The organism is Pseudomonas sp. FFUP_PS_473 (assembly GCF_002858665.1).
GTDB lineage: Bacteria > Pseudomonadota > Gammaproteobacteria > Pseudomonadales > Pseudomonadaceae > Aquipseudomonas > Aquipseudomonas defluvii.
Map to the genome: position 1 here is coordinate 1 of NZ_PJQQ01000037.1, position 43,314 is coordinate 43,314.

General features: G+C 58.0%; 46 protein-coding genes and 3 tRNA genes. 16 read left to right on the forward strand and 33 right to left on the reverse strand.

Annotated features, from left to right (window positions below; translation table 11 throughout):
* Positions 1-157: 157 nt before the first annotated feature.
* The 18 genes from CYD26_RS20530 to CYD26_RS20615 all read right to left on the reverse strand — a co-directional run bounded on the left by CYD26_RS20530 (position 158) and on the right by CYD26_RS20615 (position 13,818).
* Positions 158-233: transfer RNA gene (locus CYD26_RS20530), tRNA-Lys, on the reverse strand.
* Between the two features lie 60 nt (positions 234-293).
* Positions 294-968, reverse strand: coding sequence for a 7-cyano-7-deazaguanine synthase QueC (queC, locus tag CYD26_RS20535; protein WP_065759639.1), 675 nt, complete (start codon positions 966-968; stop codon positions 294-296).
* Positions 969-983: 15 nt separating this feature from the next.
* Positions 984-1,631: a 7-carboxy-7-deazaguanine synthase QueE gene (queE, locus tag CYD26_RS20540; RefSeq protein WP_065759640.1), complete on the reverse strand. Its 648-nt coding sequence runs from the start codon at positions 1,629-1,631 to the stop codon at positions 984-986.
* Between the two features lie 158 nt (positions 1,632-1,789).
* Complete coding sequence (gene ybgF, locus CYD26_RS20545; protein ID WP_102053491.1) at positions 1,790-2,605, reverse strand: tol-pal system protein YbgF; 816 nt, start codon at positions 2,603-2,605, stop codon at positions 1,790-1,792.
* Positions 2,606-2,611: 6 nt separating this feature from the next.
* Complete coding sequence (pal, locus tag CYD26_RS20550; RefSeq protein WP_042121796.1) at positions 2,612-3,109, reverse strand: peptidoglycan-associated lipoprotein Pal; 498 nt, start codon at positions 3,107-3,109, stop codon at positions 2,612-2,614.
* Positions 3,110-3,161: 52 nt separating this feature from the next.
* Complete coding sequence (gene tolB / locus CYD26_RS20555; protein WP_245704328.1) at positions 3,162-4,412, reverse strand: Tol-Pal system beta propeller repeat protein TolB; 1,251 nt, start codon at positions 4,410-4,412, stop codon at positions 3,162-3,164.
* Between the two features lie 47 nt (positions 4,413-4,459).
* Positions 4,460-5,545, reverse strand: a complete 1,086-nt coding sequence (tolA, locus tag CYD26_RS20560; RefSeq protein WP_102053492.1) for a cell envelope integrity protein TolA — start codon at positions 5,543-5,545, stop codon at positions 4,460-4,462.
* Complete coding sequence (gene tolR / locus CYD26_RS20565) at positions 5,545-5,997, reverse strand: protein TolR (protein WP_065761580.1); 453 nt, start codon at positions 5,995-5,997, stop codon at positions 5,545-5,547. The genes tolA and tolR overlap by 1 nt, the downstream gene beginning before the upstream one ends.
* 14 nt (positions 5,998-6,011) lie before the next feature.
* Positions 6,012-6,707 carry a protein TolQ gene (gene tolQ / locus CYD26_RS20570; RefSeq protein WP_065761581.1) on the reverse strand — a complete coding sequence of 232 codons (696 nt, stop codon included), beginning with the start codon at positions 6,705-6,707 and terminating at the stop codon, positions 6,012-6,014.
* A 2-nt stretch (positions 6,708-6,709) separates the two neighbouring features.
* The gene (gene ybgC, locus CYD26_RS20575; protein WP_065761582.1) at positions 6,710-7,165 is read right to left on the reverse strand and encodes a tol-pal system-associated acyl-CoA thioesterase; all 456 of its coding nucleotides are present in this window, start codon (positions 7,163-7,165) and stop codon (positions 6,710-6,712) included.
* A gap of 124 nt (positions 7,166-7,289) precedes the next feature.
* Positions 7,290-8,345: a Holliday junction branch migration DNA helicase RuvB gene (ruvB, locus tag CYD26_RS20580; RefSeq protein WP_065761583.1), complete on the reverse strand. Its 1,056-nt coding sequence runs from the start codon at positions 8,343-8,345 to the stop codon at positions 7,290-7,292.
* Positions 8,346-8,954 (reverse strand): Holliday junction branch migration protein RuvA, encoded by a 609-nt coding sequence (gene ruvA / locus CYD26_RS20585; protein WP_065761584.1) that lies wholly within the window; start codon positions 8,952-8,954, stop codon positions 8,346-8,348.
* Positions 8,955-9,060: 106 nt separating this feature from the next.
* The gene (gene ruvC, locus CYD26_RS20590; protein ID WP_065761585.1) at positions 9,061-9,585 is read right to left on the reverse strand and encodes a crossover junction endodeoxyribonuclease RuvC; all 525 of its coding nucleotides are present in this window, start codon (positions 9,583-9,585) and stop codon (positions 9,061-9,063) included.
* 116 nt (positions 9,586-9,701) lie between these two features.
* Positions 9,702-10,448 (reverse strand): YebC/PmpR family DNA-binding transcriptional regulator, encoded by a 747-nt coding sequence (locus tag CYD26_RS20595; RefSeq protein WP_065761586.1) that lies wholly within the window; start codon positions 10,446-10,448, stop codon positions 9,702-9,704.
* A gap of 103 nt (positions 10,449-10,551) precedes the next feature.
* Positions 10,552-12,327, reverse strand: coding sequence for an aspartate--tRNA ligase (aspS, locus tag CYD26_RS20600; RefSeq protein WP_065761594.1), 1,776 nt, complete (start codon positions 12,325-12,327; stop codon positions 10,552-10,554).
* 94 nt (positions 12,328-12,421) lie between these two features.
* Positions 12,422-12,643: an FmdB family zinc ribbon protein gene (locus CYD26_RS20605; RefSeq protein WP_065761587.1), complete on the reverse strand. Its 222-nt coding sequence runs from the start codon at positions 12,641-12,643 to the stop codon at positions 12,422-12,424.
* 111 nt (positions 12,644-12,754) lie between these two features.
* On the reverse strand, positions 12,755-13,084 hold the full coding sequence (locus tag CYD26_RS20610) for a ribbon-helix-helix domain-containing protein (protein WP_065761588.1): 330 nt from the start codon (positions 13,082-13,084) through the stop codon (positions 12,755-12,757).
* 263 nt (positions 13,085-13,347) lie between these two features.
* Complete coding sequence (locus tag CYD26_RS20615) at positions 13,348-13,818, reverse strand: Dps family protein (RefSeq protein ID WP_065761589.1); 471 nt, start codon at positions 13,816-13,818, stop codon at positions 13,348-13,350.
* A 327-nt stretch (positions 13,819-14,145) separates the two neighbouring features.
* On the opposite strand from CYD26_RS20615, the gene CYD26_RS25730 reads away from it, so the two are divergent.
* Positions 14,146-14,727 (forward strand): cold-shock protein, encoded by a 582-nt coding sequence (locus tag CYD26_RS25730; RefSeq protein ID WP_099773799.1) that lies wholly within the window; start codon positions 14,146-14,148, stop codon positions 14,725-14,727.
* A gap of 68 nt (positions 14,728-14,795) precedes the next feature.
* On the opposite strand, the gene CYD26_RS20625 is transcribed toward CYD26_RS25730, so the two are convergent.
* On the reverse strand, positions 14,796-15,002 hold the full coding sequence (locus CYD26_RS20625; protein WP_065761591.1) for a SlyX family protein: 207 nt from the start codon (positions 15,000-15,002) through the stop codon (positions 14,796-14,798).
* A 3-nt stretch (positions 15,003-15,005) separates the two neighbouring features.
* Positions 15,006-15,431: an HIT domain-containing protein gene (locus tag CYD26_RS20630; RefSeq protein WP_065761592.1), complete on the reverse strand. Its 426-nt coding sequence runs from the start codon at positions 15,429-15,431 to the stop codon at positions 15,006-15,008.
* A gap of 797 nt (positions 15,432-16,228) precedes the next feature.
* Here CYD26_RS20630 and CYD26_RS20635 point away from each other — a divergent pair.
* From CYD26_RS20635 to CYD26_RS20645, 3 genes are all read left to right on the forward strand, one after another.
* Positions 16,229-17,545, forward strand: a complete 1,317-nt coding sequence (locus CYD26_RS20635; RefSeq protein WP_102053493.1) for an OprD family porin — start codon at positions 16,229-16,231, stop codon at positions 17,543-17,545.
* Positions 17,546-17,710: 165 nt separating this feature from the next.
* Complete coding sequence (locus CYD26_RS20640) at positions 17,711-19,426, forward strand: proline--tRNA ligase (RefSeq protein WP_102053494.1); 1,716 nt, start codon at positions 17,711-17,713, stop codon at positions 19,424-19,426.
* Between the two features lie 20 nt (positions 19,427-19,446).
* Complete coding sequence (locus tag CYD26_RS20645; RefSeq protein ID WP_102053495.1) at positions 19,447-20,400, forward strand: hypothetical protein; 954 nt, start codon at positions 19,447-19,449, stop codon at positions 20,398-20,400.
* A 45-nt stretch (positions 20,401-20,445) separates the two neighbouring features.
* On the opposite strand, the gene dinB is transcribed toward CYD26_RS20645, so the two are convergent.
* The gene (gene dinB, locus CYD26_RS20650; RefSeq protein ID WP_065760796.1) at positions 20,446-21,510 is read right to left on the reverse strand and encodes a DNA polymerase IV; all 1,065 of its coding nucleotides are present in this window, start codon (positions 21,508-21,510) and stop codon (positions 20,446-20,448) included.
* A gap of 208 nt (positions 21,511-21,718) precedes the next feature.
* Here dinB and CYD26_RS20655 point away from each other — a divergent pair.
* From CYD26_RS20655 to CYD26_RS20670, 4 genes are all read left to right on the forward strand, one after another.
* Positions 21,719-21,795, forward strand: a tRNA-Met gene (locus CYD26_RS20655).
* A 130-nt stretch (positions 21,796-21,925) separates the two neighbouring features.
* Positions 21,926-22,002, forward strand: a tRNA-Met gene (locus CYD26_RS20660).
* Between the two features lie 222 nt (positions 22,003-22,224).
* Positions 22,225-24,867, forward strand: a complete 2,643-nt coding sequence (gene mprF / locus CYD26_RS20665; protein WP_102053496.1) for a bifunctional lysylphosphatidylglycerol flippase/synthetase MprF — start codon at positions 22,225-22,227, stop codon at positions 24,865-24,867.
* Positions 24,867-26,162 (forward strand): virulence factor family protein, encoded by a 1,296-nt coding sequence (locus CYD26_RS20670; protein ID WP_102053497.1) that lies wholly within the window; start codon positions 24,867-24,869, stop codon positions 26,160-26,162. Before mprF ends, CYD26_RS20670 begins: the two co-directional genes overlap by 1 nt.
* Positions 26,163-26,209: 47 nt before the next feature.
* On the opposite strand, the gene CYD26_RS20675 is transcribed toward CYD26_RS20670, so the two are convergent.
* Positions 26,210-28,108: a potassium transporter Kup gene (locus CYD26_RS20675; protein WP_065760799.1), complete on the reverse strand. Its 1,899-nt coding sequence runs from the start codon at positions 28,106-28,108 to the stop codon at positions 26,210-26,212.
* 266 nt (positions 28,109-28,374) lie between these two features.
* On the opposite strand from CYD26_RS20675, the gene rimO reads away from it, so the two are divergent.
* The 5 genes from rimO (at position 28,375) to tsaA (ending at position 32,312) form a co-directional block, all read left to right on the forward strand.
* Complete coding sequence (rimO, locus tag CYD26_RS20685) at positions 28,375-29,712, forward strand: 30S ribosomal protein S12 methylthiotransferase RimO (protein WP_102053498.1); 1,338 nt, start codon at positions 28,375-28,377, stop codon at positions 29,710-29,712.
* Positions 29,713-29,798: 86 nt separating this feature from the next.
* Positions 29,799-30,269: a GNAT family N-acetyltransferase gene (locus tag CYD26_RS20690; RefSeq protein ID WP_102053499.1), complete on the forward strand. Its 471-nt coding sequence runs from the start codon at positions 29,799-29,801 to the stop codon at positions 30,267-30,269.
* 118 nt (positions 30,270-30,387) lie between these two features.
* Positions 30,388-31,098 carry an rRNA pseudouridine synthase gene (locus CYD26_RS20695; protein ID WP_099776560.1) on the forward strand — a complete coding sequence of 237 codons (711 nt, stop codon included), beginning with the start codon at positions 30,388-30,390 and terminating at the stop codon, positions 31,096-31,098.
* Positions 31,099-31,147: 49 nt separating this feature from the next.
* Positions 31,148-31,609: a DUF1456 family protein gene (locus tag CYD26_RS20700; protein ID WP_065760803.1), complete on the forward strand. Its 462-nt coding sequence runs from the start codon at positions 31,148-31,150 to the stop codon at positions 31,607-31,609.
* A 7-nt stretch (positions 31,610-31,616) separates the two neighbouring features.
* Positions 31,617-32,312 carry a tRNA (N6-threonylcarbamoyladenosine(37)-N6)-methyltransferase TrmO gene (gene tsaA, locus CYD26_RS20705; protein ID WP_102053500.1) on the forward strand — a complete coding sequence of 232 codons (696 nt, stop codon included), beginning with the start codon at positions 31,617-31,619 and terminating at the stop codon, positions 32,310-32,312.
* A 71-nt stretch (positions 32,313-32,383) separates the two neighbouring features.
* Here tsaA and fpr read toward each other — a convergent pair whose 3' ends face one another.
* Complete coding sequence (fpr, locus tag CYD26_RS20710; protein WP_065760805.1) at positions 32,384-33,163, reverse strand: ferredoxin-NADP reductase; 780 nt, start codon at positions 33,161-33,163, stop codon at positions 32,384-32,386.
* Positions 33,164-33,283: 120 nt separating this feature from the next.
* Here fpr and CYD26_RS20715 point away from each other — a divergent pair, with 120 nt between their 5' ends.
* Positions 33,284-34,210 (forward strand): LysR family transcriptional regulator, encoded by a 927-nt coding sequence (locus CYD26_RS20715; RefSeq protein ID WP_065760806.1) that lies wholly within the window; start codon positions 33,284-33,286, stop codon positions 34,208-34,210.
* On the opposite strand, the gene CYD26_RS20720 is transcribed toward CYD26_RS20715, so the two are convergent.
* From CYD26_RS20720 to CYD26_RS20730, 3 genes are all read right to left on the reverse strand, one after another.
* Complete coding sequence (locus tag CYD26_RS20720; protein ID WP_065760807.1) at positions 34,207-34,569, reverse strand: diacylglycerol kinase; 363 nt, start codon at positions 34,567-34,569, stop codon at positions 34,207-34,209. The two genes, CYD26_RS20715 and CYD26_RS20720, sit on opposite strands and share 4 nt — an antisense overlap.
* 74 nt (positions 34,570-34,643) lie before the next feature.
* Complete coding sequence (gene erdR, locus CYD26_RS20725) at positions 34,644-35,294, reverse strand: response regulator transcription factor ErdR (protein WP_065760808.1); 651 nt, start codon at positions 35,292-35,294, stop codon at positions 34,644-34,646.
* A 245-nt stretch (positions 35,295-35,539) separates the two neighbouring features.
* Positions 35,540-36,250 carry a tRNA-uridine aminocarboxypropyltransferase gene (locus CYD26_RS20730; protein WP_099773791.1) on the reverse strand — a complete coding sequence of 237 codons (711 nt, stop codon included), beginning with the start codon at positions 36,248-36,250 and terminating at the stop codon, positions 35,540-35,542.
* Positions 36,251-36,454: 204 nt separating this feature from the next.
* Between CYD26_RS20730 and CYD26_RS20735 the strand changes: the two genes are divergently transcribed.
* Positions 36,455-36,874, forward strand: a complete 420-nt coding sequence (locus CYD26_RS20735) for a quorum-sensing-regulated virulence factor family protein (RefSeq protein WP_065760810.1) — start codon at positions 36,455-36,457, stop codon at positions 36,872-36,874.
* Positions 36,875-36,879: 5 nt separating this feature from the next.
* Here the strand turns inward: CYD26_RS20735 and CYD26_RS20740 are convergent, their stop codons facing one another.
* On the reverse strand, positions 36,880-37,074 hold the full coding sequence (locus tag CYD26_RS20740) for a hypothetical protein (protein WP_065760811.1): 195 nt from the start codon (positions 37,072-37,074) through the stop codon (positions 36,880-36,882).
* Between the two features lie 421 nt (positions 37,075-37,495).
* Here CYD26_RS20740 and CYD26_RS20745 point away from each other — a divergent pair, with 421 nt between their 5' ends.
* A complete protein-coding gene (locus tag CYD26_RS20745) occupies positions 37,496-38,614 on the forward strand; it encodes a TIGR00730 family Rossman fold protein (protein WP_099773790.1) in 1,119 nt (372 codons plus the stop codon).
* A 32-nt stretch (positions 38,615-38,646) separates the two neighbouring features.
* Here CYD26_RS20745 and recX read toward each other — a convergent pair whose 3' ends face one another.
* From recX to CYD26_RS20775, 6 genes are all read right to left on the reverse strand, one after another.
* Entirely contained in the window at positions 38,647-39,114 is a 468-nt protein-coding gene (recX, locus tag CYD26_RS20750) for a recombination regulator RecX (RefSeq protein ID WP_065760813.1), read from the reverse strand.
* Between the two features lie 8 nt (positions 39,115-39,122).
* Positions 39,123-40,193 (reverse strand): recombinase RecA, encoded by a 1,071-nt coding sequence (gene recA / locus CYD26_RS20755; protein WP_065760814.1) that lies wholly within the window; start codon positions 40,191-40,193, stop codon positions 39,123-39,125.
* Positions 40,194-40,296: 103 nt separating this feature from the next.
* Positions 40,297-40,779 (reverse strand): CinA family protein, encoded by a 483-nt coding sequence (locus CYD26_RS20760; protein ID WP_065760815.1) that lies wholly within the window; start codon positions 40,777-40,779, stop codon positions 40,297-40,299.
* A gap of 508 nt (positions 40,780-41,287) precedes the next feature.
* A complete protein-coding gene (locus tag CYD26_RS20765; protein WP_102053501.1) occupies positions 41,288-42,082 on the reverse strand; it encodes a DNA adenine methylase in 795 nt (264 codons plus the stop codon).
* Positions 42,083-42,236: 154 nt separating this feature from the next.
* Complete coding sequence (locus CYD26_RS20770) at positions 42,237-42,758, reverse strand: lysis system i-spanin subunit Rz (RefSeq protein WP_102053502.1); 522 nt, start codon at positions 42,756-42,758, stop codon at positions 42,237-42,239.
* On the reverse strand, positions 42,755-43,219 hold the full coding sequence (locus CYD26_RS20775) for a glycoside hydrolase family 19 protein (RefSeq protein WP_102053503.1): 465 nt from the start codon (positions 43,217-43,219) through the stop codon (positions 42,755-42,757). The genes CYD26_RS20770 and CYD26_RS20775 overlap by 4 nt, the downstream gene beginning before the upstream one ends.
* Positions 43,220-43,314 lie beyond the last annotated feature (95 nt).

The window sequence follows — 43,314 nt, forward strand, 5'->3', positions numbered from 1 at the left end:
AAGTCACCCATTCAGCCACCACAGCCAAACGGGTTGCGCTAACGCGCAACGCGCCATGCCTGGCGCACAACGAAAAAGCCCGCTCCTTTTAAGGAAGCGGGCTTTTCGTGCCTGACCAGTTAAACCAATAATTGGATTTAACATATCAGACTGTATGTGGTGGGTCGTGTAGGATTCGAACCTACGACCAATTGGTTAAAAGCCAACTGCTCTACCAACTGAGCTAACGACCCGTTGGATGAGGCGTATAATACTGATTTCTAACGAGAAATCAACACCTCATGTAAAAAAAATCAAAAATAATGCGTTGGGTCTGCTACACCGGCAGCCTTGAAGCCTTCGGCGCGCAGGCGGCAGCTGTCACATTTTCCACAGGCACGCCCCTGCTCATCGGCTTGATAGCAAGAAACGGTAAGGCTGTAGTCGACACCCCGGGCAATACCGGCCTGGACGATCTGCGCCTTGCTCAAGTTCTGCAGCGGCGCTTGAATTCTAAAGCCCTGACCTTCAACACCGGCCTTGGTCGCCAGGTTGGCCATGCGCTCGAACGCCTCAATAAACTCGGGCCGGCAATCCGGGTAGCCAGAGTAATCCACCGCGTTGACGCCAATGAAGATATCCCGCGCCTCCAGCACCTCGGCCCAGCCCAGTGCAAGCGACAAGAATACGGTATTGCGCGCCGGCACATAGGTCACCGGGATACCTTCACTCGGCGCCTCAGGTACGTCGATGCTGCTGTCGGTCAGGGCCGAGCCCCCAATACCGTTGAGGTTCAGGCCGATCACCTTGTGCTCGACCACTCCCAGATCACGGGCAACCCGTGCCGCCGCATCAAGCTCGGCGCGATGGCGCTGACCGTAGTCGAAACTCATGGTGTAACAGCTATAGCCTTCTGCCTTGGCCATCGCGACCACCGTGGCAGAATCAAGGCCGCCGGACAATAGAATTACCGCACGTTTCTCAGTCATTGCATTACTCCCCTGTCAGCGTCCGGGCTCGTCATTCCAGAGCAGTTTGTGCAGCTGCAACTGGAGACGTACCGGCAGATTGTCAGCCACGATCCAGTCGGCCAGATCAGTTGCCCGCACCTGATGATGGCTTGGCGAAAACAGCACCTCCCCCGCCCGCTGATCAAGACCGTACTGAATGAGCTTGGAAACGGCCCAGTCGTAGTCTTCGCGCGAACAGATCACGAACTTGACCTGATCGTTGGCCGTCAACAGTTCGATGTTCTCGTAGCGGTTGCGCGCCACTTCCATGGAGCCGGGGGTTTTCAGGTCAAGGACGCGACTAACACGCGGGTCGACGGCTGAAATGTCCAGTGCACCACTGGTCTCCAGGGAGACCTCGTAGCCGGCATCGCAGAGTTTTTGTAGCAACGGGATGGCATTCGGTTGCGCTAAAGGCTCACCGCCAGTAACGCAGACATAGCGCGGACGAAAGCCGGCAACCTGCTCGAGAATGGAGTCCAGGGTACGCAACGTGCCGCCACTGAAAGCATAGGCACTGTCACAGTATTGGCAGCGCAAAGGGCAGCCAGTGAGACGAACAAACACCGTGGGCAGGCCAGCGGTACGCGTTTCACCCTGCAACGAGTAAAAAACTTCGGTAATACGTAGTGTGTCTTGCATAGTCGCCACGGGCGTAACAGCTAAACAGGCTGTCCGCCTCCGTCAGGCACCGCTACGAACCCGTCATCGCGTAGTTCGCAGCAGCGTATTCAAATAAAGGGCGCAAATTCTAACGAAAAAACCCGCGACAAGCGCGGGTTTTCTTTTAAGCCGTTGACTTAGAGCTTCTGCAGGTCACGCTGGGCCAGTTGTGCGGCCGAGGTACCAGGGTATTGATTGACCACTTGCTGCAGAATGCCCTTGACGCGATCGGTATGCCCCAGTCGACGCTCTACGTCGGCCAGTTTATACAGTGAATCCGGCACCTTGTTGTGCTTCGGATACAGCTGGCTGACCTTTGCAAAGGCCTGACCTGCACCTTGCAGGTCGCCCTTGGCAAGGTTGACTTCACCCAACCAGTACTGGGCATTGCCGGCATACTGACTATTCGGGTATTTGCGCAGGAAGGCATTGAATGCCTGGCTGGCCTTGTCGAAGTCCTTGGCCTTGATCAGGTCGAAGGCAGCGTCGTAGTACAGCTTCTCTTTGGCGGGATCACCCGGCTCGGAGCTGGCAGCAGGCTGAGAAGCCGGCGCTGCGCTATTGTCGACGGCGGCGCTGGCGCCACCGGCAACAGAATTCTCAGGAGTCGCGGCAGGTGCAGCACCGCTTCCAATACGTCGATCCAGGTCCTGGTAACGCTCCAGGCCTTCCTGTTTCAAACGCGCTACTTCGTTTTGCAGAATCTCGATACTGTTCTGCTGACGCTCTATCTGCTCCTGCATCTGCTGCAGTTGCATGAAGAGCTGACCCTGTGCCGAGGCAGGGGCCGAAACCCCTCCCCCGGCATAGGCGCCGTTCGTACCATAACCCGCGGGCGGATAACTGCTTGCGCCGTTATAGCCAGCGTTGTCATCAACAACAGGAACCTCACCCCAGGCCAGCAAAGGCAGGAAGAGAGCCAGGACGGTTACAGCACGACGGCACGTACGCATATCGAATTACTTACGCAGTTCGACGCGACGGTTTTGAGCCCAGGACTGCTCGTCGTTGCCGGTAGCAACTGGACGCTCTTCGCCGTAGGAAACCAGTTCCAGTTGGGCTGGGGAAACGCCTTGCAGTACCAGGTAGCGCTGAACAGCTTTCGCACGACGCTCGCCCAGAGCCATGTTGTATTCGCGAGTACCACGCTCGTCGGTGTTGCCTTCCAGAACGACGCGAGCGCCGTTGCCTTTCAGGTCTTTGGCGTGAACGTCCAGAGCGCGCATGGCTTCTGGCTTCAGGTCCGAGCTGTCGTATTCGAAGTAGAAGGTGGTGATTGCGCGCAGAGCAGCTTCTTCGCTCAGGCTGCCGTCAACAGCACCAGTGTTGGCACCGTAGCCAGCGTTTGGATCGACAGCGCCTTCGCCAGCGTTGTCGCCGCCTTTCGAGGAGCAACCTACAGCTACGGCCATGGCCAGAGCCAGCGCAGCAAACTTACCAAACTTCAACATTTCCATCGTGAAACTCCTAATGAACCCCAATGTGTTAAGTACAACGTAAAGCGCCGCGTCAGTTCAGGTAAGGGGACCAGGACGGTTCTCTAACTTCGCCTTGAGCGGTAGGAAGCGGGAGCCTCACGCGGCCATTTAGCGACACGAGCATCAAGACTCCCCGGCCCTGCTGGCGGGTGGCGTAGATTAGCATGGTGCCGTTAGGCGCAACAGTAGGAGACTCATCAAGACTGGTCTCTGAGAGGATTTTTACGCTACCGCGCTGCAAATCCTGAGCCGCCACCTTGAAATTGGTGAAACCATCTTGACGATGAATCATCACCAATGTCTTTTCATCAGCCGACAACTTAGGGTTGGCGTTGTAGTTACCGATGAATGTCACACGCTCGGCGCCACCGCTGCCGATAGTGGTTTTATAGATCTGTGGCTTGCCGCCACGATCGGAGGTGAAGTACAGGGTCGAACCGTCTTTACCGAAGAAAGGTTCGGTATCGATGGCCGGGCTGTTGGTCACGCGGGTCATCTGACGCGAACCCAGGTTCATCACATAGATCTCCGGGTTGCCGTCACGGGACAGCACGAAGGCCAGGCGAGAGCCATCGGGCGACCAGGCTGGCGCACCGTTGAGGCCTTCGAAGTTGGTGATCTGCTCACGACGACCAGTGTCGATGTGCTGAACGAAGATGCGCGGACGCTTCTGTTCGAACGACACATAAGCAATGCGCTTGCCATCTGGCGCGAAACGCGGCGACAGAATCGGCTCACGCGATTGCAACAGGGTCACCGCGCGGGCACCGTCATAGTCCGAACGCTGCAGGGTGTAGCGGGTGTTGTTGGTCGAGAAGCGTTCGGCCGTCACGTAGAGCATGCGCGTCGAGAAGGCACCCTTGATACCGGTGAGTTTCTCGAACGACTGATCGGCGATGTAGTGCGACATGTCACGCAACTGGTCGACGCTGCCCGAAACGCTGCCGGTCAGCACTTGCTGCTCGGTGGCGACGTTGAACAGCGCGTACTGTACCTGCAGACGACCACCGGACGGCACGATGCTGCCGACCATGATGTACTGGGCACCCAGCGCTTTCCAGTCACGGTAGATCACTTCACCGGCCTGGGTCGGCAGGCTGATCATGTTCTGACGTGGAATCGGCGAGTAGTAGCCGGAGTTGCGCAGGTCATTGCCAATGATGTCGGCCATGTCCTCGGGCAGCACGCTGCCGCCCTGCAGACCGAACGGTACGACGGCGATTGGCGTGGCACGGTCGCTGCCACTGGTGACCATGATGTTCTTTTCCTCTGCAACGGCCATTCCCGCCGCACAGCAGAGAACGACCAGCAGTCCTCTAAGAAGGTTAATCACAAGGCTAGATCCTCAGGTGTGAATGTCATCTTGAATGAACGATAGGGATTGAATTCGCTCGGTTTCAAGCCCTGCATTTCGGTTAAGCGACCAATATTCTTGACCGCCGCCACAGCCGAGTTGTCGAAAGGTGCATCACCACTGGAACGAGAAACACTCACAGAGGTAATGGTACCGTCCGGCAACATGCCGATCTGCAGGACCACCGTCATGTTCTTGCGAGCAGAAGGCGGACGCGCCCATCCCTCGGCCGCACGGGCACGGATCAGGTCATCGAAGCTACCGGCTACCTGGTCACCCTGCTCATCGGCCAGCGCCTGCTGCCGCTCGGTGGTATCGGACAACAGCTCGGCCAACGCCTGAGCCTTCTTGTCTTCTGCCGCCTTGCGAGCTGCTTCCACTGCTTTCTTCTTGGCCGCATCAGCTGCGGCTTTCTTTTTGGCCTCTTCAGCTGCCTTTTTCTTCGCCTCTTCGGCGGCAGCGGCTTTCTTGGCGTCTTCGGCTGCCTTTTTCTTGGCGTCCTCAGCCGCTTTTTTCTTGGCTTCTTCAGCCGCCTGTTTCTTCGCCTCTTCTTCAGCCTTTTTCTTGGCTTCTTCTTCGGCTTTTTTCTTGGCGACATCAGCCAACTGCTTTTCTTCGGCTTTCTTCGCCTCGGCGGCCTTCTTGGCCTCATCGGCTTTCTTTGACTCGGCCGCCTTCGCAGCTTCCTCGGCTTTCTTCGCCTCAGCCGCTTCACGGGCCGCTTCAGCCTTCTGAGCAGCTTCTTCTTTCTTTTGTTCCGCAGCCTTCACCGCTTCCTGCTTTTGCTGCTCGACCTTTTTCTGCTCCATCTGCTCGACTTCGGTCTGGCGCGAAGCGGTTTTCTTCGCTTCCCCGGCAATCTTCTGATTGGTCTGGGTGGTCGCCTGACTCTTGGACTTGAGCTGGTACAGGGTTGCCTGGACGATAGGCTTGGCCGGCGGCAGCTCCGGGGTCATGGCAAAACTGACAAACAGCATGCCGAACACCAGAACGTGCAGCGCGATGGCCCATACACTGGGCCAGAAATAGCTTTCCGAGGCGGATGGCTCTCGCTGTTGCATCAGGGCGCCTCGGTAATCAGGCCAACGTTACCGACACCCGCTTTCTGCAACCCGCCCATGGCGCCCATGACCGCGCCGTAATCGACGGACTTGTCGCCACGGATGAAGACCTGGGTCTGTTTCCCCTGGTCACGTCCGGCAGCGATGATCTTGGTCACCGCGTCGGTCATTTGCGGCAAGGTCATTGCCTTGTCCATCTGCTTGTCGGTGTCGACTTCACTGCCAAGGTTCCAGTAATAGGTCTTGTCAGCCTTGATCGATATGGTCAGGACCTGGACATTGTTGTCCTGCGGCAAGGCTTCACTGGAAACCTTGGGCAGATCGACCTTCACGCCCTGGTTGAGCATCGGTGCGGTGACCATGAAGATGACCAGCAGTACCAACATCACGTCGATGTATGGCACCACGTTCATCTCGGCGACCGGCTTGCGTTTATGACGAACTCGGGCCATTGGTTTTTACCTGATCACTCTTCGCTGGTATGCACTTTACGGTGCAGGATGGCCTGGAACTCGTCGGCAAATGTGTAGTAACGACCGATCAACACTTCGCTGCGCGCAGCGAAACGGTTGTAGGCGATAACCGCCGGAATCGCAGCAAACAGGCCGATCGCGGTTGCGATCAGTGCTTCGGCGATACCTGGCGCAACGGTTGCCAGCGTGGCTTGCTGAGCGGAGGCCAGACCGCGGAAGGAGTTCATGATCCCCCAGACCGTACCAAACAGGCCGACGTAAGGGCTGGTGGAACCCACGGTTGCAAGGAACGGCAGGCTTTGCTCGAGCTTTTCCTCTTCACGGGAGATGGCGACGCGCATGGCACGACCCACACCTTCCATGACCGCATCAGGATCGACACCCGGCTGCTGACGCAGACGCGAGAATTCCTTGAAGCCGGCACGGAAAACCTGCTCTACGCCGGAGTCCGGATCCGGGTTGCTACCAGCCTGGCGGTACAGCTTGGACAGGTCGATACCTGACCAGAAGCGCTCCTCGAAGTTTTCCAGCGCACGGCGACCGGCACGCAGCATGGTGCTGCGTTGAAAAATCATGATCCATGAGGTTACCGATGCGGCCACCAAAGCCAGCATGACCAGCTGTACAACGATGCTGGCATTGCTGACCAGGCTCCACATGGAGGTATGGTCGACGACGTTAGCTTCCACGCTTAATCTCCTGCATTTGAATGTGTACCCGGGCCGCCCGCTTCGACAAATGCCGCTCGCAGCTCGGAGGGAATGGCCCTGGGTTTGAACGTATCGGCGCGCACACAGGCCACCAGAAACTGCCCTTCGCAGAGCAGCGTATTATCGTTTTCGCGCCAGACTTGCTGCACGAAGCGCAAGCTGGCTCGATTCAGCTCGAGCACCTGCGCCGTCACCCGCAATTCATCGTCCAGACGCGCTGGCGCGTGATAACGCGCCTCGCTGGAATGCACGACAAACAACATGTTCTGTGTCGCCAACTCCGACTGGGCAAACCCCAGGTCACGCAACCGCTCAGTGCGGGCGCGCTCCATGAACTTCAGATAGTTGACGTAATACACTACGCCACCCGCATCGGTGTCCTCGTAATAGACGCGACAGCGATGTGCGAATGGCTCAACCCCATTTTGCGCGCGCATACTCTAGTGCTTACTCCTGAACTTGCCAATCCGCGCCGGCAACTGTTTTTATCGAATATGTCGTATTGCCAGCTCAACCCTTCCATGCCTGGCAATAGGACCACGAAAACGCGAGATAAATCTGTCACTCGTCAGCCGGAGCGGCGAAACCGTCGTCACGACCCGCCTCACCCGCACGAGCCGGAATGTTGAGGCCAAAGTGCAAGTAAGCATGCCGGGTCACCACCCGCCCACGCGGCGTCCGCATGATATAGCCCTGCTGAATCAGATATGGCTCCAGGACATCTTCGATAGTATGCCGCTCTTCACTGATCGCCGCGGCAAGGCTGTCGACACCGACTGGCCCACCATCAAACTTTTCGATCATGGTAAGCAGTAGACGGCGGTCTTGATGATCAAAGCCACGCTCGTCGACATCCAGCAGGTTCAAGGCCATATCCGCGACAGGCTTGGTGATATGCCCCTTGCCACGTACTTCGGCATAGTCACGCACCCGACGCAACAGCCTGTTGGCAATCCGCGGGGTACCACGCGCGCGCCGAGCGATTTCGAATGCGCCTTCGTCCTCGATTGGCAAACCCAGAATGCCACCGGAGCGGCTGACGATCGTCGCCAGGTCCTCCGTGCTGTAAAACTCCAGGCGCTGCACAATACCGAAACGATCACGCAACGGGTTGGTCAACATCCCCGCACGCGTGGTAGCGCCAACCAACGTAAACGGCGGCAGATCGAGCTTGATCGAGCGAGCAGCCGGCCCCTCACCGATCATGATATCCAGCTGGAAGTCTTCCATTGCCGGATACAACACCTCCTCCACGATCGGCGACAACCGATGAATCTCATCGATAAACAGCACATCATGCGGCTCAAGGTTGGTCAGCAGCGCCGCGAGGTCGCCGGGGCGCTCCAGAATCGGGCCCGAGGTGCTTTTGATCGAAACCCCCATTTCCTGGGCAATGATATTGGCCAATGTGGTTTTACCCAGCCCTGGCGGGCCGAATATCAGGGTATGGTCCAGCGACTCATTGCGCCCACGAGCAGCTTGAATGAACAGGCTCATTTGCTCGCGCACAACCGGCTGACCGATGTACTCGGCCAGGCGCAATGGACGGATAGCCCGATCCTGAACTTCTTCTCGATCACGCCCGGTGGCTGCAATCAAACGGTCTGCTTCGATCACTTAGATCATTCCCTTCAGGCTGCGGCGGATCAGTTCTTCACTGCTCAGTCCCTTGGCGTCCACAGCGGCCACCGCCCGACTGGCCTCCTGCGGCTTGTAACCCAAGGAAATCAGCGCACTGACAGCATCCGACTCGGCGCTGGAGACTGGCGCAACCGGCAGCGGGCCATTGGGCACCAAGGCGAACAGGCTCGGCGCGGTCTCCCAGGCCTTGAAGCGATCCTTGAGCTCAACCAGCAATCGCTCGGCCGTCTTCTTGCCAACCCCCGGAACCTTGACCAGCGCTGAAGCATCCTGCGCCTGAACACAGCGTACCAGTTCATCGACGTCCAGCCCTGACATCAGTGCCAGCGCCAACTTGGGCCCCACACCATTGAGCCGGATAAGTTCGCGAAACAACTCGCGCTCACGCTTCTCATGGAACCCATAGAGCAGATGAGCGTCCTCTCGCACCACCAGATGGGTGTGCAAGGTCACCGTCTCACCCACCTTGGGCAGGCGATACAAGGTCGTCATCGGCACTTCCAGCTCATAGCCAAGGCCGTTGACGTCAATAATCAAGTGCGGAGGCTGCTTTTCAGCCAACGTCCCGCGCAAACGTCCAATCACGTTTCGATCCTTTCCAAGGGTGACAGCAACACGCCGCTCACCTTAACAGCACAGACAGCAGCACGGGACAACGCACCGGCAAAATCTACCTGAACCCATGTGGCGTTCAGAGCCTCAGACGCCCGCTGCGGCTGCGGGCGCTACCCAACCCATGCGGCACCAGACTGGATCGGGTGTGCGCATGGCACAGTGCAATTGCCAAGGCGTCGGAGGCATCGATCTGTGGCTTTTGGGTCAGTTTGAGCAGGTGCATGACCATCATCTGCACCTGTTCCTTGTTCGCCCCGCCCGTACCGGCAACCGCCTGCTTGACCTGAGTCGCCGTGTACTCGGCAATCTCCAGCCCCTCCTCGGCGGCGGCGACAATGGCCGCGCCACGCGCCTGGCCAAGCTTTAGCGCCGAGTCGGCATTGCGTGCCATGAATACGCGCTCAATACCCATCGTTACCGGCCCATGCGCCTGGATAATCTCGCGAACGCCGCGATAAACGATGTGCAAGCGCTCATGCAGCTCTCCATTGCCAGTGCGAATGCAACCCGAGGCGACATACTCACAGCCACGCCCGGTATGTCTCACCACACCGTAGCCGGTAATCCGCGAACCTGGGTCGATACCAAGAATCAGAGTCATAACGCCCGCATGCACAATGACGCCTTGATGCGCCGGTCAAAAGACAGAAGCCGGACCGCAGCCAGTGCAAGGCAATGGCTGCGGTCCGGCTTCGAACAAAGCTCGTAACAAAAGACTCAGGCGAGCTGTTCCATGATCTCGTCAGGAATTTCCGCATTGGAATAGACGTTCTGCACGTCATCCAGGTCTTCCAGCATATCAATCAGCTTCAACACCTTCTGCGCGCCATCCAGATCCAGCTCGGCACTGGTAGTCGGCTGCATCACGATTTCCGCATCTGCGGCCTTGAAGCCCGCCGCTTCAAGCGCACTGCGCACTGCATAGAAGCTGGCGAAGGAGGTAAAGACATCGAAGGAACCATCGCCGTTGTCGACCACATCATCGGCGTCGGCCTCCATGGCCGCCTCCATCAGCGCGTCTTCATCGACACCGGCAGCGAAGGATATCTGCCCTTTGCGCTCAAACAGGTAGGCCACAGAACCATCAGTGCCCAAGTTGCCGCCACACTTGCTGAAGGCATGACGCACTGCTGCAGCCGTACGGTTACGGTTATCGGTCATGGCCTCAACCATGATCGCCACGCCACCCGGACCGTAGCCTTCGTAACTGAGCTCTTCAACGTTGTCGGCCTCAGTGGCACCGGCACCCCGCGCAATGGCGCGGTCGATGATGTCACGGCTCATGTTGGCACCGAGCGCCTTGTCCAGTGCCAGACGCAAACGCGGGTTGGACCCCGGATCGCCACCGCCTTGTTTGGCAGCAACCGTCAGCTCACGAATCCACTTGGTGAAAATCTTGCCTCTCTTGGCATCCTGGCGCTCTTTGCGGTGCTTGATGTTCGCCCACTTGGAATGACCTGCCATAACGCAACTCCGAATTCTGCTTGAAACACTTACCGGGCATGCCCAGCAGCTTTGTTACTACCGAAACGCAAGGGCGCATCCGAAGATGCGCCCTGTTTTCGCCTTACTCAGCCTTCTGCTGTTCGCGCAGTCGGATGTGCAGTTCACGCAGGGCCTTGGCATCGACCACGCCAGGCGCCTGGGTCATGACGCAGGCCGCACTCTGCGTTTTCGGGAAGGCGATCACTTCACGAATCGACTGGGCGCCGGTCATCAGCATCACCAGACGGTCCAGGCCGAAGGCCAGGCCGCCGTGTGGCGGTGCACCGAACTTCAGTGCATCAAGCAGGAAGCCAAACTTCTCTTCCTGTTCCGCCGCCTCGATACCCAGCAGACGGAAGACCGCCTGTTGCATTTCCTTGCGGTGGATACGAATCGAACCACCGCCCAGTTCGGTACCGTTCAGGACCATGTCGTAGGCACGCGACAGCGCAGTCGCCGGGTTCGCCTCAAGCTCCTCAGGGGTGCATTTAGGCGCGGTGAACGGGTGGTGCAGCGCGCTGAAGCTACCGTCTTCGTTTTCCTCGAACATCGGGAAATCGACAACCCACATAGGTGCCCACTCGCAGGTGTGCAGGTTGAAATCGTTACCGACGCGGATACGCAGGGCACCCAGTGCTTCACTGACCACCTTGGCCTTGTCCGCACCGAAGAAGACGATATCGCCATCGACCGCACCGACGCGATCGAGGATCACGTTCAGGTTGGCTTCCGGGATGTTCTTGACGATCGGCGACTGCAGACCCTCGACACCCTTGGCGCGCTCATTGACCTTGATGTAAGCCAGGCCCTTGGCGCCGTAGATACCGACGAACTTGGTGTACTCGTCGATGCGGCTACGCGGCATGCTCGCGCCACCTGGGACACGCAGCGCGGCAACGCGGCTCTTCGGATCGTTGGCCGGGCCACTGAATACCTTGAAATCGACTTCCTTGAGTTGGTCGGCGACATCGACCAGCTCCAGGGGAATACGCAGGTCTGGCTTGTCCGAACCGTAACGACGCATGGCCTCTTCGAAGGTCATGTGCGGGAACTCACCGAATTCCAAGTCCAGCACTTCCTTGAACAGCTTGCGGATCATGCTCTCGGTCAGGCCCATGATCTCGGACTCATCGAGGAAGCTGGTCTCGATGTCGATCTGGGTGAATTCCGGCTGACGGTCGGCACGCAGGTCTTCGTCACGGAAGCACTTGGCGATCTGGTAGTAGCGGTCGAAACCCGCCACCATCAGCAGTTGCTTGAACAGTTGTGGCGATTGCGGCAGGGCAAAGAAGCTGCCTGCATGCGTACGGCTTGGCACCAGGTAATCGCGCGCACCCTCAGGGGTGGCACGGGTCAGGATTGGCGTTTCGACGTCAAGGAAACCGTTTTCATCAAGGAAACGGCGGATGCTGGACGTGATGCGCGAACGCAGACGCAGCTTGTCGGCCATTTCCGGACGACGTAGGTCGATAAAGCGATAACGCAGGCGCGTCTCTTCACCAACATCGGAATACTCGTTGAGCGGGAACGGCGGGGTTTCCGCTTCGTTCAGCACGGTCAGTTCGTAACCCAGTACTTCGATGGCACCGGAAGCCATGTTTGGGTTGACCGCTCCGGCCGGGCGCGGACGTACCTTGCCGGTAATCTGCACCACGTACTCGCTGCGCACGCGATCGGCGGCAGCAAAGCTGTCTGCGCGATCCGGGTCGAACACGACCTGGGCCATGCCTTCGCGATCACGGATATCGAGGAAAATCACCCCGCCGTGGTCGCGGCGACGATGGACCCAGCCGCAAAGGGTAATTTCCTGACCTTCCAGGCTCTCGTTCAGTTGGCCGCAATAATGGCTGCGCATCATGATGGTGGTTTCGCTTCTCGTCATTCGAAAATTCAGTGGAGGTCTTGGCGCCGCAAGGGGCTAATAGTGCAAGACCCTGCCGGTGCAGTTCAACTCAGTCAGCCTTGTCGCCGCCTGCAAGATTCTTTTTCGCGCCGGTCTTGAAATCGGTTTCGTACCAACCGGTACCGCTCAGGCGAAAGCCTGGCACGGACAGCAGCTTTTTCAGCGCTGGCGCCTGACAGGCCGGACAGTCGGTCAGTGGGGCAGCGCTGATCTTCTGAAGCACTTCCATCTGATGATTGCAGGAAGCACATTGATAGTCGTACAGGGGCATGAGGACGTCTCGCTAACTACGCTGCGGGCCTACGCCTCGCAGTAAAAAGCGCGATTATATATGGTTAAGGAAGGCTGTGCAGCCCGCCAGCATCCCACCGGGCGAATGATTCTAGGCCTCGGCAGCCCTGCCAAGCAGGTAGACCACGCAAATGACCCGCACCAGACCGCTGAAATTTTTCACGCCACCATGGCGCAGGTGCACCTCCCGGTCCACATAAGAGAGCACGCAATTGACCGTGCAACCATTGGCAACCGCAATACGCTCAAGAATCTTCCAGTAGACCTCCTCCAGTCGCAGGCAGGTCGCAAAGCCATTCAAGCGCACCGAGCGCGACAGCGGTTGTGCCAGGCTCATATTGAAATCCGCTTCGAACGGATCAACGGTCACCCCGTGAAAGCCAAGTGCTCCTCGAGCATCGCGACTCAACATTCGAGACATATCAGTACCACGCTTTATAAATAAGAGAACAAATAAGCGACTAACGCCGCACGCCCTCTTATAAAGCGCCCAACATAATTTTCATTCTAGAAGAACAAAACGCTATTGCCGTAGGAGCAATCCGCCAGACACGAGATAAAAATTCTACCGACGAAACACTTCCCTGCGCGCCGACAACAGCGTTATAAATAAAAAAGCCTGACCCCTAAAGGGCCAGGCTTTTTAATCAGACAAGGAAATATTGCCTGATTAACACCCAAACATTACTTATCCAACAACACGCGCAACATCCAGGCGGTCTTTTCATGCACCTGCATACGCTGAGTCAGCAGGTCGGCGGTCGGCTCATCACTGACCTTGTCGAGCAGCGGAAAGAGGCCGCGCGCGGTCCGCACGACCGCCTCCTGGCCCTCCACCAGCTGACGAATCATTTCTTCAGCCGACGGCACGCCTTCCTCTTCCTTGATGGAAGAAAGGCGCGCATAGGTGGAATAAGTTCCCGGCGCAGGAAAGCCCAACGCACGAATACGCTCGGCAATTAAGTCCACGGCCAGGGCCAATTCGTTATACTGCTCTTCAAACATCAGGTGTAGCGTACGAAACATTGGACCACTGACATTCCAATGAAAGTTATGCGTTTTCAGATACAAGACATACGTATCCGACAACAGACGGGACAAACCTTCCACGATAGATTTGCGGTCTTCTTCACTGATACCGATATCAATTGCCATGTCATTCCCCTTCCTATGGTGCCTGCTCATCAAGCAGGTATGTTTGCCACTCTACCAAGACTCGCCTACCCCTGCAGCCTTCCCGGCAGCCCTGCGACAGATTGCAGCGGCAGAATCAGCCAAACCTCATGCCATATGAGCCGCCGCCGACCGCCGATTTGAGAACCCCCAAGCTTTGCTGTTAAATAGGTAGCGTGTTGTCATTACCAATCATCCAGGCCATGACGCATAGGCTGCTCCTCCATGTTTTTGCGCCCTAATGTGCACCTGCGCGCCATGGAGCCAGCTCTTCCTGTGATCCTCCTTATACAATGTGAGCCAACCACCATGTTCAAGATCGTCCACATCCTGACGGGCGCAGCCGCTTTGCTGCTGTCCTTAATACCCAGCCTGAGAGCCGATGCGGCACCTTTCCTGCAGCAACCGGACGCCGTCTACCTGGCACTCTTCGGCCTGCTCAACCTGACCCTGGCTCCAGTGGCAACACTGCCGCGTCCTCGTCAGCACCTGCAACAACTGGCAAGCGCACTGCTGGTACTGGCAGTGGTTCTGCAAACCATCACCCTGCTTGCCCGCCAGGACATGGGAAGCCTGCCCGCCCTGATCTGCGCAGTGCTTGCGGTCATTACCCACCTGATCGCAAACCTGGTAAAAACCCGCCCCCTTCACAATCAAGCCCCCAACTACGACATGAGCAATCGTGATACAGGCACCGTGAAGTGGTTCAACACCTCCAAAGGCTTCGGCTTCATTTCCCGCGACTCTGGCGATGACATCTTCGTTCACTTTCGCGCCATTCGCGGGGAAGGCCACCGAGTACTGGTCGAAGGCCAGCGTGTTGAGTTCTCGGTCATGAACCGCGACAAGGGCCTCCAGGCAGAGGACGTGATTGCCGCACCACGCCGCTGATTGCACACAATAAAAAACCGCGACAGCCTGGCTGATCGCGGTTTTTTTGTACCCGCTGAACGGTACTCTCAATAATGCGGAGGCGGCGCTTCCTCTTCAGCGCTCTGGTACTGACCTACCATCTCCTCATAGCGCTTGAGCAACGCCGACATTTGCAACTGCAGGCGCTCAACCACACGTTGCTGCTCGACCAGCACATCATTCAATGCCTGAACGGTGTCGTCCTGAAATGCCAGGCGGCTCTCCAGTTCCATGATTCTTAACTCAAGGGACATGGCTCAACCCTCCACGACTTGAAAATCATTATCCAGCGCCATCTTCAGGCGCTGGCGAATTTCGGCAAGCTGCTCTGCCGTGTACTCACTGGCAGGCGAATGCCCCCACACCGGCGAAGGCCAGGCCAGATCACTCCGACGCCGAACAATGACGTGCATGTGTAACTGACTGACCACATTCCCCAGCGTTGCCACATTCATCTTGTCTGCGGCAAAGCTGTCTTTGAGGGTTTCAGCCAGCTCAGTCGTTTCCTTCCAGAGCTGCTGCTGATCACCCCCATCAAGCTGAAACAACTCACTGACTTCAGCACGGCGAGGCACCAGAATAAACCAAGGGTAGTTCGCATCCTTACTCAGTAACAGACGGCAGAGCGGAAAATCACCCAGCACATACGTATCCTGTTCAAGGCGCGGATCCAGAACAAACACGGCACATCTCCCGACAGTCGATAACCCGTCTCACTTGCATTGACACCAAGCAGACCACTACACGCAGAATACCGCTGTTCATCCGACAGAGCACGACCGATCAAGGCCACACGCATCAGCAGCGCCAATTTATTGAAACAAAAGCCCCTTAGTTACGTAGCTAACAATCTAACGGTAACAGAAGCGCTACTTTTCGCACCAAAATGACGCCACCCGCTCCAGCCGAATGCAGCGAGTATCCAAAATCTACCCAACACCCGTTGCACCGACAGTAACGCCCACGTGAAAACCCGAAAAAAGCCTTATGTCATTAGTACAGAACCGATCAAACCAAGCGATCTTAGCCCCCCGCGTTTTCGGCATTTGCAGGCGTTTTCGTAAAAAAAGGTGAAAAATTTGTGAGACCGACACTGCTTTGTGCACGCTTGTTGCATTCATTGCTGACCATAGTCGACACAGCACCAGCCTGAACACGGTGAGTGCGACAGATAACAACAGCTGCATGGGTAACCAGGGAGTTGCTGGCGCCGAGGGTTAGATTATTTTTACCTATCCTTAAGCCGCCCAAAACAGCGCTGGAGTTCTACGCCCCGTAAAACCGGGACGTGATTTGCGACAGGGACAACACTGTTTGCGACATGACCGTAAAGTTACCGAAAGGTTCATTTCGCAAGTATCGCCAACATGCGTCATCGTGATATACATTCCGCCGACGCAAAAAAAGAAAGAGCCGCCCGCATAAAAAAACCAGTTGGGCTGGCAGCAACTCTTCCTAAAAACCAAAGGAGCAAGTCACGATGCGCGTGATGAAGTGGAGCATTATCGCCCTGGCCGTAGCCGCGGGTACCTCACAACTGGCAATGGCATCTTCCCAGGATGAATCCAAGGGTTTTGTTGAAGACAGCGCGCTGAACGTCAAACTTCGCAACCTGTATTTCAGCCGTGACTTTCGCAATAACGACAGCGGCCAGAGCCGAGCTGAAGAGTGGGGCCAAGGCTTCATCGGCACCTTTGAATCGGGCTTCACCCAAGGCACCGTAGGTTTCGGGGTCGATGCAATCGGCCTGCTCGGCCTCAAACTGGACAGCGGCAAGGGCACCTCCGGCACCGGTTTGTTCCCCACCGGCTCCGATGGCCGCTCAGAAGATGACTACTCCGAAGGTCACGGTGCAGTTAAGCTGCGCATCTCTGACACCGTACTCAAATACGGCGGTCAGTTCACTGCCATGCCAGTCTTCGCAACTGATGACAGCCGCCTGCTGCCAGAGGTAGCCGAAGGCTTCCTGCTGACCAGCAAAGAAATCAAAGGCCTGGAATTAAATGCCGGCCACTTCACCCGCCTGAATGCCCAGGCTCATACCTACAAAGACAGCATCGGCTGGAACGGCGATGATCGCATCAAGGGTCCAGGTCTGACCAAGGCCGATGTGTTTGGCGGCACCTATGAATTCACTGACAACCTGAGTTCCAGCGTCTACTACTCCCGCGTAGAAGACCACTTCCGCAAGTGGTACGGCAACGTCAACTGGGGCCTGCCAATCAGCGAAAATCAAGGCCTAGTGTTTGATTTCAACATCTATGACACCAAGTCTATCGGAGAAAACCGCACCGGTGCCTACGTCAAGAACGCAGACGGCAGCACCCGTGAGCTTGACAACACCGCACTGAGCCTTTCGGGCGCCTACAACATTGGCGCACACACTTTCACCCTCGCCTATCAGCAAGTAAGCGGTGACGGCGACTATGCCTACGGCATCGACGGCGGTGGTACCATTTTCCTGGCCAACTCGGTACAGCGCTCCGACTTCAACGCTGAAGACGAAAAATCCTGGCAGGCTCGCTACGACCTGAACATGGCTAGCTATGGTGTGCCCGGCTTGAGCTTCATGGCCCGCTACGTAACGGGTGACGACGCCAAGACTCGCACCACAGACAACGGTAAAGAGTGGGAGCGTAACCTCGAAGCCAAGTACGTGCTGCAGGAAGGCCCAGCGAAAGATCTGAGTTTCCGCGTTCGCCAGGCGACCTACCGCTCCAGCGATGGTGTGTACTACGGCTCGAGCTCAATCGACGAAGTACGTGTGATCGTCGAGTACCCGCTGAGCATCCTGTAAGCCCTTCGGCTACCGGTAATCAGTACGAAAAAGCCCGGCATTGCCGGGCTTTTTCTTTTGTTGCAAACAGATAGCAGCAGTTTCAGCCGCCACCATCCTGTACGTCACCGAATCCCGCCCGTACAATGCGGGTCATTTCAGTTAAGCAACCGACAACGGCCTACCATGCGCACCAGTCAATATTTGCTCGCCACCCAGAAAGAAACCCCTTCCGATGCAGTCGTCATCAGCCACCAACTGATGCTGCGTGCAGGCATGATCCGCAAGCTGGCATCTGGCCTTTATACCTGGCTGCCGATGGGCCTGCGGGTAATGCGCAAGGTCGAAGCAGTGGTGCGCGAGGAAATGAACGCTGCCGGAGCCCTGGAAGTGCTGATGCCAAGCATCCAGCCTGCCGAATTGTGGCAGGAGTCTGGCCGCTGGGAGCAGTACGGCCCAGAGCTGCTTCGCCTGAAGGATCGACACAACCGTGAGTTCTGCGTCGGCCCAACCCACGAAGAAGTCATCACCGATCTGGCCCGCAACGAGCTGAACAGCTATAAACAGCTGCCACTTAACCTGTACCAGATCCAGACCAAATTCCGTGATGAGATCCGCCCACGCTTCGGCCTGATGCGTGGCCGCGAGTTCATCATGAAGGATGCCTACTCCTTCCATACCGACCAGGCTTCCCTGCAGCAGACCTACGACCGCATGCACCAGGCCTACTGCAATATCTTTACTCGCCTGGGCCTGAACTTCCGTCCGGTAGAAGCCGATACCGGCTCCATCGGCGGCTCCTACTCCCACGAGTTCCACGTGCTGGCCGAGTCGGGTGAAGACGATGTGATCTTCAGCGACAGCTCCGACTACGCAGCGAACATCGAAAAAGCCGAAGCGACTCCACGGGAAACGGCTCGCCCTGCCCCTACCGAGGAACTGCGCCTGGTCGATACGCCAGATGCCAAGACCATCGCCCAACTGGTCGAAGGCCACGGCCTGCCGATTGAGCGCACCATCAAGACCCTGATCGTTCATGGCGCCGAAGAAGGCAAGCTGGTTGCCCTGGTTGTACGTGGCGACCACGAACTGAACGAAATCAAGGCCGCCAAACTTGAGCAGGTCGCTGACCCGCTGGTCATGGCCAACGACGCCGAACTGCGCGACGCCATTGGTGCTGGCGCCGGCTCCCTGGGCCCGCTGAACCTGCCACTGGAGTGCATTATCGACCGCTCCGTAGCCCTGATGAGCGATTTTGCCATCGGCGCCAACATCGACGACAAGCACTACTTCGGCGTGAACTGGGAGCGCGATCTGCCGGTTCCGCAGATCGCTGACCTGCGCAACGTCGTGGAAGGCGACCCAAGCCCTGACGGCAAAGGCACCCTGGTCATCAAGCGCGGCATCGAGGTCGGGCATATCTTCCAGCTCGGCATCAAGTACAGCGAAGCCCTGAAGTGCCAGGTGCTGGGCGAGAACGGCAAGCCTGTAACCCTGACAATGGGCTGCTACGGTATTGGCGTATCCCGTGTCGTTGCGGCTGCAATCGAGCAGAACTATGACGAAAACGGCATCATCTGGAGCGATACCCTCGCCCCGTTCCAGATCGCCCTGGTACCGTTGCGCTACGAAACTGAGCAGGTTCGTGAAGCGACCGACAAACTGTATGCCGACCTGACCGCTGCCGGCTTCGAGGTTCTGCTGGACGATCGTGACAAGAAGACCAGCCCTGGCATCAAGTTCGCCGACATGGAACTCATCGGCATCCCACACCGGATCGTAATCAGTGATCGCGGCCTGGCCGAAGGCAACCTGGAGTACAAGCACCGCACCGAACGCGACGCTCAGCCTCTGGCGCTGGCCGATGCCCTGTCGTTCCTGCAAGCTCGCATCCGTCGCTGACAGCCAACGCAAGAGTAATCATGTTCAAGCGAAGTACCTTTACCTTGGGGGGCACCGCACTGTGCGGTGCCCTGCTCCTCAGCGGCTGCGCCAATCAGATGTCCCAGCGCAGCGAGCACGAGGAGCGCATCGAGCGCAAATTGCTCGAGCATAGCCTGCAGATCGATGTCGGGGAGCCCAAGGTGCTTGAGCTGCCACAACGCCGCGTGCGCATTCAAGAGCAGAAAAACTTCGAAGTCACCGAGTTTGAAGTGACGCGTCGTTACGATCGCTACACCCCCTATCAGCCCTGGCGGGAAATCTATGAGATCCCGCTGGGTGCGGTCGCGGTGGTAGCCGGTGCAGGCGCTAACATCGTCAACGTCTTCACACTGGGCAATCTGCCAGACAGCGTTACTCACGACTGGCTCAGCTATGGCTTCGCTGGCCTGAACCCATTCATGAACACACAATCCAACGGTCGCGCCCAGCAGAACCTGGCCGCTATCGATGAGGTTCAGAAGGACAAGCGCCAGGAAAAAACCAGCCTGCCCTGGAGCGAACGCCCCGTGGAGATCAAGGCAGGCAAGCTGACACACGAGCTGACTACAGACCGTAACGGTATTCTGCGCCTGAACCTGCTTGACGACCCCTTCACCGACCAAAACCTCAGCCATGTCGGCACCTTGCATCTGCAAGTAACCGATGAGGAAAACAACGTCCGTGCCGATGCCAGCCTGCTGCTCAGCAGTACGCTGCGTGGCAAATTGGTAGAAGCCCACGACCTGATTTTCGACGACCTGGAAGACGATGAAGTCAGCCAATGGGTTCATCGCGTCAAGCGTCTTTCAGAACTGGGCATGGAAGAAGAGGCGAGCGAACTGGAGCAGAGCCTGATCGAGCTGACCCGCAATGATCCAGAACTGCAGCAGGAGTTCCTCAAGTCACTGACCACAGAAGCCGACCGTCTGGTTGCCGATCCTGGCGCTCACTGATTACCTGACCGATGAGTAGTGGGTACGTGCCTGACGTGCCCCACCTCAATCGAGCGAAAACAGCTCTAGTTGCTCATGGGCCCCGCGCAAATCCTGCAAGCGCACCCCAATCCCAAGTAGCCTCACAGGCTTGCCGCCACGGGCAAATGCCTGGCTCATCAGATGCTGATAGCTCTCCAAGTCGCGGCTTGCCCCCGCCTGCTCCAGCGTGGTCTGAGTAAAGTCATGGAACTTGACCTTGACGAACGGTTTACCTGGCCGATAACTGCTATCGATACGCGCCATGCGACCTGCCAGTGCATCCAGCAATGCGGGTAATTTATCCAGACAACTTGCCAGATCGGGCAAGTCGGCATCATAGGTGTTCTCAACACTGACCGACTGACGCCGACAATCATTCTGCACGGCGCGCTCATCAATGCCCCGCGCCAAATTGAAAAGTCGCTCGCCAAAACTGCCAAACTCGCGCACCAGCGCCAAGCGACTCCAATCGCGCAACTCCAGGCAATTGACAACGCCCAGCCGACCGAGCTTGTCCGCCGTTACCTTGCCGACACCATGCAGCTTGCTCACCGGCAACACCGCGACAAATTCCTCAACCTGCGCAGGCGTAATCACAAACAAGCCGTTGGGTTTGCGCCAGTCACTGGCGATCTTGGCCAAAAACTTGTTGGGCGCCACTCCCGCCGAGACCGTGATGTGCAAACGCTGGGAAACCCGCCGACGGATATCTTCGGCAATGCGCGTGGCGCTACCGGAAAAGTGCGGGCTGTCTGACACATCCAGGTAAGCCTCATCCAGAGACAGGGGCTCGATGAGATCGGTGTAGTCGCGGAAGATGTTTTGTATCTCACGCGATGCTTCTTTATAAGCATCCATGCGCGGCTTGACGATCAACAAGTCTGGACACAGCTTTAGCGCATGCCGTGATGACATGGCAGAGCGCACACCGAAGGCCCGGGCCTCATAGTTACAGGTCGCAATGACCCCTCGCCGCTCGGCAGCGCCGCCGACCGCCATAGGCCGACCCGCCAAGCGGGGGTCATCGCGCATTTCGATGGCGGCATAAAAGCAATCGCAGTCGATATGGATGATCTTGCGTTGAGGCATGATTGGCCAAGCAACCCGTAAAAAGAGTGCTCGCAGTATCTCACCCTGTTGCCGAGCCGTGCACCCGACAGGATGCAAAACCCGGCACAAGCCATGGCCCGCCTGCCTCGCAGGGCATTACAGGCTGGCTAAATAGTTGAACGAAAAGGTTTTTTTCCACATCGCTATTGACAGCATCGCGCAAAACTGTAGAATCTCGTTCCACAGGCGCGGGATGGAGCAGCCTGGTAGCTCGTCGGGCTCATAACCCGAAGGTCGTCGGTTCAAATCCGGCTCCCGCAACCAGATTAAGAAAAGGCCACTCGAAAGAGTGGCCTTTTTCTTTGCGCCGAAAAAAGCCCACAGGGTTTTCCATTGAAATTCAATAATTAAGCATTGACAGCAATAGCCAACGCTGTAGAATGCGCCCCACAGACGCGGGATGGAGCAGCCTGGTAGCTCGTCGGGCTCATAACCCGAAGGTCGTCGGTTCAAATCCGGCTCCCGCAACCAAACGTCTGAAAAAGGCCACTTTGAAAAAAGTGGCCTTTTTTTTTGCGCTCGTCATACGCCCCCCCTCTCCGCCCTACTCCAGGGCAGCATGAAACTTCTTTAACCAACCCGGTGCATCGCATAAGCATCATGACAGGGTAATATTCTGTAAATCTTTTCCACAGGGATTGGTAACTTGACTGGGTACTTCCATCCTGTCGCGCACAATCCGATAGGTGATTGATGCGCACTCACACCACTGACATCGAGACTTCCGTAACGGCAGCACAGCCAATTGCGCCGCAGCGCTTGCGCTGGCTTGAGCGCGTCAGCAAGTACCGCCAGCCCATTGGCCTGACTGTAACCTTGTTGCTGTTCGGCATTGCCCTGGTGGCCTGTCGACACATGCTCAACGAGCTGGATATCTATGCGCTGCACGACTCACTGCTGAGTGTTCCATTGCCATCACTTGGTGGTGCACTGCTGGCCACCCTGATCGGCTTTATCATCCTGCTCGGTTATGAGTGGTCGGCCAGCCGCTATGCCAATGTGAAGCTTGCCCCCCAAACCCTGGTACTGGGCGGTTTTACTGCTTTTGCCATTGGCAACGCCATTGGCCTGTCGCTGCTGTCTGGTGGCTCCGTGCGCTATCGCCTCTATGCGCGGCATGGTCTGGGAGCGTCCGAGGTGGCGCGCATGACCTTGTTCGCCAGCCTCTCCCTGGGTTGCGCGCTACCGCCGCTGGCCGCGCTCGCGACCCTTAGCGACCTGCACGCTGCGTCTACGGCGCTGCGCCTGCCAGCGAGCCTGCTGGCGAGCCTTGCGGTACTGGTTCTCGCGCTAAGCGCGCTCCTTGCGTTTGGCCTTTACCGTCGACGCCTGCCCGAACAACCCATTGCCGATAACCTGCTGGTTCAGATTGGTCGACGCACCTTGCGCCTGCCAGGCGTTCGACTGACCGCACTGCAACTGGTCATTACTGCACTGGATGTCGCCGCTGCAGCCACAGTGCTTTATCTGCTCCTGCCAGAAGCACCGCCCTTTGGGGCCTTCCTGCTGGTTTACCTCATCGCACTGGCTGCTGGTGTATTGAGTCATGTTCCCGGCGGCGTTGGTGTATTTGAGGCCATTCTGCTGGCAGCCTTCGCCAACCAATTGGGTGCTGCCCCACTGGCTGCCGCACTGCTGATTTACCGACTGATCTATGTAGTGCTTCCTCTGCTGCTGGCTTGCGTAGCGCTGCTGGCCACCGAGGCGAGACGCTTTCTTTTTGCCCGTCAAGCCATGCGGGCGGCCTCCGGCCTTGCCGCGCCAGTACTGGCGGTTCTGGTGTTCCTTTCCGGTGTGGTCCTGCTGTTTTCGGGTGCTACCCCTGAGATTGACACCCGCCTGGAACACATGGGCTTCCTGGTACCCCATCGGTTAATCGACGCATCTCACTTCGGCGCCAGTTTGGTTGGCGTACTCTGCCTACTGCTGGCCCAAGGGTTGCGTCGGCGCCTTTCGGCAGCCTGGATGCTAACCACCATCCTGCTGCTGGTGGGCGCTTTGCTGTCCTTGCTCAAGGGTTTCGACTGGGAAGAGGCCAGCATTCTGATCCTCACCGCATGCCTGCTGGCGCTGTTTCGTCGCTCGTTCTATCGCCCCAGCCGCCTTCTGGAGTTACCGTTTTCACCTGTCTACGTCGTCGCCAGCGCCTGCGTACTGGGTGCCTCGATCTGGCTTCTGCTATTCGCCTATCAGGACGTTCCTTACAGCCATCAACTGTGGTGGCAATTCACCCTGGATGCTGACGCACCGCGCGGCCTGCGCTCGGCGCTGGGCAGCGCAGTACTGCTGGTGATCGTTGCACTCACGTGGCTACTGCGCACCGCCAAGCCTGTCATTCACCTGCCAAACGACGACGAACTGCAGCGCGCCAAGCACATCCTGCTCGCCTCGGACCAGCCCGACGGTGGCCTGGCCCTGACCGGCGACAAGGCCCTGCTGTTTCACCCCGATGACAATGCCTTCCTGATGTACGCACGTCGCGGTCGCAGCCTGGTCGCCTTGTATGACCCCATCGGCCCTGCTCAACAACGTGCCGAGATGATCTGGCAGTTCCGCGACCTCTGCGATGTTCACCACGCCCGCCCGGTGTTCTATCAGGTACGCGCGGAGAACCTGCCGTTCTATATGGACATAGGCCTGACCGCACTCAAGCTGGGCGAAGAAGCACGCGTCGACCTCAAGCGCTTCGACCTTGAAGCCAAGGGCAAGGAAATGAAGGATCTGCGCTACACCTGGAACCGCGGCGGTCGGGACGGCCTGACCCTGGAAATTCATGAACCAGGAGAAGCACCGCTGGAAGAACTGAAGGTCATATCCGATGCGTGGCTGACCGGTAAGAACGTACGTGAGAAAGGCTTCTCACTGGGCCGCTTCAGCGCCGATTACCTGCAGCACTTTCGCATTGCCTTGATCCGGTTCGAAGGCCGTCCGGTGGCGTTCGCCAACCTGCTGGAAACCCACAGCCATGAACTGGCCAGCCTTGACCTGATGCGCGCGCACCCAGAAGCACCGAAGCTGACCATGGAGTTCATGATGATCGGCCTGATCCAACACTATAAAAAACATGACTACGCTCGTTTCAGCCTGGGCATGGTGCCCTTGTCCGGGCTACAACCACGGCGTGGCGCACCACTGACTCAACGATTGGGCTCATTGGTTTTTCAGCGCGGCGAACAACTCTACAACTTTCAGGGCCTGCGCCGCTTCAAAGACAAGTTCCAGCCCGACTGGGAACCCCGTTACATGGCCGTACCCGCAGGACTTGATCCGCTGGTAGCGCTGGCCGACACTGCCGCCCTGATCGCCGGCGGCCTGACTGGATTGGTGAAACGCTAATGATTCGACGCTATTGGCTGTACGCACTGACAACCTTGGTGGCAGCCCTGATTGCCGTCGCCTTGGGCTTCTGGCTCTGGACACGACCAGCACCACAGGCACAACTGGAACACCTGTCACTGCAAGACGGTAGCCCCGTGACCCGTACAACGCCTGGCACCCAAGCCAAGGCCCGCGTGCTCGTAGCCGTCCCTCAGGATCAAACCCTGAGTGATAAACAACTGCTCGACCTGAGCCAGAGTGGCAGCGCCCAACTCGTTCAAGTGATCCTGCCGGTCACCGACTGCGCTAAACAGCAGCAGGTTGTGCAGGAGGCGCTCAAGCAACTTCAGGGCGACGCCACTCTGGTTGCGGGCATCGGCCCTGGCGCCGCACAGGCATGGCGCTGGCTGTCCGAACAGACAAACGACAAGGCTCAGGCGATTTCGGTCGATTTCACCCTGGAGCAGGCAGGCTGCCCTGCCCCTCTGCCGAAGTCAGCCGCGCACGGCCACTGGAGCGTGGCCTGGAACGACAATCCGGATGACGCCAGTGCGGCCTTCGTCCGTGATCAGCAAAATGCAGAAACCAGCATCAGCGACTACGACGTCCACTTGCCTCAAGTACTCAAGGCTCAACTGACCCAGGCACTGATTGGTCAGGACGGCAACGCCATGAGCATCCCGGTTGTTGAAGTACCTGCCGGGCAGACGGCTGACACCGTAACGCTGTTCCTCTCCGGTGACGGCGGCTGGCGCGACCTGGACCGGGACGTCGCGGGTGAAATGGCCAAACTGGGGTACCCGGTGGTAGGTATCGATACCCTGCGTTACTACTGGCAGCACAAAACTCCAGCGCAAAGCGCCGTCGACCTGTCCGAGTTGATGCAACACTATCGCCAGAAATGGGGCACCAAGCGCTTCGTACTCACGGGCTACTCCTTCGGCGCCGACGTGCTGCCGGCAATCTACAACCGCTTACCCAGCGAAGATCAAAAGCGCATTGACGCAGTGATTTTGCTGGCCTTTGCCCGCAGTGGCAGCTTTGAAATCGAAGTCGAAGGCTGGCTGGGCAATGCTGGCAAAGAGGCGCCAACCGGCCCGGAAATGGCGAAATTGCCCGCTGCCAAGGTGCTTTGTGTCTATGGCATGGAGGAAACCGACGAAAGTGGCTGTACCGAAAGTACGGCCGTCGGCGAGCGGCTCAAGCTGCCGGGCGGCCATCACTTCGACGAGAACTACCCGGCCCTGGCTAAACGCCTGATCGACGGCATCGAAAACCGTCAAGGTAAAACCAACGTCGCCGAACAACAGTAAGTCGACTGTGCAAACGGGCTCCCAGCGGAGCCCGTTTTTTTTGCCCGTTACATTTCGACCTGGGTTCCCAGTTCAATCACGCGGTTAAGCGGCAGGTTGAAGAAGCGCAAGTTACTGTTGGCATTCTTCAGCAGGAACGCGAACACCGTCGCACGCCACCGCGCCATCCCCACAAGACGCGAAGCGATCACGGTCTCCCGGCTGAGGAAGTAGGTGGTGCGCATTGGGCTGAAGTCCAGTTCCTCGAGATGACACAACTTCAGTGCTGCAGGCACATCTGGCTCGTCCATGAAGCCGAAGTGCAGAATGACCCGGTAGAAGCCCTCACCGTAGGCCTCGACCTCAAAGCGCTGCTGGGCAGGCACGCGCGGCGCATCCTCGTTGACTACAGTCAGCAGCACGACCTGTTTATGCAACACCTGGTTGTGCAACATATTGTGCAGCAGCGCATGGGGCACGGCATCCGCCCGTGCAGTGAGGAACACTGCAGTACCTTCAACCCGATGGGGCGGCTGCACGCGGATACTGCTGATAAAGATCGGCAGCGGCAGGCTTCCTTCATCCAACCGTTCAACCAGAATCTGTTTACCGCGCTTCCACGTGGTCATCAACATGAACAGGACAACACCCGCCAAGACCGGAAACGCGCCACCCTGGAAAATTTTCGGCACGTTGGCGGCAAAGAACAGCCCGTCGACCAAGAGAAAGCCTACCAATACCGGTACAGCCAGAACCGGTGGCCACTTCCACAACAGCAACATGACAGCAGAAACCAGCAAGGTCGTGATCAGCATGGTCCCGGTCACGGCTACACCGTAAGCGGAGGCCAGCGCACCCGAGGACTCGAAACCGAGCACCAGCAAAATCACCCCGACCATCAGCGACCAGTTCACGGCGCCGATATAGATTTGCCCTTGCTCGTCACTGGAGGTGTGCTGGATGTGCATACGCGGCACATAGCCAAGCTGGATCGCCTGGCGAGTCAGGGAAAAGGCCCCGGAAATCACCGCCTGGGAGGCAATGACCGTCGCCAGCGTCGCCAAACCGACCAGAGGTATCAGCGCCCAGTCCGGTGCCAACAGGTAGAACGGATTGCGTGCGGCATCCGGCGTCTCCAGGATCAAGGCACCCTGACCAAAGTAATTGAGCACCAGCGCTGGCAACACCAGGGCAAACCAGGCCCGTGCAATGGGCTTGCGACCAAAATGCCCCATGTCGGCATACAGTGCTTCAGCACCCGTCAACGCCAACACCACCGCCCCAAGAATCGCTACGCCCATACCGGGATGCACAATGAAGAAGCGTACCGCCCACAGGGGATTGAGCGCCTGAAGCACTTCAGGCCGCTGAACAATGCCATGCACGCCAAGCGAAGCCAGTACCAGAAACCAGGCAACCATCACCGGACCGAACAAAATGCCGATTCGAGCCGTGCCATGACGCTGGATAAGGAAAAGCCCCACCAGAATGACCAGCGCCACCGGAATGACCCAATGGCCAATGCCCTCGAAGGCCAACTCCATCCCCTCGACAGCCGACAGTACCGAGATTGCTGGGGTGATCATGCTGTCGCCGTAGAACAGCGCCGCACCGAACAAACCGAATACCACCAGTAACGTGCGCAGTTTCGGATACGGAGACGCTGCTCGTCGGGCCAGCGCCGTCAGCGCCATGATCCCGCCTTCACCCTGGTTATCAGCCCTCAGGATGAACAGCACGTACTTGATGGACACAACCCAAATCAGCGACCAGAAGATCAATGACAGAATACCCAGTACTCCATCATGGTTGACCGGTACCCCATAGCCGCCGGAAAAGACTTCCTTGAGGGTGTACAAAGGGCTGGTCCCGATATCACCGTAAACCACCCCGACCGCTGCCACCAGCAGGCTTAGCGGTTTTGCCGCCGACTGCCCGGTATCGGCATGACTGCTTGCCTGAACCATCAACCACTCCCGCAACCAAGCCCCTGAAGCCTGAGAAATTCGCGCCAGATGCTAGCATTTATGCAATCCGCGAACGGTGACCCGCAGCAACTGACATCAACGCTGGCACAACGCCGCGAAGCATAGCGCAGCGTTCGTCGTATTTCTGCTGGTCAAGTAGGATTACGCTCGCTAGAATTGCGCACTTTTTGATCAGAGGCGCCCAAACGCCCGCCAAGGTTGTCGTGCCATTCGGCCTGGCAACCTCTTCAACACCGAGGTTAGTCATGTCCACCACCCCTACGCCCACCACGCCCAAGGTTGGCTTTGTTTCCCTGGGTTGCCCCAAGGCCCTGGTCGATTCCGAGCGCATCCTGACCCAACTGCGCATGGAAGGCTACGAAGTCGTGCCCACCTATCAGGATGCCGATGTGGTAGTGGTCAACACCTGTGGTTTCATCGATTCGGCCAAGGCCGAGTCGCTGGAAGTGATCGGTGAAGCCATTGCCGAAAACGGCAAGGTGATCGTCACCGGCTGCATGGGTGTCGAAGAAGGCGCCATTCGCGACGTACACCCAAGCGTACTGGCCGTGACCGGTCCGCAACAATATGAACAAGTGGTCAACGCCGTCCACGAAGTGATTCCGCCCAAGCAGGACCACAACCCGTTGATCGACCTGGTGCCACCACAAGGCATCAAACTGACGCCCCGCCACTACGCCTACCTGAAGATTTCCGAAGGCTGCAACCACAGCTGCAGCTTCTGCATCATCCCGTCGATGCGTGGCAAGCTGGTCAGCCGCCCGGTGGGCGAAGTGCTGAGCGAGGCAGAGCGCCTGGTCAAGGCCGGCGTCAAGGAGCTGCTGGTGATCTCTCAGGACACCAGCGCCTACGGCGTCGACGTCAAGTACAAAACCGATTTCTGGAACGGTCGCCCGGTCAAGACCCGCATGCTCGAACTGTGCGAAGCACTGAGCAGCCTTGGGGTCTGGGTGCGCTTGCACTACGTCTACCCGTATCCAAACGTCGACGACGTGATCCCACTGATGGCCGAGGGCAAAATCCTACCGTACCTGGACATTCCGTTCCAGCACGCCAGCCCGAAAGTGCTCAAATCGATGAAGCGGCCGGCCTTCGAAGACAAGACCCTGGCACGCATCAAGAAATGGCGCGAGCAGTGCCCAGAGCTGATTATCCGCTCGACCTTCATCGTTGGCTTCCCGGGTGAAACTGAGGAAGACTTCCAGTACCTGCTCGACTGGCTCAGCGAGGCCCAGCTTGACCGTGTCGGCTGCTTCCAGTACTCGCCCGTCGAAGGCGCACCGGCCAATGACCTGGGCCTTGAAGTCGTACCAGACGACGTCAAGCAGGATCGCTGGGACCGCTTCATGGCCCACCAACAGCAAATCAGTGCCGCACGCCTGCAATTGCGAGTTGGCAAGGAAATCGAAGTGCTCATCGATGAAGTCGACGAGCAAGGCGCCATTGGCCGCAGTTTCTTCGATGCGCCAGAGATCGATGGTGTGGTCTATGTCGAAAGCGACCGCGACCTCAAGCCAGGTGACAAGGTGCTGTGCCGCGTAACCGAAGCCGACGAATACGATCTGTGGGCCGAAACCCTCTGATCAACCGCGTCTGAAAAAGCCCTGCCAGCGATGGCGGGGCTTTTTTACGGCTATGGTTTCCTCATCCCACAGAGGAGACCCTTGAAATGCCCCAGCTTCATCGGGTTCAAACCCCCAGCTTCAACGACTACCCAGAACTGATCCGCGTCTGGGAAGCCTCGGTGCGCGCCACCCACGACTTTCTGCCGAACGACTATATCTGCCTGCTGCGCGAGCAGATGCGCAAACAGTATCTCGACGCCGTCATGCTGATCTACTGCAAAGACCGCCAGCAGCGTATCAGCGGTTTTGCCGGGGTTGCCGCCGGACGCGTGGAAATGCTCTTCGTTGATCCGGACTACCGCGGCCAGGGCGTGGGCAAACAACTATTGCGCTACGCCATCGAGCACCTGAATGCAGAGCAACTGGATGTCAATGAACAAAACCCACAGGCGCTAGGCTTCTATCTCAAACAAGGCTTTGAAATCATCGGCCGATCAGAAACCGACGGCATGGGACAACCTTACCCCCTACTCCACTTAAGGCTTGTTCATACACTGTCTTTAACTTCAGGCTGACAGCCAACGTAGTACTACTCCGAAATAGGGCAAAACCGCGCTATCGACGAATGTTGCCGGGATTAACCGGGACCAGCCGGGTACAATGGTGGCCTTTCCCTGTGCCACGGCTGTCGTCATGTCTGAACCCATTCGTCTTTCCAAACGCCTTATCGAAGTTGTCGGCTGCTCCCGGCGCGAGGCAGAGCTGTTCATTGAGGGTGGCTGGGTCACAGTGGACGGCCAGATCGTCGACGAACCACAGCACAAGGTCAGCAGCGAGCAGGTCGAACTGTTGCCCGGCGCCAAGGCCGAAGCACTGGAACCGGTCACCCTGTTGCTCAATCAACAGCCCGAAGACACCCTCGACAGTGCGTTGGCCAGTATCAATGCGCTCAGCCTGTCCGAACTGCACCGTTACGGTAAGCGCCCACTCAAGGGCCACTTCAGCCGCCTGACGAGTGCCGCCCTGCTCCAGGAAGGTGCCAGCGGGTTGCAGGTGTTCAGCCAGGACTGGCGGGTATTGCGCAAGCTCACCCAGGACATTGCCAAGCTTGAGCAGGAGTATGTCGTCGAAGTCAGTGGCGAGATCATCGCCCACGGCCTTGAACGACTGAACCGCGGGGTGATCTGGCAAGGCAATACACTGCCGCCGGTCAAGGCCAGCTGGCAGAACGAAACGCGCCTGCGCATCGCACTGAAAAACCCGGCACCCGGCGTCATCGTGCAGTTGTGCAAAAGTGTCGGCCTGAGCGTTGTCAGCATGCGCAGGCTTCGCCTCGGCGGCGTAGCCATGGGCAAGTTGCCTCTGGGCCAATGGCGCTATCTGGCGGCTCAGGAAAAGTTCTAGCACCACAGGCGCTACCACTCGGGTGGCGCCCCCGATCAGGATTGTTCTCATGATTCACAACGATGTACTGCGCAGCCTGCGCTACCTGCTGGAAATCAACGACGCCAAGCTGATTGAACTCATCAAGCTGGGTGGGTTGGACGTCAGCAAGGCCGACATCGCCACCTACCTGAAAAAAGAGGATGAAGAAGGCTTCGTCCGCTGCCCGGATGAAGTCCTGGCGCATTGCCTTGACGGTCTGGTGTACTTCAAGCGCGGCAAGGACGAGAGCCGCCCGGCCCTGCCGATCGAGCTTCCGGTGACCAATAACATTGTCATGAAGAAATTGCGTGTCGCCTTTGAGCTCAAGGAAGAAGACCTGCACGCGATTCTCAAGGCCGTCGACTTCCCGGTTTCCAAGCCAGAGCTCAGCGCACTGTTCCGCAAGGTCGGGCACAGTAACTACCGCCCCTGTGGCGACCAGTTGCTGCGCAACTTCCTCAAGGGCCTGACCCTGCGGGTACGTGGTTGAGGCGCCGATGAACCACAGTGTCGCCCCCGTCGGCATCCTGCACTCCTGTTTCAAGGAAAAGTTTGCCATCCCGCGTCAACCCCAACTGGCGCCAGCCGCGCGCGGGGTGCTCGAACTGCTACCGCCGTTCGATCAGGGCGATGCAGTCGCCGGTCTTGAGCAGGTCAGCCACATCTGGCTGCTGTTCCTGTTCCATCAGGCATTGGAGGACAAACCTCGGCTGAAGGTGCGTCCGCCACGCCTGGGAGGCAACAAGTCCATGGGGGTGTTCGCAACGCGCGCCACCCACCGCCCTAACGGCATAGGTCAGTCCGTTGTCAGGCTGGAGAAGGTTGAACCGGGTCGGTTGTTCCTCTCAGGTATCGACCTGCTGGACGGCACCCCCGTGCTGGATATCAAGCCGTACGTTCCCTATGCCGACAGCATTGGCGATGCGGTGAATACGATGGCCAGCGCCCCGCCCGCACCGATCCAGGTGGAGTGGAGCGACCAGGCATTGCATCAGGCACAAGAGCACGCCTTGCGTCTCAGCGAGCCGCTGGCAGAACTGATCGAGCAATGCCTGGCGCAAGACCCGCGCCCGGCGTACCAGGTTCCCCCCGCCGAGCGAATCTACGGCGTAAAGTTCTGGGATGTGCAGGTGCGCTGGCACTATCCCCACCCGGACATGATCCGGGTGCTGGAAGTCGTGCGCGAGCCATAGCCCCGAACCAGCAAGGTGTAAAAACGAAAAAAGCAGGCCTAAGCCTGCTTTTTTTCGTTCAAACCGCGAGATTACTTCTCGACGAATGCCCGCTCGATCAGATAGTCGCCCGGCTCGCGCATACGTGGCGAGACCTTCAGACCGAAGCTGTCGAGCACTTCACTGGTTTCATCCAGCATGCTCGGGCTACCACAGATCATCGCGCGGTCATCTTCCGGGTTGATCGGCGGCAGACCAATGTCGCTGAACAGCTTGCCGCTGCGCATCAGGTCAGTCAGACGCCCCTGGTTCTCGAATGGCTCACGGGTTACGGTTGGGTAGTAGATCAGCTTGTCACGCAGCGCCTCGCCGAAGAACTCATTCTGTGGCAGGTGCTCGGTGATGAACTCGCGGTAGGCGACTTCGTTCACATAGCGCACGCCATGAACCAGAATGACTTTCTCGAAGCGCTCGTAGGTTTCCGGGTCCTGGATGACGCTCATGAACGGCGCCAGGCCGGTACCCGTGCTCAGCAGGTACAAGTGCTTGCCCGGCTTCAGGTCGTCAAGGACCAGCGTGCCGGTAGGCTTCTTGCTGATGATGATCTCATCGCCTTCCTTGAGGTGCTGCAACTGCGAGGTCAGCGGGCCGTCCGGCACCTTGATGCTGAAGAACTCCAGATGCTCTTCCCAGTTTGGGCTGGCAATAGAATAGGCGCGCATGAGCGGACGGCCATTAGGTTGTTGCAGGCCGATCATCACGAACTGACCGTTCTCGAAGCGCAGGCCCGGATCACGGGTGCACTTGAAGCTGAACAGGGTGTCGTTCCAGTGATGGACACTGAGAACACGTTCGTGGTTCATGTTGCTCATGTATAGGGCTCCTGAAGAAAAACGCGGCGCTAACCGTGAGCGCGATTGCGCAATAGTTTAGTGGCAGCGACAATATCTGTTAAATGAATTATCAAGATATGTCTTATCGGTTATATAGATATGCGATTTACGCTTCGTCAGCTTCAAGTCTTCGTCGCCGTAGCCCAGTACCAGAGCGTCTCACGCGCCGCTGGCATACTGGCGTTGTCGCAATCCGCCGCCAGCACGTCAATCACAGAGCTTGAACGTCAATCCAGTTGCCAGCTCTTCGACCGTGCCGGCAAGCGCCTCAGCCTCAACGCACTGGGTCAGCAACTGCTGCCTCAGGCCGTCGCACTGCTCGACCAGGCCAAGGAAATTGAGGACCTGCTCAATGGTAAGTCCGGGTTTGGCTCCTTGGCTGTCGGCGCTACGCTGACGATCGGAAACTACCTCGCTACGCTGCTGATCGGCAGCTTCATGCAGGTTCACCCTGAAAGCCAGGTCAAACTGCACGTGCAGAACACGGCGCATATCGTGCATCAGGTAGCGCACTACGAAATTGACCTGGGTCTAATCGAAGGCGACTGCAACCACCCGGACCTGGAAGTTCAGCCTTGGGTCGAGGACGAACTGGTAGTGTTCTGCGCCCCCCAGCACCCCTTGGCGCAGCGCGGCCAGGCCAGCCTTGACGAGCTGACACGGGAGGCATGGATTCTGCGCGAGCAAGGCTCAGGCACTCGCCTGACCTTCGATCAAGCGATGCGCCACCACCGCTCGGCACTTAATATCCGCCTTGAACTGGAACACACCGAAGCAATCAAACGTGCAGTGGAATCAGGGCTGGGCATCGGCTGCATTTCCCGCCTTGCCCTGCGAGACGCCTTTCGCCGAGGCAGCCTGGTAGCCTTGGAAACCCCCGAGCTTGACCTCGCCCGACAGTTCTACTTCATCTGGCATAAACAGAAGTACCAGACCTCGGCGATGCGCGAATTCCTGGAGCTATGCAGAACCTTCACGGCCGGGGTGCAGCGCAGCGACGAAATCGTGCTACCCCGCATTCCTTAAAGCAGGATTACCGCCCAGACCAGGCCGACCATGCTCAAGGCTACCAACTGTGCAGCACTGCCCATGTCCTTGGCGTTCTTCGACAGTGGGTGGCGCTCAAGCGAGATACGGTCGATTGCTGCTTCCACTGCCGAGTTCAGCAACTCGACGATCAGGCCGAGCAGGCAGACAGCGATCAGAATCGCCCGCTCGGCACGGCTGACCTGAAGCCAGAACGCCAACGGGATCAACACGACATTGAGCAATACCAACTGGCGAAAGGCTGCTTCGCCGGTGAAGGCAGCACGCAAGCCATCGAACGAGTAACCAGCAGCATTGAAAATACGCTTGAGGCCGGTTTGGCCCTTGAATGGCGACATAAAAAACCACTTCATCCTTAAAAACGCTGAAGGCTAGTTCAGCTCGGGTCAAAAAAGCGTGAAGGCAGACGGCTTTAGCTACCCGAAACAGACTCAAGTTGTTGCAGCAGCAAGGCCGCCTGAGTACGAGTACGCACACCCAACTTGCGGAAAATCGCCGTGACGTGCGCTTTGATGGTCGCCTCGGAAACACTCAATTCATAGGCGATCTGCTTGTTCAGCAAACCTTCGCAGACCATGGTCAGCACCCGGAATTGCTGTGGTGTCAAACTGGCAAGCCCTTCACTGGCAGCCTTGGCTTCAGCTGAAACATCAACTTTCTCGAACGCCTGAGGCGGCCACCAGACATCACCATCCAGAACCTTGCGCACGGCGTCCTGAATCGTCTCCAGCGGGCTCGACTTCGGAATAAAGCCGCTAGCACCGAATTCACGAGACTTCACTACCACCGATGCCTCTTCCTGAGCGGAAACCATCACCACAGGAATCTGCGGGTACTGCCCGCGTAGCAGGACCAAACCGGAGAATCCGTAGGCGCCTGGCATATTGAGGTCCAGCAACACCAGATCCCAGTCGGCCTTTTCAGTCAATCGGGTTTCCAGTTCGGCGATGCTCGCCACTTCCACCAGCCGCACGTCCGGGCCAAGGCCCAACGTCACGGCCTGGCGCATCGCACTGCGAAAAAGTGGGTGGTCATCGGCAATCAGGATTTCGTACGTGGCCATCGATCTAATGATCCTGTTCTATGCAGGCGCGCTAAAGACCGGACGCCTGGCGGGGAGCAACTCAAGGCTTGGGAGGCAGTACCACATGCCAAAATGGCGTAACGAGGCGATAAAAGTGTTTCAAGCTTCGTCACAACTGAATCGGCGCCAAGGATGCCGAGCTCAGACCGGGTGGTCAAGTTCGGCACCTTGCGGCGCTGCCTGCGTGCTCATTATGAACCGAACACACTGTGGACGCCCTTGTACTATAGGAAGGGCTGCAGCCGTTGATGCACTTCATCCTGTTCATCGACAGGACGGTGGAACTTGGCGCCCAGGTAGTGCGCACTGAAGACATCCAGATAGGCATCAAGCGCCTCGGCAGCTCGCTGATCGGCGGCCAACTCCAGACACATGGCAGCCACTTCGGCGGTACAAAAATGATCATCGCGCTTGGACCGACGCAGACGATAGCGTGACAGTTGCTCAGGTTGCAGGCTCAGTACAGGGAAGCGGTCCAGGTACGGGCTCTTGCGAAACATTTTTCGCGCCTCGGTCCAGGTCGCATCCAGCAAGATGAATAGCGGCCGCTTGCCAGGTTCACGAACAACCTCGGTCACCACCCGTTGCGGCTCGACAAACTCCCCTGGGAACACAATGTAAGGCTGCCAGTGAGGCTGTTCCAGCAGTGCCAGCAACTGCTCATCCACTGAGGTGCGCTGCCAGCCAAAAGCCGTCGTGTCGGCAATGATGTCGGCAATCAGCCATCCCGTATTGGTCGGTTTCAGTGGCTCGGTATCATGCATCAACAGGCACATGGCCGACTCGGCGGCAACCCGTGGCTTCCACGCACACAGGCAATGGCTGTCAATGACTCGACAGCCTGGGCAACGAGGCGCACGCGAACCACGTGCAACAAAAGGTTTGACGCTGCGGGCCAGGCGATCGGCTCGCAGACGGGAGACAGCATGGGTCATGGATGGCACAACGAAGGCAGGAGACAATTGACGCAGTTTACCAGAGGCCGTCAGCCACCGAGTGTTTTTGCCATGGAGCCGGGCTCTGTGCTCCCCTATAATCGCCAGCCTATCGATGCGCGCTGGCGCAAACAGGCCTGCCGATGGTGGAACGCAACGCCAGAGCGCAGGTCCAACCGCCAGTTACCGAACCAGGAGAAATTCATGCTGCGCTTTATCGCCCCAACCCTCGGCCTGTTGCTGGCTCTGCCTCTGGCGGCAAATGCTGCTTCGCTGCAGGACTATGAGCTTGGCAAAATGCTGGACAAGGTTGCCAAGGAAAGCAGTGTTGGCACACCTCGGGCGATCAACGAGGACATTCTCGACCAAGGTTACACCGTTGATGGCAAGGAACTGATCAACCATTTGAGCGTACGAGAAAGCCATGCGCAGCAAATGCGAGCGAACCCGGATATGGTTCGTGGACAATTGGGCGCCAGCGTCTGTCGTAACACGGGCTACCGTCAGCTACTGGCGCGCGGCGCGGTTCTACGCTACGAATTTACCGAGTACAAAACCAATCGCCCAATAGCCGTACAGCGCTTCAACGCCTCCGACTGCGGCCTGAGCCAGAAAAAGAAATAATCTGGTTACCCCTCACTGGCGCGCCGCTGCTCTTCATCGGCACGCAACTCGGACACGAGTGCCTGGATGTAACGCGAACGACACTCTCCCCCTTCGAGACGTCGCAGGCACTCCTCCTCAAGGCTCAGGTCACCGGCCTGCGCTGCAATTTGCAGCGACGCATATAACTGTGTATCCACATCCAGAATCAACCGACGCATAGGTTATGCCTCCCTGCACTCAAACACTGTGATCGTCCTTGAAGTTAATCAGATTGCTCTGCTAATTGGATCCGATCAGATGAGCGGTCGACATCTGCACCTGAAACGACATGAATCCATGATCGTTATGCTATGAAGAACAGGTCATCACGACAGCATGAACACCCGACAGGGTCTAGATTAATAACCAACCACCACTTTTATTTCGGGCACAACAAAGAGGCGTATCCACACCCGGTACACTACTGCCTCTGGCGGCAACAATAGCCATACCGATAATCAGTGCTGCCAGTAGGCCCAGAGAGCCTATCGAGATGCCGACCTCGCAAATCGGACTGAAGCAGCCAGCAACACATGAGTGTTGCAGCCAGATCGAAATACGCGTTCTGGCCAGCAGTTTTGCTGCAAAAGGAGAAGTTGAATGCCTAACAAACCGAATGAGCTTCTTGCGAACTACTTCAAGAACAACGGAATCAACCTCGACAACGTCGACGAACAACTGAAGCTGGTCGCCCCCAACAGCCCCAACTTGTCGCTCTACCGGGACATGATGCTGACCGTCCTGCGGATGGCGCATGACGACAGCAACCGCTGGAATGCGAAGATCACCCTCCAGGCCCTGCGCGAACTGGATCATGCCTTCCGCGTGCTGGAACAGTACAAAGGCCAGCGCAAGGTAACGGTCTTCGGCTCGGCCCGAACCCCGATCGAACACCCCATGTATGGCCTGGCAAAAGAACTGGGCGCCACCCTGGCGCGCTCGGACATGATGGTCATCACAGGTGCTGGTGGTGGCATCATGGCTGCCGCCCATGAAGGCGCTGGCGTGGAACATAGCCTGGGTTTCAATATCACCCTGCCATTCGAGCAACACGCCAACGCAACAGTCGAAGGCACAGACAAGCTGCTGCCGTTCCACTTCTTCTTCATCCGCAAACTCTTCTTCGTGAAAGAGGCCGATGCGCTGGTGCTATGCCCTGGTGGCTTTGGCACGCTGGATGAAGCACTGGAGGTCCTGACCCTTATCCAGACGGGCAAAAGCCCGTTGGTACCCGTGGTACTGCTGGATGCCCCTGGCGGCTCATTCTGGCAGGACGCCCTGAAATTCATTACCCATCAGCTGGAGGAAAACCGCTACATCCTGCCAAGCGACATGAAGTTGCTGCGCCTGGTGCACAGCACAGAGGAAGCGGTCGAAGAGATCAACCAGTTCTACAGTAACTACCACTCCAGTCGCTGGATGAAGACCCAGTTCATCATTCGCATGCATCATCGCCTCAGCGACGCAGCGATGCTCGATATTGCAGAAGTGTTTGCAGATCTACGCCAGCATGGTCATTTCCATCAACACGCCCACAGCTGCGTGGAGCTTGACGACCCGCAATTCAGCCACCTGCATCGGTTGGCTTTCGCCTTCAATGGACGCGATTACGGTCGCCTGCGCGAACTGGTGGACTTCATCAACCATCCGGAAAACTGGGCCAAACCCCAACCCATGCACACCACACAGCATGCACGGGAAGCGCTGAAGGTCACGTGAAGCTATGTGATCGAGGCTGAGTACCCGGAACGTTAGTCATCCAGACCTCGGCCGCTCAGCAAGCGGCCGACCAAGTCCATGGGGAAGCCCCGGTAAACCAGAAAGCGGGTTTGCTGGGCGCGACCGCGAGGATCGCTAGGCAATTGCCCTGCGAACTTGCGCTGCCAGACATCGAGCAATTGCGCCTGCCAGTCTACCCCTGACTCACGCAGGGCCTGCTCGATATCCGAGCGCTGCAAACCGCGCTGGCTCAACTCCTCTCGTATGCGAGCAGGGCCATAGCCGGAGCGAGAGCGGTAACTGATGAAGCTTTCCAGGTAGCGAGCCTCACTGAGCAGCCCCTCGTCCGTCAAACGGTCAAGTTCCTGTTCGATCATCTCGGGAGATGCGCCGCGCTGACGCAACTTGCGCGTCAACTCGACACGACCATGCTCGCGGCGCGCGAGCAGGTCCATGGCTGTCCGCCTTACGGCGACGGGGGTATCGAGTACGACGGACATGGGCGGGATCAGAAGTCAGCGTCAGCGTCGACCAAATCGTCTTCAGGAGCGGCATCGGCGACCGCAGCCTTACCAGCAGCCTCTACCGCCCCCGGGTTCAGGAGCTTGTCGCGGATCTGCTTCTCAAGGGTGGCAGCGATCTCCGGGTTATCCTGCAGGAACTTGGCCGAGTTGGCCTTGCCTTGACCAATCTTGCTGCCCTGATAGCTGTACCAGGCGCCCGATTTTTCCAGCAGACCGTGCTGCACACCCAGGTCAATGATCTCGCCGTTGAGGTAGATGCCCTTACCGTAGAGGATCTGGAACTCGGCCTGGCGGAATGGCGGGGCCACCTTGTTCTTGACGATCTTGACGCGGGTTTCGCTACCGACCACTTCGTCGCCTTCCTTGACCGCGCCGGTACGGCGGATGTCCAGACGAACCGAGGCGTAGAATTTCAGCGCGTTACCACCGGTGGTGGTTTCCGGGCTACCGAACATCACACCGATCTTCATGCGGATCTGGTTGATGAAGATCACCAGGCAGTTGGCGTTCTTGATGTTGCCGGTAATCTTACGCAGGGCCTGGGACATCAGGCGAGCCTGGAGGCCCACGTGCATGTCGCCCATTTCACCTTCGATTTCAGCCTTTGGCACCAATGCGGCAACGGAGTCGACGATGATCACGTCAACCGCATTGGAACGCACCAGCATGTCGGTGATTTCCAGTGCCTGCTCACCCGTGTCAGGCTGCGAAACCAGCAAGTCGTCGACATTGACGCCCAGCTTGCCAGCGTATTCCGGGTCGAGTGCGTGTTCGGCGTCGACGAAAGCGCAAGTAGCACCCATTTTCTGGGCCTGAGCGATCACCGAAAGGGTCAGCGTGGTTTTACCGGACGACTCAGGGCCGTAGATCTCGACGATACGGCCTTTTGGCAGACCGCCAATACCCAGGGCAATGTCCAGCCCCAGCGAGCCAGTGGAGATGGCCGGGATCGCCTGGCGCTCATGGTCACCCATGCGCATGACAGCGCCTTTACCGAATTGACGTTCGATTTGACCCAGGGCCGCAGCCAAGGCACGCTTCTTGTTGTCGTCCATTGAAGTCCTCACGTAATCGATAGGCCCTGACGGCCAGAACACCTGTATAAGTAGCCAGTATTATTTCACAGGGTTTTGTTTCCGCCTACCCCCGAATAGCGATTTACTCCGCCCCAAGCTGTAACAAGCCGTCTAGCGCGGCGATTACCGCTTGTCGGCGAACCGCTTCGCGGTCACCCTCGAAGTGCCTGCGCTCGGCCGTCACCTGCTCGCCGTCGGCCCACGCCAGCCATACAGTGCCCACCGGCTTGGCAGCAGAACCACCCTCCGGGCCGGCCACACCACTGACTGCCACGGCAAAACGTGCCCCGCTGGCGGCCTGCGCACCTCGCACCATGGCCTCGACAACCTCCTGACTGACTGCACCAACCTGGCCGAACAACGCCGCAGGAACCCCGAGTTGGCGGGTCTTCTGTGCATTGGAATAGGTCACATAACCGGCCTCGAACCAGGCAGAGCTGCCAGGAATTCGGGTGATCGCCTCGGCAATGCCGCCCCCCGTGCAGGACTCGGCGGTGGTCACATGAGCCTTGAAGCGACGCAGATGCTCACCCAGCCGGGCGGCAAGAACGGTAATTGGGTCCATGGCAAACTCCTTGAAAGTCTTGCGCCCTACCCTACACCAAGCATCGTGTGGCAGAAACGCTCGCGGCAGGTCACGCGACTACTGCTCCGCCCTTGCGGCATCGAGTGTCGCAGCACGCAGCAGTTTAAAGGGCATTCACAGCCGGCTGCGCTAAGCAATGAATGCAGCCGAGCGAACTTAAAATGCATGAGCATAAAGAGCATCCAACTCACTGACCCAGCATGCAATTGACATTACCCAAGCGCCAGCAATGCAGAAAAAATCCCTGTAGTATTAGACGATTCGCAATTGTCCAAAAGACTGCTCGCTGTAAGGCCTTGAATGTCTGATCTTTCCGCACACACCCCGATTGTGCTCAGGTATTGACGGAAAAAGCCCGGAAGCCCCACTAACTAAGGGCTTCCGGGCTTTTCTTTATAAGGCTTGAGAACGTCTAATCAGCATTAAATGGCATAGGTTGGCGTACAGATTGCCCCATTTTTGCCCCACAAAACGCAACAGCACCGCATCAAAATAGGCCACCCAAAGCCGCAGGCACCCAGTTCATGATTACCAGCTCACCAGTAACATCGGCCTTTCCTTGCCGCTGGTTCGTGTTGCTGTAGCGAATGTCCAAAGTTTCAAAATGGAAGCCATCGAACACCCGTCGGATATCTGGGTGATCGTTGATGCTGACCATCACTTTGCCCTTGCAGCTGCGCATGAACGCCGCCATGCGCTCGTAGTTTTCAAAGGGGAAGTCGAGGCCATACCCAGCGGTCTGCCAATACGGTGGGTCCATGTAGTGGAACGTGTGCGCCCGGTCGTAGCGCTCCGCGCATTCCAGCCACGGGAGGTTTTCGACGTAAGTGCCAGCGAGCCGCTGCCAAGCTGCAGAGAGGTTTTCTTCAATGCGCAGCAGGTTGATGGCCGGGCCGGTTGTCGCGGTACCGAAGGTCTGCCCGGACACCTTGCCACCAAAGGCGTGCTGCTGCAGGTAGAAGAACCGGGCGGTACGCTGGATGTCCGTCAGCGTCTCGGGCCGGGTCATCTTCTGCCACTCGAAAATTTGGCGTGAGCTCAGTGCCCATTTGAACTGGCGGACGAATTCCTCCAAGTGGTTCTGCACCACCCGATAGAGCGTCACCAAGTCACCGTTAAGATCATTGAGCACCTCGACCGGTGCGGGCTGCGGGCGCATAAAGAACAGCGCAGCACCACCGGCAAAGACCTCGACATAGCATTCATGAGGGGGAAAGAGGGGAATGAGGCGGTCGGCCAGGCGGCGCTTGCCGCCCATCCAGGGAATGATAGGAGTCGTCATTTGAGAGCAAGTCTTTACTGTATGAATAAACAGGTGTTAGGCTCCCCGCGCTTTGTGCACAGAGCAGGAGCCTCGGCTGGACTTGCAGGAAGGGTCTGCGGGTTTGGCGGCCCGAGTGGATGTTGACGCATCCACTCGGCCCGCTCCTTTCATTTCATTGCGCGATGCCGCGCACATAGGCCTGACAGGCCTTAAGAGCGATCAATCCTTCGTCGCCGTCACTGGTGATGCCGACAATTCGTTGAGCATGCGCTGGGTCAAGTTGGGCTCGCGTGCCTCCATGAACCACGCTGCTGGGGCCGGAGGCTTCTCGCACCCCACTGCTACCACTCGGGACGGCGGCGGGGCCGGCGAGTAGGACTGACAGCCGCAAATCAGCAGTAGCCAGCCGGTCACGCAGGCGAGCCTGGTCATTCTGTTCATCGGTCAATTCCTTGTAGTGGGCCTCATCACTGGCCTGCAGGCGGTCTTCCAGTTCGCGGCGCCGCCCCTGCTCTTCTTCCTGCCAATCAATCACGGCCGCAGCAGCCTGCTCACGCCCTCTCTGGAATGTTTCGGCCTGCACGGCCAGTTGCTGGCCGTAGCTGGCGGCCTGCCACAGCCACACCACCCGACCACCCAGGGCGAGCCCTAGCAGCAGAGCCAAGAAGGCCAGACGAAAATTCATGCCTTTCATGGCAACACCTTCAGAGCACGCTCATACAGCACTTCACGATCAGCCAGACCATTGATACCGCCATTGATACGTTTGGTGATCAGCACAAAAGCCCCTTTGTCAGCCAGCGTATTGAGCCCTGCTCGATGCCAAAACCACCCTGCAGACAGACACGCATAGACCGGGTGCTCGAGCAGCTCAGGCGCGTTGAGCAAACGACTGTCGCAGAACAGTGCCTCGCTGCAGGCTTCATAGTTGTCCCGACCTGTGATCTGAATCAGCCCCCTGCCCCGGTACTTCTGACCGTCACCATCTGGCTCTGGCGTGTTACCCAGTCGCTGAGCCAAGGTGCCCGTATCGTACTTGGCCAAATAAGCGTCACCGCCCAACTCCCGAACGTAGCGAAGCTGGCCGGACTCATGGCCGATCTGGGCGATGAACGCGGCAGTACGCAGTCGGGTGACAATCCCGTACTTACCCATAGCGGCATTAAGGGCAGGATCGAGTAGGAGGCGAGTTCACACCCGCCGTCCTCTCACACCACCGTGCGTACGGTTCCGTACACGGCGGTTCAGGT

Bases quoted from the DNA above. Each gene is read 5' to 3' on its own strand.
- tsaA (WP_102053500.1), top strand. From the start codon at position 31,617: ATGAACCACAGTGTCGCCCCCGTCGGCATCCTGCACTCCTGTTTCAAG.
- CYD26_RS20645 (WP_102053495.1), top strand. From the start codon at position 19,447: ATGTTCAAGCGAAGTACCTTTACCTTGGGGGGCACCGCACTGTGCGGT.
- CYD26_RS20775 (WP_102053503.1), bottom strand. From the start codon at position 43,219: ATGGGTAAGTACGGGATTGTCACCCGACTGCGTACTGCCGCGTTCATC.
- recX (WP_065760813.1), bottom strand. From the start codon at position 39,114: ATGTCCGTCGTACTCGATACCCCCGTCGCCGTAAGGCGGACAGCCATG.
- CYD26_RS20675 (WP_065760799.1), bottom strand. From the start codon at position 28,108: ATGGTTCAGGCAAGCAGTCATGCCGATACCGGGCAGTCGGCGGCAAAA.
- CYD26_RS20595 (WP_065761586.1), bottom strand. From the start codon at position 10,448: ATGGCAGGTCATTCCAAGTGGGCGAACATCAAGCACCGCAAAGAGCGC.
- CYD26_RS20720 (WP_065760807.1), bottom strand. From the start codon at position 34,569: ATGTCGCCATTCAAGGGCCAAACCGGCCTCAAGCGTATTTTCAATGCT.
- CYD26_RS20640 (WP_102053494.1), top strand. From the start codon at position 17,711: ATGCGCACCAGTCAATATTTGCTCGCCACCCAGAAAGAAACCCCTTCC.
- CYD26_RS20715 (WP_065760806.1), top strand. From the start codon at position 33,284: ATGCGATTTACGCTTCGTCAGCTTCAAGTCTTCGTCGCCGTAGCCCAG.
- ruvC (WP_065761585.1), bottom strand. From the start codon at position 9,585: ATGACTCTGATTCTTGGTATCGACCCAGGTTCGCGGATTACCGGCTAC.
- queC (WP_065759639.1), bottom strand. From the start codon at position 968: ATGACTGAGAAACGTGCGGTAATTCTATTGTCCGGCGGCCTTGATTCT.
- mprF (WP_102053496.1), top strand. From the start codon at position 22,225: ATGCGCACTCACACCACTGACATCGAGACTTCCGTAACGGCAGCACAG.
- ybgF (WP_102053491.1), bottom strand. From the start codon at position 2,605: ATGCGTACGTGCCGTCGTGCTGTAACCGTCCTGGCTCTCTTCCTGCCT.
- fpr (WP_065760805.1), bottom strand. From the start codon at position 33,163: ATGAGCAACATGAACCACGAACGTGTTCTCAGTGTCCATCACTGGAAC.
- CYD26_RS20765 (WP_102053501.1), bottom strand. From the start codon at position 42,082: ATGACGACTCCTATCATTCCCTGGATGGGCGGCAAGCGCCGCCTGGCC.
- rimO (WP_102053498.1), top strand. From the start codon at position 28,375: ATGTCCACCACCCCTACGCCCACCACGCCCAAGGTTGGCTTTGTTTCC.
- tolR (WP_065761580.1), bottom strand. From the start codon at position 5,997: ATGGCCCGAGTTCGTCATAAACGCAAGCCGGTCGCCGAGATGAACGTG.
- pal (WP_042121796.1), bottom strand. From the start codon at position 3,109: ATGGAAATGTTGAAGTTTGGTAAGTTTGCTGCGCTGGCTCTGGCCATG.
- CYD26_RS20760 (WP_065760815.1), bottom strand. From the start codon at position 40,779: ATGGACCCAATTACCGTTCTTGCCGCCCGGCTGGGTGAGCATCTGCGT.
- tolA (WP_102053492.1), bottom strand. From the start codon at position 5,545: ATGCAACAGCGAGAGCCATCCGCCTCGGAAAGCTATTTCTGGCCCAGT.
- queE (WP_065759640.1), bottom strand. From the start codon at position 1,631: ATGCAAGACACACTACGTATTACCGAAGTTTTTTACTCGTTGCAGGGT.
- CYD26_RS20610 (WP_065761588.1), bottom strand. From the start codon at position 13,084: ATGTCTCGAATGTTGAGTCGCGATGCTCGAGGAGCACTTGGCTTTCAC.
- CYD26_RS25730 (WP_099773799.1), top strand. From the start codon at position 14,146: ATGTTCAAGATCGTCCACATCCTGACGGGCGCAGCCGCTTTGCTGCTG.
- erdR (WP_065760808.1), bottom strand. From the start codon at position 35,294: ATGGCCACGTACGAAATCCTGATTGCCGATGACCACCCACTTTTTCGC.
- CYD26_RS20605 (WP_065761587.1), bottom strand. From the start codon at position 12,643: ATGCCCCTGTACGACTATCAATGTGCTTCCTGCAATCATCAGATGGAA.
- aspS (WP_065761594.1), bottom strand. From the start codon at position 12,327: ATGATGCGCAGCCATTATTGCGGCCAACTGAACGAGAGCCTGGAAGGT.
- CYD26_RS20695 (WP_099776560.1), top strand. From the start codon at position 30,388: ATGTCTGAACCCATTCGTCTTTCCAAACGCCTTATCGAAGTTGTCGGC.
- CYD26_RS20740 (WP_065760811.1), bottom strand. From the start codon at position 37,074: ATGCGTCGGTTGATTCTGGATGTGGATACACAGTTATATGCGTCGCTG.
- CYD26_RS20635 (WP_102053493.1), top strand. From the start codon at position 16,229: ATGCGCGTGATGAAGTGGAGCATTATCGCCCTGGCCGTAGCCGCGGGT.
- CYD26_RS20615 (WP_065761589.1), bottom strand. From the start codon at position 13,818: ATGGCAATTGATATCGGTATCAGTGAAGAAGACCGCAAATCTATCGTG.
- CYD26_RS20770 (WP_102053502.1), bottom strand. From the start codon at position 42,758: ATGAAAGGCATGAATTTTCGTCTGGCCTTCTTGGCTCTGCTGCTAGGG.
- CYD26_RS20700 (WP_065760803.1), top strand. From the start codon at position 31,148: ATGATTCACAACGATGTACTGCGCAGCCTGCGCTACCTGCTGGAAATC.
- dinB (WP_065760796.1), bottom strand. From the start codon at position 21,510: ATGCCTCAACGCAAGATCATCCATATCGACTGCGATTGCTTTTATGCC.
- ybgC (WP_065761582.1), bottom strand. From the start codon at position 7,165: ATGCGCGCGCAAAATGGGGTTGAGCCATTCGCACATCGCTGTCGCGTC.
- CYD26_RS20625 (WP_065761591.1), bottom strand. From the start codon at position 15,002: ATGTCCCTTGAGTTAAGAATCATGGAACTGGAGAGCCGCCTGGCATTT.
- CYD26_RS20670 (WP_102053497.1), top strand. From the start codon at position 24,867: ATGATTCGACGCTATTGGCTGTACGCACTGACAACCTTGGTGGCAGCC.
- tolB (WP_245704328.1), bottom strand. From the start codon at position 4,412: ATGGCCGTTGCAGAGGAAAAGAACATCATGGTCACCAGTGGCAGCGAC.
- CYD26_RS20735 (WP_065760810.1), top strand. From the start codon at position 36,455: ATGCTGCGCTTTATCGCCCCAACCCTCGGCCTGTTGCTGGCTCTGCCT.
- CYD26_RS20745 (WP_099773790.1), top strand. From the start codon at position 37,496: ATGCCTAACAAACCGAATGAGCTTCTTGCGAACTACTTCAAGAACAAC.
- CYD26_RS20730 (WP_099773791.1), bottom strand. From the start codon at position 36,250: ATGACCCATGCTGTCTCCCGTCTGCGAGCCGATCGCCTGGCCCGCAGC.
- recA (WP_065760814.1), bottom strand. From the start codon at position 40,193: ATGGACGACAACAAGAAGCGTGCCTTGGCTGCGGCCCTGGGTCAAATC.
- CYD26_RS20690 (WP_102053499.1), top strand. From the start codon at position 29,799: ATGCCCCAGCTTCATCGGGTTCAAACCCCCAGCTTCAACGACTACCCA.